This window comes from Luteibacter sp. ME-Dv--P-043b, from assembly GCF_030209605.1.
Taxonomy (GTDB): domain Bacteria; phylum Pseudomonadota; class Gammaproteobacteria; order Xanthomonadales; family Rhodanobacteraceae; genus Luteibacter.
In genome coordinates this window covers 1-57,671 of record NZ_JARVRT010000014.1, presented here as the reverse complement: position 1 = coordinate 57,671, position 57,671 = coordinate 1, and the positions used below count along the sequence as shown (strand labels likewise).

The 57,671-nt window shown below is 67.6% G+C and carries 46 protein-coding genes (1 of these 46 running past the window's edge); 18 read left to right on the top strand and 28 right to left on the bottom strand.

The window, feature by feature from the left end:
• A protein-coding gene (locus QRN34_RS08770; protein ID WP_285403854.1) for a TonB-dependent receptor crosses the window boundary here: on the top strand, nt 1-1,568 show its 3' portion. The gene continues 736 nt to the left of window position 1, outside the view; only the last 1,568 of its 2,304 coding nucleotides appear in the window; its start codon lies beyond the left edge, outside the window; the stop codon is at nt 1,566-1,568.
• Here QRN34_RS08770 and lanKC read toward each other — a convergent pair.
• The 6 genes from lanKC to QRN34_RS08740 form a co-directional block, all read right to left on the bottom strand.
• Nucleotides 1,565-4,255, bottom strand: coding sequence for a class III lanthionine synthetase LanKC (gene lanKC / locus QRN34_RS08765; protein WP_285403852.1), 2,691 nt, complete (start codon nt 4,253-4,255; stop codon nt 1,565-1,567). The genes QRN34_RS08770 and lanKC overlap by 4 nt on opposite strands.
• A gap of 125 nt (nt 4,256-4,380) precedes the next feature.
• Nucleotides 4,381-4,512, bottom strand: a complete 132-nt coding sequence (locus tag QRN34_RS08760) for a hypothetical protein (RefSeq protein WP_285403850.1) — start codon at nt 4,510-4,512, stop codon at nt 4,381-4,383.
• Between the two features lie 211 nt (nt 4,513-4,723).
• Nucleotides 4,724-6,070 carry an ATP-binding protein gene (locus QRN34_RS08755; RefSeq protein ID WP_285403848.1) on the bottom strand — a complete coding sequence of 449 codons (1,347 nt, stop codon included), beginning with the start codon at nt 6,068-6,070 and terminating at the stop codon, nt 4,724-4,726.
• Nucleotides 6,071-6,075: 5 nt separating this feature from the next.
• Nucleotides 6,076-7,455 (bottom strand): sigma-54 dependent transcriptional regulator, encoded by a 1,380-nt coding sequence (locus QRN34_RS08750; protein WP_285403847.1) that lies wholly within the window; start codon nt 7,453-7,455, stop codon nt 6,076-6,078.
• Between the two features lie 16 nt (nt 7,456-7,471).
• Nucleotides 7,472-9,847 carry an ABC transporter permease gene (locus QRN34_RS08745; RefSeq protein WP_285403845.1) on the bottom strand — a complete coding sequence of 792 codons (2,376 nt, stop codon included), beginning with the start codon at nt 9,845-9,847 and terminating at the stop codon, nt 7,472-7,474.
• Nucleotides 9,844-10,608, bottom strand: coding sequence for an ABC transporter ATP-binding protein (locus QRN34_RS08740; protein WP_285403844.1), 765 nt, complete (start codon nt 10,606-10,608; stop codon nt 9,844-9,846). The genes QRN34_RS08745 and QRN34_RS08740 overlap by 4 nt, the downstream gene beginning before the upstream one ends.
• 201 nt (nt 10,609-10,809) lie before the next feature.
• Here QRN34_RS08740 and QRN34_RS08735 point away from each other — a divergent pair, with 201 nt between their 5' ends.
• The 5 genes from QRN34_RS08735 to QRN34_RS08715 all read left to right on the top strand — a co-directional run bounded on the left by QRN34_RS08735 (nt 10,810) and on the right by QRN34_RS08715 (nt 19,993).
• Nucleotides 10,810-13,335, top strand: coding sequence for a response regulator (locus tag QRN34_RS08735; protein WP_285403842.1), 2,526 nt, complete (start codon nt 10,810-10,812; stop codon nt 13,333-13,335).
• Nucleotides 13,336-13,485: 150 nt separating this feature from the next.
• Nucleotides 13,486-15,663, top strand: a complete 2,178-nt coding sequence (gene bglX, locus QRN34_RS08730) for a beta-glucosidase BglX (protein WP_285403840.1) — start codon at nt 13,486-13,488, stop codon at nt 15,661-15,663.
• 2 nt (nt 15,664-15,665) lie between these two features.
• Complete coding sequence (locus tag QRN34_RS08725) at nt 15,666-16,442, top strand: 3-hydroxybutyrate dehydrogenase (RefSeq protein ID WP_285403838.1); 777 nt, start codon at nt 15,666-15,668, stop codon at nt 16,440-16,442.
• 171 nt (nt 16,443-16,613) lie between these two features.
• Nucleotides 16,614-18,335 (top strand): alpha/beta fold hydrolase, encoded by a 1,722-nt coding sequence (locus QRN34_RS08720; RefSeq protein ID WP_285403836.1) that lies wholly within the window; start codon nt 16,614-16,616, stop codon nt 18,333-18,335.
• A complete protein-coding gene (locus QRN34_RS08715; protein WP_285403834.1) occupies nt 18,332-19,993 on the top strand; it encodes an alpha/beta fold hydrolase in 1,662 nt (553 codons plus the stop codon). The genes QRN34_RS08720 and QRN34_RS08715 overlap by 4 nt, the downstream gene beginning before the upstream one ends.
• Nucleotides 19,994-20,008: 15 nt before the next feature.
• Here the strand turns inward: QRN34_RS08715 and QRN34_RS08710 are convergent, their stop codons facing one another.
• From QRN34_RS08710 to glnA, 3 genes are all read right to left on the bottom strand, one after another.
• Nucleotides 20,009-21,172 (bottom strand): porin, encoded by a 1,164-nt coding sequence (locus tag QRN34_RS08710; protein ID WP_285403976.1) that lies wholly within the window; start codon nt 21,170-21,172, stop codon nt 20,009-20,011.
• Nucleotides 21,173-21,306: 134 nt separating this feature from the next.
• Complete coding sequence (locus tag QRN34_RS08705) at nt 21,307-22,083, bottom strand: glutaminyl-peptide cyclotransferase (RefSeq protein WP_285403832.1); 777 nt, start codon at nt 22,081-22,083, stop codon at nt 21,307-21,309.
• A 73-nt stretch (nt 22,084-22,156) separates the two neighbouring features.
• Nucleotides 22,157-23,569, bottom strand: coding sequence for a type I glutamate--ammonia ligase (glnA, locus tag QRN34_RS08700; RefSeq protein WP_285403830.1), 1,413 nt, complete (start codon nt 23,567-23,569; stop codon nt 22,157-22,159).
• Nucleotides 23,570-23,804: 235 nt separating this feature from the next.
• Between glnA and acpA the strand changes: the two genes are divergently transcribed.
• Nucleotides 23,805-25,475, top strand: a complete 1,671-nt coding sequence (gene acpA, locus QRN34_RS08695) for an acid phosphatase (protein ID WP_285403828.1) — start codon at nt 23,805-23,807, stop codon at nt 25,473-25,475.
• Nucleotides 25,476-25,600: 125 nt separating this feature from the next.
• The gene (locus tag QRN34_RS08690) at nt 25,601-27,235 is read left to right on the top strand and encodes an alpha/beta fold hydrolase (RefSeq protein ID WP_285403827.1); all 1,635 of its coding nucleotides are present in this window, start codon (nt 25,601-25,603) and stop codon (nt 27,233-27,235) included.
• A gap of 385 nt (nt 27,236-27,620) precedes the next feature.
• Here QRN34_RS08690 and QRN34_RS08685 read toward each other — a convergent pair whose 3' ends face one another.
• From QRN34_RS08685 to QRN34_RS08675, 3 genes are read right to left on the bottom strand one after another with little or no spacing between them, the layout of a single operon-like run.
• Nucleotides 27,621-29,171, bottom strand: a complete 1,551-nt coding sequence (locus QRN34_RS08685) for a DHA2 family efflux MFS transporter permease subunit (protein ID WP_285403825.1) — start codon at nt 29,169-29,171, stop codon at nt 27,621-27,623.
• A gap of 3 nt (nt 29,172-29,174) precedes the next feature.
• Entirely contained in the window at nt 29,175-30,623 is a 1,449-nt protein-coding gene (locus QRN34_RS08680; protein ID WP_285403823.1) for an HlyD family efflux transporter periplasmic adaptor subunit, read from the bottom strand.
• The gene (locus QRN34_RS08675) at nt 30,620-32,134 is read right to left on the bottom strand and encodes an efflux transporter outer membrane subunit (protein ID WP_285403821.1); all 1,515 of its coding nucleotides are present in this window, start codon (nt 32,132-32,134) and stop codon (nt 30,620-30,622) included. Before QRN34_RS08675 ends, QRN34_RS08680 begins: the two co-directional genes overlap by 4 nt.
• Before the next feature lie 178 nt (nt 32,135-32,312).
• Here QRN34_RS08675 and QRN34_RS08670 point away from each other — a divergent pair, with 178 nt between their 5' ends.
• Nucleotides 32,313-33,107 (top strand): undecaprenyl-diphosphate phosphatase, encoded by a 795-nt coding sequence (locus QRN34_RS08670; RefSeq protein ID WP_285403813.1) that lies wholly within the window; start codon nt 32,313-32,315, stop codon nt 33,105-33,107.
• Nucleotides 33,108-33,138: 31 nt separating this feature from the next.
• Here the strand turns inward: QRN34_RS08670 and QRN34_RS08665 are convergent, their stop codons facing one another.
• Entirely contained in the window at nt 33,139-34,131 is a 993-nt protein-coding gene (locus tag QRN34_RS08665) for a LysR family transcriptional regulator (protein ID WP_285403809.1), read from the bottom strand.
• 194 nt (nt 34,132-34,325) lie between these two features.
• Here QRN34_RS08665 and QRN34_RS08660 point away from each other — a divergent pair, with 194 nt between their 5' ends.
• From QRN34_RS08660 to QRN34_RS08645, 4 genes are read left to right on the top strand one after another with little or no spacing between them, the layout of a single operon-like run.
• Entirely contained in the window at nt 34,326-35,507 is a 1,182-nt protein-coding gene (locus tag QRN34_RS08660; protein WP_285403805.1) for an efflux RND transporter periplasmic adaptor subunit, read from the top strand.
• Nucleotides 35,508-35,510: 3 nt separating this feature from the next.
• The gene (locus tag QRN34_RS08655) at nt 35,511-38,702 is read left to right on the top strand and encodes an efflux RND transporter permease subunit (protein WP_285403802.1); all 3,192 of its coding nucleotides are present in this window, start codon (nt 35,511-35,513) and stop codon (nt 38,700-38,702) included.
• 3 nt (nt 38,703-38,705) lie between these two features.
• On the top strand, nt 38,706-40,139 hold the full coding sequence (locus tag QRN34_RS08650; protein ID WP_285403796.1) for a TolC family protein: 1,434 nt from the start codon (nt 38,706-38,708) through the stop codon (nt 40,137-40,139).
• Entirely contained in the window at nt 40,136-40,909 is a 774-nt protein-coding gene (locus QRN34_RS08645) for an SDR family NAD(P)-dependent oxidoreductase (RefSeq protein WP_285403794.1), read from the top strand. Before QRN34_RS08650 ends, QRN34_RS08645 begins: the two co-directional genes overlap by 4 nt.
• Before the next feature lie 19 nt (nt 40,910-40,928).
• On the opposite strand, the gene QRN34_RS08640 is transcribed toward QRN34_RS08645, so the two are convergent.
• The 9 genes from QRN34_RS08640 to QRN34_RS08600 all read right to left on the bottom strand — a co-directional run bounded on the left by QRN34_RS08640 (nt 40,929) and on the right by QRN34_RS08600 (nt 46,765).
• Nucleotides 40,929-42,092 (bottom strand): AI-2E family transporter, encoded by a 1,164-nt coding sequence (locus QRN34_RS08640; protein ID WP_285403792.1) that lies wholly within the window; start codon nt 42,090-42,092, stop codon nt 40,929-40,931.
• A complete protein-coding gene (locus QRN34_RS08635; protein WP_285403789.1) occupies nt 42,089-42,397 on the bottom strand; it encodes a hypothetical protein in 309 nt (102 codons plus the stop codon). Before QRN34_RS08635 ends, QRN34_RS08640 begins: the two co-directional genes overlap by 4 nt.
• A 21-nt stretch (nt 42,398-42,418) precedes the next feature.
• The gene (locus QRN34_RS08630; protein WP_285403787.1) at nt 42,419-42,868 is read right to left on the bottom strand and encodes an ABC transporter ATP-binding protein; all 450 of its coding nucleotides are present in this window, start codon (nt 42,866-42,868) and stop codon (nt 42,419-42,421) included.
• Between the two features lie 58 nt (nt 42,869-42,926).
• The gene (locus tag QRN34_RS08625) at nt 42,927-43,316 is read right to left on the bottom strand and encodes a hypothetical protein (RefSeq protein ID WP_285403786.1); all 390 of its coding nucleotides are present in this window, start codon (nt 43,314-43,316) and stop codon (nt 42,927-42,929) included.
• 103 nt (nt 43,317-43,419) lie between these two features.
• Nucleotides 43,420-43,578 (bottom strand): DUF1328 domain-containing protein, encoded by a 159-nt coding sequence (locus tag QRN34_RS08620; protein ID WP_036143663.1) that lies wholly within the window; start codon nt 43,576-43,578, stop codon nt 43,420-43,422.
• A gap of 126 nt (nt 43,579-43,704) precedes the next feature.
• A complete protein-coding gene (locus tag QRN34_RS08615; RefSeq protein ID WP_285403783.1) occupies nt 43,705-44,328 on the bottom strand; it encodes a YbhB/YbcL family Raf kinase inhibitor-like protein in 624 nt (207 codons plus the stop codon).
• Nucleotides 44,329-44,397: 69 nt separating this feature from the next.
• Nucleotides 44,398-45,399 (bottom strand): alpha/beta fold hydrolase, encoded by a 1,002-nt coding sequence (locus QRN34_RS08610; protein WP_285403781.1) that lies wholly within the window; start codon nt 45,397-45,399, stop codon nt 44,398-44,400.
• Nucleotides 45,396-46,196 (bottom strand): lysophospholipid acyltransferase family protein, encoded by an 801-nt coding sequence (locus tag QRN34_RS08605; RefSeq protein WP_285403779.1) that lies wholly within the window; start codon nt 46,194-46,196, stop codon nt 45,396-45,398. The genes QRN34_RS08610 and QRN34_RS08605 overlap by 4 nt, the downstream gene beginning before the upstream one ends.
• An 83-nt stretch (nt 46,197-46,279) precedes the next feature.
• Nucleotides 46,280-46,765, bottom strand: a complete 486-nt coding sequence (locus QRN34_RS08600) for an Lrp/AsnC family transcriptional regulator (protein WP_285403975.1) — start codon at nt 46,763-46,765, stop codon at nt 46,280-46,282.
• Nucleotides 46,766-46,898: 133 nt separating this feature from the next.
• Here QRN34_RS08600 and phhA point away from each other — a divergent pair, with 133 nt between their 5' ends.
• Nucleotides 46,899-47,786 carry a phenylalanine 4-monooxygenase gene (phhA, locus tag QRN34_RS08595; protein ID WP_285403776.1) on the top strand — a complete coding sequence of 296 codons (888 nt, stop codon included), beginning with the start codon at nt 46,899-46,901 and terminating at the stop codon, nt 47,784-47,786.
• Nucleotides 47,787-47,856: 70 nt separating this feature from the next.
• Nucleotides 47,857-48,102, top strand: coding sequence for a hypothetical protein (locus tag QRN34_RS08590; RefSeq protein WP_036138582.1), 246 nt, complete (start codon nt 47,857-47,859; stop codon nt 48,100-48,102).
• 611 nt (nt 48,103-48,713) lie between these two features.
• Here the strand turns inward: QRN34_RS08590 and QRN34_RS08585 are convergent.
• The 6 genes from QRN34_RS08585 to QRN34_RS08560 all read right to left on the bottom strand — a co-directional run bounded on the left by QRN34_RS08585 (nt 48,714) and on the right by QRN34_RS08560 (nt 53,803).
• Entirely contained in the window at nt 48,714-49,421 is a 708-nt protein-coding gene (locus QRN34_RS08585; protein ID WP_285403773.1) for an SGNH/GDSL hydrolase family protein, read from the bottom strand.
• A gap of 18 nt (nt 49,422-49,439) precedes the next feature.
• Nucleotides 49,440-50,141 (bottom strand): RES family NAD+ phosphorylase, encoded by a 702-nt coding sequence (locus tag QRN34_RS08580; RefSeq protein WP_285403770.1) that lies wholly within the window; start codon nt 50,139-50,141, stop codon nt 49,440-49,442.
• Nucleotides 50,138-50,539 (bottom strand): MbcA/ParS/Xre antitoxin family protein, encoded by a 402-nt coding sequence (locus QRN34_RS08575; protein WP_285403768.1) that lies wholly within the window; start codon nt 50,537-50,539, stop codon nt 50,138-50,140. The genes QRN34_RS08580 and QRN34_RS08575 overlap by 4 nt, the downstream gene beginning before the upstream one ends.
• Nucleotides 50,540-50,633: 94 nt before the next feature.
• Nucleotides 50,634-52,379 carry a DUF885 family protein gene (locus tag QRN34_RS08570; protein WP_285403766.1) on the bottom strand — a complete coding sequence of 582 codons (1,746 nt, stop codon included), beginning with the start codon at nt 52,377-52,379 and terminating at the stop codon, nt 50,634-50,636.
• 59 nt (nt 52,380-52,438) lie between these two features.
• Nucleotides 52,439-53,143: a YafY family protein gene (locus tag QRN34_RS08565; RefSeq protein ID WP_285403764.1), complete on the bottom strand. Its 705-nt coding sequence runs from the start codon at nt 53,141-53,143 to the stop codon at nt 52,439-52,441.
• Between the two features lie 21 nt (nt 53,144-53,164).
• The gene (locus QRN34_RS08560) at nt 53,165-53,803 is read right to left on the bottom strand and encodes a glutathione S-transferase family protein (protein WP_036138593.1); all 639 of its coding nucleotides are present in this window, start codon (nt 53,801-53,803) and stop codon (nt 53,165-53,167) included.
• A gap of 137 nt (nt 53,804-53,940) precedes the next feature.
• Between QRN34_RS08560 and QRN34_RS08555 the strand changes: the two genes are divergently transcribed.
• The 3 genes from QRN34_RS08555 (at nt 53,941) to QRN34_RS08545 (ending at nt 57,542) form a co-directional block, all read left to right on the top strand.
• The gene (locus tag QRN34_RS08555) at nt 53,941-54,966 is read left to right on the top strand and encodes a class 1 fructose-bisphosphatase (protein ID WP_285403761.1); all 1,026 of its coding nucleotides are present in this window, start codon (nt 53,941-53,943) and stop codon (nt 54,964-54,966) included.
• 102 nt (nt 54,967-55,068) lie between these two features.
• Complete coding sequence (locus tag QRN34_RS08550; protein ID WP_285403759.1) at nt 55,069-55,992, top strand: patatin-like phospholipase family protein; 924 nt, start codon at nt 55,069-55,071, stop codon at nt 55,990-55,992.
• 104 nt (nt 55,993-56,096) lie between these two features.
• Nucleotides 56,097-57,542, top strand: coding sequence for a glycoside hydrolase family 19 protein (locus tag QRN34_RS08545; protein WP_285403757.1), 1,446 nt, complete (start codon nt 56,097-56,099; stop codon nt 57,540-57,542).
• Nucleotides 57,543-57,671 lie beyond the last annotated feature (129 nt).

The window sequence follows — 57,671 nt, the reverse complement described above, 5'->3', positions numbered from 1 at the left end:
GAGCCGGCACCGCCCAGCCCGTGACGGGCGCCATCGCCGACACCGGCACCAACGGCCTGCCGCGCGAGGTGCTCGGCATCAACAGCGAGGGCCAGGAAGCGACCCGCCAGGACGAGGCGCACCTGCGCCTTACCTACGACTTCACGCCCGACCTGACCGGTGGCATCACCGCCGGCTACTGGAACCAGGACCTGTCCCACCGCACGGCGACCTTCCTGCGCGATGGCGCCGGCCAGCCGGTGTGGTCGGGTCCGGTGAGCATCGACGGCCGGGCATACACGCTGCCGGCGAACTTCTTCGCGCCGAGCACGCGGCAGAGCCGAAATTATCTTTACGGCGCCTCGCTCGGCACGCATCGCGACAGCGGCTGGAACATCGAGGGCAACGCGTCGTACTTCGACATGGACCGCAACCGCGACCGCGTGGCCGATGCCGTGACCTACGACGGCAGCGGCCTGCTCACCGCGGGTGACGGCAGCCGGTGGCGCACGTTCGACCTGCGCGCCAGCCACACGCCGGACGGCCTGGCCGACAACACGCATACGGTGAGCTTCGGGTATCACTTCGACGGTTATCGGCTGGACAACGCCAGCTACCTGTTGTCTGCCTGGCGCCGCGGCGACGCCGGCGCGCAGACGGCGGGCAACGGCGGCAGCACGCAGACGCAGGCGGTGTACGTGCAGGATGCCTGGCAGCTGGACGAGCGCTGGCGCCTCACCGGCGGCGCTCGCTACGAACAGTGGCGGGCCTTCGGCGGCCAGCGCGCGACGGCAGCGGCGGCCGTGACCTACCCGGAACGCGACGAGTCGCACACCTCGCCCAAGCTGTCGCTGTCTTACGCGGCCAGCGACAGCCTGCTGCTGCGCCTGTCCGGCGCACGCGCCTACCGCTTTCCCACGGTCAACGAACTGTTCCAGGGCAGCTTCAACGGCATCGCGTTCACCAACAACGATCCGAACCTCAAGCCGGAGAACGACCTCTCCCGTGAGCTGTCGGCCGAGTGGTACCAGGTACACGGCGTAGCCCGCTTCACGTTGTACCGGAGCGACACCCGCAACGCGCTGTTCAGCCAGACCGACACCACGGTGTTTCCCAATGTCACCAACGTGCAGAACGTCGACCGGGTGCGTACGCGTGGCGCGGAGGCCAGCTACGACGGACGCGGCGTGGTGTGGGACACGCTGGACCTGACGGCCAACGCCGCCTATACGCAGGCCACCACCGTGCGCAACCGGCGCAACCCGGCCTCGGAAGGCAAGCAGTTCTATCGGATACCCCGCTGGCGCGCCAACCTGGTGGCCACCTGGCACGCCACCGAAGCGGTGGCGCTGACCCTGGCCGGGCGGTATTCGGGGCGCCAGTACAACACGCTGGACCACAGCGACATCCGCCCCGACACGTTCGGCGGCGCCAGCGATTTCCTGACCTTCGACGCCAAGCTGCAATGGCAGGCCAGCGACCACGTGAATCTCGGCGTGGGCGTCGACAATCTCACCGATCGCCGCTACTACGTGTATTACCCCTACCCGTCGCGGACCTACCTGATGGAGGCGAAGTTTCGTCTCTAGGCGAGCACCGGTTCCCCGCGCGCCGTCCTGACCGGCAGGTGGTCGTCGAGCATGAACGAGGCCGGTCCGCCGTGCCACAGGCGATCGAAGAAAGCGGCCACGCCCGCGTTGCCCGTGGCCAGGTCGCAACTGAAGCGCAGCAATTCGGTGCCCGGGACCACGAGCCCCCCGGGCCGCCGGACCAGGAACGGCTCGATCCCGGCGGCGATGCGATGCGCCTGGCCGAGATAATGCGCGGCCCGGTCGGGCAAGGCCCGGGCCAGGTCCAGCAGGGTTTCGCCGATGCCCGCCAGCCCGTCGGCCACGCCGGGCGAGATGGCGTGGCCACGCATGAGATCGGGCTCACTGGCCAACAGGATGTCGCGATAGGCGTCCTCGCCCGTCACGACGAGAAACCGCGCCACGACGGCCAGCACGCCGGCGGTGCCGTGCCGCAGATAGGGCAGCAACGCCACGCCGTCCACCTCCCGTCGCCAGGTGCGTTCGCCGTCGGCGTTGACACCATGGTGGTCGAGATCGAAGGCGAGCGCTTCGCGGCCGGCGTCCAGGTAACGGCCCTTGTCCGTGGCCAGTGACAGGTGAAGGAGGAACAGGGCGACACCGGTCGCACCCTGGCCGAGGCCCACGGGTTGATACGTATCGCCGGCATGCCAACCGCGCTTGCCGGCCACGGCCGGTCCGGATACCAGCAGCGCTTCGCCGGCGGCGACGGCATCCGCCAGGAACGAGGCGTCGCGCGTGTGGCGCCACGCGGCGATACGTGCCAGGCCCCAGCCGGCCAGGCCATCGTGCAGGCCGGGTCGTTCGCGGATGGGGCCGTCCACGGGCGAAGCGCGCAGCAACCGCACGGCCAGCTCATGCTCGCCCGCGTCGAGCAGGGTCCAGGCGATGCCCGCGTCGCCGTGCATCAGGTCGCTGCCGCGGTCTTCGCCACTGCGCGCGCCCGCCACCAGGTATTCGAGCAAGCCGGCGGGCGCGGAACGGCCACTGCGCTGGTAGGCATGCAGGATGCCGGCCGCCCCGTAGGCCACACCCCAGGGATGCCGCTCGAAAACCTGCGGGTCGGCCGGTACGTAGCGATCCGGTCGCGCATGCGCCGCGCGCTCGCCGATGTAACGGAACAGCTCGCCCGCCGCGTTGTCCACCGGTGCCACCGCGCCGCGCAGGTGCGCCACCGGCAGGTCGTCGATCGGTAGCTCGGCCAGCGTCCTGCGCAGGTCCTGCATCACCGCCACCGGCGAGGGACGCCGGGCCGGCTCGCCGTCCAGCAGCAGGGTGACCGCATCGACCAGTGCATCCGGATAGCCCATGCCGCCGCACATCCAGCGGGCGAAGCGCGAGGCCGCCTGCGGGTCCAGCGGCAACATCGCGTTGACCGGCATCAGCGCCGCGAAGAGGTTGGCGCCGAAGGCGTAACGATCCTCGGCGCAAGCGCTGGCGTGCCCGTCGCGTTGCGGCGCTCGCGAGGCGAAGCCCGGCGTGCACAGGCCGGAAGGGCGGTCCAGACCGTCTTCCACCGCGGCTTCCAGGTCGATGATGCGCACGCGGCCGTCGTCCTCGACCATGATGTTGTGGAACGAGAAGTCGCCCAGCGTGATGCGTGCCGCATGGACCGTTTCCAGCGCCTGAGCGATGCGCGCGAACACATCGCACACCTCGTGCAGGAAACGGGCGACATCGGCTCGCGTGGCACGCGTCTTCAGCCACGGGTAGCGTGCGGCCAGCCAGCGACGAAGGGTCTGGCCCTCGATGTATTCCTCGACCAGGTAGTGGTGCTCCCATTCCAGGAAGTACGCCACGGGCGCGGGCGTGATGCCCGAGGACGCCAGCTGCCGCAGCAGCCGGTACTCTTTCAGCAGAAGCGAGGTCGACGACTGCGCGCCGCCGACGTGCGGACGCGCTTCCTTGATGACCACGCGGCGGCCCATGTCGCGATCCACGGCGAGGTAGATACCGCCAGCGGACGAGAAGGCCAGCGCGCTGCGCACGTCGTAGCGCCCGGCATGCAGGCGCAGTGCCGAGGCCTCCGTCGCCGGAACGTCGGACGGAAACGGATCGCGTACCCAGTCGGGCAGGTTGACGTAAGCGGCGCGGACATCCGGCTCCCGCTCGCCATGCGGGCCGCGGAGGAAATATTCGCGCTGACCGCCCGCCGACACCGCGTGATCGCCGCGGATACCGCCGAAACGGTAATGCACGACGCTCGATCCCGGGCATCGACGGTCGCTGAGGATGTAGGGGCCGACGAAGCCGGCAAGCACCGCCTGCAGCTCTTCCAGCACCTCGCGGAAGGCCTTCGGATCCTTCGGATAGACGGTGATGAACTTTCCCGATGCGCCACGTGGCCACCGCTTGCCGTTCATCGACGCATGCATGCGCGCATCGACAGCGAATTTGAATGCCACGCCCATCGCGACCAGGGTGGCGGCCGTGATCGACAGTACGATCCCCGCCGTGGACACCACGGAGGACACGTGGATCTTCCAGCCCTGCATCGGCAACGGCGCACCGGGGGGCAGGCAGTGCATCCATACGCCGGAGCGATGCATCCGCCAGTCGGCCGGCAAGGTACGACGTACCGGCTCGACGAAATCGCCCTCGTCGATCGCACGGTTGCCATGGATTTCGAAGAAGTCCCGATCGACGGCGGTGTAGTAAAGGAGTTCGGTGCGACGTTCGACCGGCATAGCCATCCTTGATCTTGCGCGAAAAAAAACCCGGCACACGCGGCGACCCGGACGCCGCCGCGCGTGCCTTCGTCCCCGTCCCCGCAGTGCGTCCTCCCGGACGCGCCACGGTATGGACGAGAAAGCTAGTGACCGTCGAAACCGTCGGCGTTGGCGAACGAGCACGCACCCCAGCTGCATGAGCTGGTGGGGGTGTCGGCTTCGCCGGCGACGCCGGGTTCGGCGTCGAGCAACTGCAATCTGAGTACGTGATCCATGTCATCTCTCCTGGCCGATGGAAACGCGCCTTACCCGGGGGAACGGGCGGCGCCATGGCGAATCTAGGAGGACGATCCGGGCGCCACAACGGAAAAACGCGTCAAGTGCGCCGAATACCGCACGGACACCTAAGTATCGGCGGGCACCGCGCGATTCCGGTCGGCTCGCGCGTCCGGAAGCGGACGTTTCCGTCCGTATGCGGACAGCGCCTTACGCATCGCCCAGGGGCAGGTTGACGATGGCCAGCGCACCGCGACAGCTCTCGCGGTCGCGAAGGTCGACGTTGCCCGCGTGCGCATCCACGATGAGGCGGGTGAGCGTGAGCCCGATGCCCGAGCCGGTGGGCTTGGTGGTGAAGAACGGTACGAACAGCGAGGCACGCCCGGGCAGGCCCGCTCCCTCGTCCTCGATGGTGATACGCACGTGCGTACCGGCCAGCGCCCAATCCACACGCACGGCGCCCCCCAGGGGCACGGCCGATTCCACCGCGTTGCGCAGCAGGTTGATGAAGGCCTGGTCGAGCTGGTCCTCGTCGCCCACGACCGTGACGACGGCTGTACCGACGACGGCGATGTCCATGCGATGCTCCAGCAAGGCAAGGCGTCGCAGGGCCTGGTCGAGGCGGAAGGGCCGTGGGCGCAACGGTGGCAGGCGCGCCAGGCGCCCGTAGCCCGACAGAAAACGTGCCAGCGATTCGGATCGACGACCGATCACTTCCAGGCCCTCGCGCAGTTCGCCTTCCACCGCCTTGCGGCCTTCGTCTTCCAGCAGTGCGGACAGGCTGCCTGCGAGCGACCCGATGGGCGCGAGCGAGTTGTTCAGCTCGTGGCTGAGCACGCGGATCAGGCGCTGCCAGGCATCGCGCTCCTCTTCGCCCAGCGCGACGCTGACATCGTGCATCATCACCATCGTGTTCTCGTGGCCTTCGCTGTACCAGACGGCGCGCTGCACGATCCAGCGGCCACCACGCGTGGCGAAATCCCACGTCAGGATCGTGTTCTCCGCCGCCGCCATCACCGGGCCGAGGCCCAGCGAGGCGATGTCGCGCCCGATGACGCTGTCGTTCGCCGCGCCGATCAGGCATCGTGCCGCGGGATTGATCATCACCAGGCAGCCGTCGCGGTCCACCACGAACACCGGATCCTGCAGCGAGGTAAGCGTCTTGCCGAGGAAACGCAGGCTTTCGGTGCGCTTGCGCCGGCCTTCACGCAAGGTATCGGCGAGCATGTTGATGTCGTGGACCAGACCGCGCAGCGGATGGTGCACGGAAGGCAATCGCGCGCGGACACTGTAGTCGCCTGCGCGCAGCGCACCGAGCAGCGCCTCCAGCGTGCGCCATGCGTGGATCATGTGCCATGCGATCACGGCGAGCAGGACAAGACTGGTGACCAGGCACACGGTGAATAGCACCACGCGCCAGGCCAGGGGAAGGCCGATGCCGGTCAGCAGCGCGCCCGCCGCGGTCAGGGGCGCCAGGGCGGCCGCACACCAGGGCGCCACGAGCCTCAGGTGCGCGGTGCCGCGGATGAAGGGTCGCCTGGACGCGTCGGTGGGCATCGTCGTCAGGCCGCCGGGTCGAACCCGCCCCTCGCGCGGTGCTTTTCCAGGCGCCGGTACAGCGATTGCCGCGATATGCCCAGGGCATCGGCGGCGCGCTGCAGGTTGTTGTCGTGCCGCTCCAGTGCCTGCCGGACCAGCATCTCCTCCGCCTCGGGCAGGGTCAGGCGGTCGAGCAGCAGCGGCAAGGGCTCCGGCGCCGAGAGACCCAGGGTTTCCGCGTCGATGTCGTCATGACGGCCCAGCAGGACGGCGCGTGCGACGACATGCTCCAGCTCGCGCACGTTGCCCGGCCACGGATAGTTGCGCAGGGCACGTTCCGCCGAGGGCGTGAGCGCCATGCCACCCCTGCCACGCCGCACACACTCGCGCAGCAGGAAATGGCGCGCCAGCGGCACGATGTCTTCCACGCGTTCCCGCAGCGAAGGCAGGCGTACCTGCATCGCGTTGAGCCGGTACAACAGGTCGCGCCGGAAGCGGTTCGCCCGGATGGCGGCCTCCAGGTCGGCATTGCTGGTGGAAACGACCCGCACATCGATGCGCCGCGTGTGCAGGGAATCGCACCGCTCAAACTCGCCCTCCTCCAGCAGGCGCAGCAGCTTGGCCTGTTGCGGCGGCGGAATGGTGCCCACCTCTTCCATGATCAGGGTGCCTCCCTGCGCCAGTTCGAACCGGCCGGGCCGGGGCGAAGGCAACTCCTCGCCGAACATCTCCCCGGCGAAGCGCGCCTCCGACAGGCTGGCCATGTCGACGCGGATGAGCGGCTGCTCGGCGCGCGGCGACAAGGCATGGATCTCGCGGGCGAGCAACGATTTGCCGCTGCCGTTCTCGCCCAGCACCAGCACGTTCCCATCGCCGCCGGCGATCCGCGAGGCCAGTTCCACCACCCGCCGCATGGCCGACGACTCGCACACCCGCATCACATCGGCGGACTGCCGCGACAGCGCGGTTTCGGTGCGCAGCCGGAGGTTTTCCTCGCGCATCTGCCGCAGGGCGATCTGCGAGCGCACGGTGTGCACCATGCGCGCGTTGTTCCACGGTTTCTCGATGAAATCCGCCGCGCCGATCCGCATGGCGCGCACGGCCAGGTCGACGCTGCCCCAGGCGGTCATCACCACGATCGGCAGCTCGGGCATGTCGTGGCGCAGGCGCGCGATCAGGTCCAGCCCCTCGAGTCCGGAGGTGGTGTCCACGCCGTAGTTCAGATCGAGGATGGCGCAGGCGAAGTTCGTGCGTACGACGGCATCGCAGGCGGCCGCGGGCGAATCGGCTTCCACCGAGGCGATGCCCTCGGAGCGCATCAGGATGCGCAACGACAGGCGGATATCGGGATGATCGTCGACGATCAGCACCGGCAGTGACGGGTCGGTGGCGTTTCCGTACATCGGATCTGTTCTCCTCTCAGCCGCCACGCAGAACGGCAAGCGGTTCCATGGTGATGGCTCGCCATCCCGGCACCACCGCGGCAACCAACGCCGCGGTGACGAAGACCAGGCAGGCCACGGCCACCACCACGCCATCGATGTCGTCGACGCGCGTATACGACCGGGACAACAGGACACCGGCCACGCCCAGCAAGGCGCCGAGGCAGGCGATCGCAAGGTAACGCGTCACCACGTCGTGGGCCAGGCGCCGCTGCGGTGCACCCAGGGCCACGCGCAGCGCCAGTTCGCGACGCCGGCCGGCCATGTCGACCGACTGGCTGGAGTACTGGCCCACGGCGGCCAGGAACAGGGCCGCGAGCGAGAGCGCACACAGCAGCACCGCGTTCCGTCGGGCGGCCGCGGTCACGGCACGCACCAGGTCGCCCAGCGGCCGGGTGTCGCCGGCGGCCAGCCCGGGCGCGACGGTGCGCAGTCGTCGCTCGAAGGCGTCGCCATTGTCCGTCGAGCCCACCGGCGAACGACGCCAGACCGCGTACATCGGCATGAGCCGGCGAATGAAGGTGAACACCGTGGCATCGACCTGCTTCAGGGGCACGAACACCGTGGCCACGGCGCGTTCGCCGGCGCCGGCGACGCGCGTGTCGGCCGTGACGCCGACGATGCGCAGGGGCGGCATGGGGGCGAGGTGCGAGTCGGGCCGGGCGATATCGCCCAGGCCACCACCCATGGTTTGCCGGAACGTCTGGTTGACCCATGCCACCCGTGGAGTGCCGGCGTGATCGCCCGCATCGAATGCCCGGCCGAGCAACCGGTTCAGTCCCATCGCCTCGGCCGCGCCTTGGGTCACGATGGCGTAGCGAACGAAGTGCCGGCGACCGGCGGCGTCCAGGAAAGGCATGACCAGGCCGTCGCCCAGCGGCAACAGGTTGGTGAAGCCCATCGCGCCATCCGGCGAAGCCGTGTACGCGTCCCGGCGAAGGGCATCGAACAGGTCCGACACATCGGTGCGCGCGGGATAGGAAACCATGTCGGGCTGCAACGGTGCGAAATAGGCATCCTTGGCATCGAAGCCCGGTGCGATGCTTTCCAGTCGCAGACATCGGGCCAGGGCTGCCACGCCGAACACCAGCAGTGCGCTGGCCATGGCCGCCTGGACCAGCACCATGCCGCGGCGTGCGTAACGCGCCATCCGCCCGGGCCCGGCGCTCCCCGCGATGGCCACACGTTCCCGCAGGAGGTCGTCGATCCGGTCGTGCACGGAGGCGGAGGCCGCCGCCACCGCGACCAGGAGGGCATCGGCGCAGCCCGTGAGCCAACGTACCGTGGTGGACGCCTCGACGGGTAACGAGGTACTGCGCCAGGCCGCGGGCACCACGTCGCGGAAGACGTCCACCACCACATCGCCCAGCGGAATGCCGAGGGCCGCAGCAGCCAGGCCGATCGCCGCGGCTTCCGCGGCGGCGATGGACCAGGGCGTCAATGCGTGGGCGCCGAGCGCCATGCGAATGGCGGTATCGCGCGAACGGGCCAGGCCCCGGCCCAGCATGAGGTTGGATAGGTTAATGCCCGCGATCACCAGCACGCCCACGGCGGCACCCAGCATGCCCAGCAACGCCGGACGCGCCTGCCAGGTCAGTACGTGCCTGAGCGAGGTGGCGCCGAAGTTGGCGCCGTCGCCCGTATCGATGCCCGGACGGCCGGCCTGTGCCCGCGCACGCGCCGCCACGGCATCCGACAGGGCCTGCACATGCATGCCCGCCCCGAGCCGCGCCACGGGGATCAGGTTCTCGGCCGTGTCGTCGTCGGCCCCGGCGATGCCCAGCGGCACCACCACGTCCACGTCCGTCAGGAAGCGATAGCCCCGCGGCAGCACGCCGACGATGGACAGGCGGTGGCCTTCCACCGTGAGCGAATGCCCCACGACGTCCTTGCGTCCACCCAAACGGTGCTGCCAGACCTCGTAGGAGACCATCGCCCCATATTCGTCCGTGAGGTTGCGGCCGAGGGCCGGGACGACGCCCAGCGTGTCCAGGAAGCCGGCGTCCACTCCCTCTCCGTGGAGCAGCCAGCGCCGTTCGTCGAAGATGACGTTCATCGCTCGCGGCAGTCGGGTCGCGCCGCGCGAGGCCACTCCCGGCAGGTCGTCCATCGCCGCGACATACCGCGGCGAGGCGATGGGCGTGGGGTCGTCCCGGTAGCGTGCGCCATACAGCGCAACCCGTTCGCTGTCGACAAAAGGCAGCGGCCGCCACAGCAGGGCGTCGACCAGCGTCAACGCCGCGGAGAGCGCGGCGATGCCGATCGCCAGCGTCGACACGGCCAGGACGAAGAAGCCGGGACGCCGTAGCATCGCAGCCCAGGCATGCAGGCAGGACGCCACCCATCCACTCATGTGAAAGGCTCCGCCAGCCGGCGATCGTCCAGGCCGGAGGCCTCCTCGCGACGCCATTGCGCATAGCTGCTCTCGTCCACCACGCGGCCGTCGAGCAAGCGGACGGTGCGGTCGGCCGCCCAGCGGAAGCGTTCCTCGTGGGTCACCATGCAGATCGTGCGTCCCTCGCCGTGCAGGCGGCTGAGCAAGGTCATGATCCGCTCGCCGCTGGCCAGGTCGAGACTGCCCGTCGGCTCGTCGGCGAGCAGGATCGCCGGACTGCCGGCCAGGGCCCGGGCCACCGCCACATGCTGCTGCTGCCCCCCGGAAAGCTGCGAGGGGAAATGGTGCATCCGGTGGGTCATGCCCACGTCGTCCAATGCCTCCAGCACACGCCGCCGGCGTTCCTCGCGCCCCATCGACGTGCGATAGGTCAGCGGCAACGCGACGTTGTCGAAGACATCCAGGTCGCCGATGAGGTTGAACGCCTGGAACACGTAGCCGATGCGCTGGTTGCGCAGCCGTGCCCGCGCGGCGCGCCCGAGGCCTTCGACCGCGGCGCCTTCGAAGATGAGCGCCCCCTCGGTGACCACGTCGAGCAGGCCCATCAGCGATAGCAGCGTGGTCTTGCCGCACCCCGAGGGTCCGGCCACGGCCAGGAATTCCCCCTGCCGTACCTCCAGATGGATATCCGTCAGGACATGGTTCTCGATGCCCGCGGAGCGGAACACCTTCGCCACGCCGCGCATGGCGATGACGGGATCTTTCGGTGGCGCTGGCATGCACATTTTCCTGCGGCGGCATCGGGAGACTAACGCGGCAACTTCGCGTTGTTGTGCAGGGCCCGTAGGCGCGCATCGCTGTTTGCGCTTTTTTGCCGAATCGGCATATGGGTCAGTCCTTACGGAGATGGGGTGCGGCAGCCAGGGCCGCGTGCGCTACCATCCCGCGTCGCCCCCGTCACCACCGCAAGGCCCCGCCGCATGGCCGTCTCCCCGACCGATCCCGCTTGGTTCCTTCCCCACGACCGTGAACTGGGGCGAATGATCCACGATCTGGACGGGTCGACCCTCGGCCTGGGCCCGGCCGCCGCCTGGCCGGTCGCGTTCCAGCATGCGCTGGCCACGGTGCTGCGCGCCGATGCGCCCATGGCGCTGCTCTACGGCCCCGACGGCGTGCTCTTCTACAACGACGCCTACCGCGCCATTGCGGGCATGCGCCACCCCGACATCCTGGGGCGGCCCATCGCGGACGCCTTGCCCGAACTGGCCGATTTCCACCGCAACGTGCTCGATGTGGTGCTGGCCGGTGGCGCGCTCGCCTACCGCGACCAGCACGTGGTGCTGAATCGCTCGGGCGAATCGGAGGATGTCTGGCTGCATATCGATTTCAGCCCGGTGGTCGAGCCTTCGGGCACGCCCGTCGCCGTGCTGGCCGTGCTGAAGGAAACCACGCGGCGCGTGGAGATCGAGGAACGCCTGCGCATCGCCCAACAAGCCGGTGGCGTGGGCTCGTTCGAGTGGTTCCCGGAAACCGGGCGGCTGGAGGTTTCCGACCAGTACCGGCGCATCTGGGGCCTGCCCGCCGAGGGGCCCGTCACCGACGCCATGCTCAGCCGCCTGCTGCACCCGGACGACCGCGGCGAGGCCGCGCCGCAACGACTGGGGCGGGCCAATCCCCTGGACTACACCGAATACCGGCGCCTCGACCCGGTCACCGGGGAGGTGCGCTGGATCGCCCGTCGGGGTGAGGTGATCGCCCACGAGGGGCAGGCCCGTCGCCGGTTCATCGGCATCGTCATGGACATCACCGCACGCAAGCGGGCCGAGAACGAACTGGCCACGTTCGCGGCCACGTTGCAGGAGCGCGTCACCGAGCGCACCGCCGAACTGCTGCGTACCCAGGACGCCCTGCGCCAGAGCCAGAAGATGGAAGCGCTCGGCAACCTCACCGGTGGCGTGGCGCACGATTTCAACAACCTGCTGCAGGTGATCAGCGGCAACCTGCAGTTGCTGGCCGAGGATATCGGCGGCAACGAGCGGGCGGAGCGCCGTGTGCGTCACGCCCTGGCAGGCGTCGCGCGCGGCTCCAAGCTGGCTTCGCAGTTGCTTGCCTTTGGCCGGCGCCAGCCGCTCGCGCCCAAGGTGGTGAACGTGGGGCGCTTCATCCGCGACATGGACGACCTGCTGCGACGCACGCTGGGCGAAGCCATCGAGGTGGAAACCATCGTCGCCGGCGGGCTGTGGAACACGCTGATCGATCCGGGCAACGTGGAGAACGCGCTGCTGAACCTGGCGATCAACGCGCGTGACGCCATGGACGGCCAGGGCCGGCTGACCATCGAGGCCGGCAACGCGTACCTCGATGCCAGCTACGTGGATGCGCTGGACGATGCCGAGGTGGCCGCGGGCCAGTACGTGCTGCTGGCGGTGACCGACACCGGGCACGGCATCGACGCCACCATCGTCGACAAGGTGTTCGAACCGTTCTTCACCACCAAGGCGGAGGGACGCGGTACGGGGCTGGGCCTGTCCATGGTGTATGGCTTCGTCAAGCAGTCCGGCGGCCACATCAAGGTCTACAGCGAGCCGGGCGAGGGCACTACCGTCAAGCTCTACCTTCCGCGTACCACGCAATCCGAGGACATCGTGGTGGACGTCGATGCCGGGCCCGTGACAGGCGGCACCGAGACCGTGCTGGTCGCGGAGGACGACGACTCGGTACGCGAGACCGTGGTCGCCATGCTGGCGGACCTGGGTTATCGCGTGCTCAAGGCCCGCGATGCACAGAGCGCGCTGTCGATCATCGACAGCGGCATTCCCATCGACCTGCTGTTCACGGACGTCGTCATGCCCGGCGCGCTGAAAAGCCCCGAACTGGCGCGCAAGGCGCGCGAACGCCTGCCCGGCGTGGCCGTACTGTTCACGTCGGGCTACACCGAGAACTCGATCGTGCACGGTGGCCGCCTGGACGAGGGCGTGGAGTTGCTGAGCAAGCCCTACACGCGCGAGACGCTGGCACGAAGGCTCCGCCAGATCCTCTCGGCCCAGGCGCTGCGTAACGAGGGCGACCCCGCGGCCCAGGTCGCCGCGCCGGCGTCGCCGCCTGCCGCCCGCGCGGTGCGCATCATCGTCGTGGAGGACGACTGGCTGGTCCGCAGCACCGTCGTCGAGATGCTGCAACTGCGCGGGCACGAGGTGCGCGAGGCCGGCGACGGCCATCGAGCCGTGGCCCTGTTCGACGAGGCGGAAGCCGACCTGCTGATCACCGACGTGGGCCTGCCCGGCATTTCCGGCATCGAACTGGCGGCCATGCTGCGCGAACGGCGGCCGGCGCTGCCCGTGATCTTCGCCACCGGCCATGCGGGAACGGCCGGGCTGCCCGCCGACCCCTGCAGCGTGGTCCTGGCCAAACCCTACGGTTCCACCGCGCTGAACCAGGCGGTGACGCGCCTGTTTTCCGCGCCGGCCGGCGGCGGTGACGTCACCCCGCCAGGGGACGGCACGTAGCGGCCAGACTCTCGCCAAAACCTTGCGGCCCAACGACGTAATCGTTTACACGTAACGGTATTTACGTACCCACTTCGTGGCGCGATGCCGGTATCCTTGCCCGCCTGACGCGTCCGCTCGCGTGTCCACATCGCTTTCCAAGGCCGAACCATGAACCGTGATCCCCGCATCGAAGACCTGATCGCCCGCATGACCGTCGAAGAGAAGGTCGGCCAGCTGGGGTGCTTTGCGGACGCCCTGCGCCCGTTCGCGCCGGACATCAACCCGGAAGCCAACGCGCTGGGTGCCGCGGAGGTCCGCGAGCAGATCCGGGCCGGCCGCGTGGGCGCCCTGTTCAATGGCGTGGGCGCGGCCGAAGGTCGCGAGGCGCAGCGCATTGCCGTCGAGGAAAGCCGCCTGGGCATCCCGTTGCTGCTGGGTGCCGACGTCATCCACGGCATGCGCACCGTGTTCCCCATCCCGCTGGGCGAGGCCTCCACGTTCGAGCCGGCACTAGCCGAGCGCACCGCGCGGGCCACGGCAGTGGAAGCCACCGCCGCCGGTATCCACTGGACCTTCGCGCCCGCCGTGGACATCGCCCGCGACCAGCGCTGGGGCCGCGTGGCCGAAGGCGCCGGCGAGGACGTGGTGCTGGGCTCGGCGTTCGCCGCCGCGCGTGTGCGCGGCTTCCAGGGCCCGGACCTCACCGCCGACGACGCGCTGCTGGCCACGCCGAAGCATTTCGCCGCCTATGGCGCGGTGGCCGGCGGCATGGAATACAACGCCGTGGACATCGCGCCGCAGACGCTGCGCGACGTGCACCTGCCGCCGTTCAAGGCCGCCGTCGATGCCGGCGCGCTCACCTTCATGAGCGCCTTCAACGACATCAACGGCGTGCCGGCCTCGGCCAATCGCGAACTGATGACCGATATCCTGCGCGGCGAATGGGGCTTTCCGGGCCTGGTGGTGTCCGACTACACCGCCGACATGGAACTGATCGCTCACGGCTTTGCCGACGGCGAGCGCGATGCCACGCGGCTGGCCTTCGTCGCCGGCGTGGACATGAGCATGCAGAGTGGTTTCTACGCCGAACACCTGCCCGATCTGGTCGCCGCCGGCGAGGTGTCGATGGACGTGCTGGACGAAGGCGTACGTCGCGTCCTCACCGTGAAGCACGCCATCGGCCTGCTCGACAACCCGTACCGTTCGCTCGATGCCGACGTCGAGGCGGACACCTCGAAAAATGCGGCGCATGCCGAGCTGGCGCGCGATGCATCGCGCCGTTCCATCGTGATGCTGAAGAACGACGGCATCCTGCCGCTGCGCACGTCCGGCCAGAAGATCGCCCTGATCGGGCCGTTCGGTGCCGACGTGGACAACCTCGAAGGCTGCTGGACGCTGTTCGGCGACAAGGCGCGCCACATCAATATCGAAGCGGGCCTACGCGCCGCCCTGTCCGCCGGGGATGCGCTGGAAGTCGTGGCCGGTAGCGGCATCGAGGAGGCGCTGGACGGAGGCATCGACGAGGCCGTGGCCGCTGCGAAGCGCGCCGACGTGGTGCTGCTGGCCATCGGTGAGCCGCAGGTCTACTCCGGCGAGGCGCAGTCACGTACGCAGATCGTCGTGCCGCCGGCGCAGCAGGCACTGGCCGAAGCCGTCGCGGCCACCGGCACGCCCGTGGTCGTGCTGCTGAAGAACGGCCGGGCGCTCGCGCTCACGGGTGCCGTGCGCAACGCGAACGCCATCCTGGTCACCTGGTTCCTCGGCAGCCAGACCGGCCCGGCCATCGCCGATGTCGTGTTCGGCGCGTACAACCCGTCCGGCCGCCTGCCTGTCAGCTTCCCCCAGGACGCCGGCCAGCAGCCGTACTTCTACAACCACCTGCGGACAGGCCGCCCGGAGCTGGCCGACCAGCCGCCGGCATTCAAGGCGCGCTACCGCGAGGTGACCTTCGAGGCGCTGTACCCGTTCGGCCATGGGCTCAGCTACACCACGTTCGCCTATGACGCCCCGCGCGTGCCGGCCACTGTCGGCTGGGACGAGACCATCGTGATCACCGCCACCGTCACCAACACCGGCGCGCTGGCGGGCGAAGAAGTGGTGCAGCTGTACATCCACGACCGCGTGGCCAGCCGGGTGCGGCCGGTGCGCGAGCTGAAGGCGTTCCGCAAGATCCTCCTCGCACCGGGCGCGTCGGCCGAGGTTCGTTTCGAACTCACCCGCCGCGACCTCGCCTTCACCCACCGCGACGGCGTCACCTTCGAGGCCGAGCCGGGCGACTTCCAGGTCTGGATCGCCGGCTCGTCGCAGCAGGGCGAACCGGCCACATTCGTGCTCGGCCGGCCCTGAGCGTGCACGACCTCACCGGCAAGGTCGCCTTGGTGACCGGCGCAGCCAGCGGCATCGGCCAGGCCATCGCGGCCGCCTATGCCGCCGCGGGTGCGCGGGTCGTCGTGGCCGACATCGACGCCGATCGGGCGACCGACGCCGCAGCAGCGATGGGCCATGGCGCCATCGGCCTCGGCATGGACGTGACCGACGAGGCCCAGGTGGACGGCGGCTTTGCCCGCGTGTCACGCGAGCTCGGCCCGGTGGACATCCTGGTCAGCAACGCGGGCGTGCAGATCATCGCACCGCTGGTCGACCTGTCCTTCGCGGACTGGAAACGGATGCTGGCGGTACACCTGGACGGCGCGTTCCTCACCACGCGCGCGGCCATGCGCCAGATGGTCGAGGCCGGCCGGGGCGGTTCGATCCTCCTGATGGGCTCGGCCCATTCCCATGTGGCCTCGCCGCTGAAGGCGCCCTACGTTACGGCCAAGCATGGCCTGCTCGGACTGGCACGGACCATCGCGAAGGAAGGTGCCGCGCATGGCATTCGGGCCAACGTGATCTGCCCGGGCTTCGTGCGCACGCCGCTGGTCGAGAAACAGATCCCGGAACAGGCAAAGGCACGCGGCATCGACGAGGCCGCCGTCGTCCGGGACGTCATGCTGCGCGACACGGTCGATGGCGAATTCACGACGCTGGAAGATATCGCCGCCACGGCCGTGTTCCTCGCCGGTTTCGGTTCGAACGCGCTCACCGGGCAGTCGTTGCTGGTCTCGCATGGCTGGCACATGCAGTAAGGGGTTTCTTCAGCCGCTGGGCTGTTGAAGACGTCTTCGTGGGACGAAACGCTACGCAGGTGATGGGCCTTGCCCCGATCGCGGCGCGTCATCGTCCGCTACGGGCCACCTCGCCGGTTCACTAACGTGTGCAGCCCCCACGGATGGCCTTTCCGTGCCAAGGATGCACCCATGACTCCACGACGCTCGCTGGCGCTATACGCCAGCTTCCTCACGGCATTCGCCGCTCCATGCGCCGCTCAGGTAGCAGCCCCGCCCAACGTACCCTCCGTGCCCACCCGCGGCATCGTCTGGTCGGCCTGTACCGCAGCCGACGCCAGCAGCAACTTCTTTTCCCTGCTTGGCGACCGGCTCCGTTGCGGCACCGTCAGCGTGCCACGCGACCATCACCGCCCCGCCGGAGGCAGCATCTCGCTGCGGGTGGTGCGCGTGGCGGCCGCCGACACGACGAAGCGCCGCGGCGCGCTTTTCGTCAATCCCGGCGGTCCCGGCGGCGATGCCGGCACCTTCGCCGTGACCCTGGCGGCCATCTGGATGCACGCCAGGCCGGGCGACCCGGTGCATGGCGAGAAGAAACGCCTGTCCGACATGTTCGACCTGATCGCCGTGATTCCGAGGGGGATGCCTGGCAGCGCACCGCTCAACTGCGTGGGCGAGTTTCCGGAGACCCGTGGCGTGTTGTTCGACCGCACCGCCAGCAACGTCGCCCGGTTCGACCTGCTGCAACGACGCATGGCGGATGCCTGCCGTGCCGACCCGCTGCATCCATACATCAGCACGGAGCAGACGGTCTACGACCTGGACCTGGTGCGCCGCGCGCTGGGTGAAACCACCTTCAACTTCTTCGGTGTGTCCTACGGGACCTGGCTGGGCGCGTGGTACGGCGCCACCTATCCGGACAAGGTCGGGCGGATGCTGCTCGACTCGACCATGGACTTTACCGCCACCATGGAAGAAAACTTCCTGCTCACCGGTAAGGCCGAGCAGGAGCGCTTCGACCGCCTCGTGGCCCAGCCGGCGATCGCCGCGCCGGAGACCTACGGTATGGGCACCGATGTGGTGAGCGTCCGTCAGGCCATGACGCGACTGCCGTACCGTTTCCGTGTCGCATGGACGGGAGAGTATCGCTCGCCGGAAAGCCTGATGGCCGCGGCAGCCATGGCGACCTGGCTGCAGGAGGACACGGCGCTGACGCGGGAGGCCATGGCATCGCGTATCACGACCACCACGTTCCATGCCATGCCCCAGGTGCACCTGCGCATCCGCGACGAGGCACGCCGCATGCTGGATACGGTCTACGAGCCGCTGGTCATGAAGCCACCCTCACCGATACCGGTGGGCACGGCCATGATGGTCGCCGTGCCCTGCAACGATACGCCGGGCACCCGCGACGCGGGCATCTGGCAGCAGATCGTGGCGCGCTACGCGGCGGACTACCCTGCGGCGCACAGTGGCGACATGGTCAACCCCTGCGTGTTCTGGAACGGCCCCAACGCAGTGAAGCCGCCGATCGAGCGCTTGGCGCGGGCCGGGCGAGTTCTCATTACGGCCTCGGAATTCGACACGCTGACACCGATCGCCGGCGCACTGAACATGATCAACGCGCTTCCCACCGCCTCGATGCTGGTGCTGCGCGGGCACGACCGCCACGGCGTGTTCACGCTCACCGACGAGGCCTGCATCGAACGTACCGGCGCACGCTTCCTGCTCGACGGTCGCGTACCCAGCGAGCAACTCACCGAATGCCAGCGCGACCCATCGGTCCCGCTCCGCGCCAACCCATCCACTACGACCCGGTTCGTCGACGCAGCGCAGGTCGAGCGGTGGCGTGACCGCCTGGCGGAAGCACTGTCACGCGGGGAGCGCATGTCGCCACGCAAGGCACGGCCATGACCGCGCGCCGAATCGCCTGCGCCGTCGCCGTGGCGCTGATGCCCGTCGCCGGCCTCGCCGATCCGCACATCGTCTGGACGACCTGCCCGGCAACCGTGGTAGGGCCGGGCGGCGCCGACCTCGGCGACCGCCTTCAATGCGGCACCCTGAGTGCGCCCCTGGATCACGTCACACCGGACGGACGGCAGATCGACGTCGCCGTGGTGCGTGTCCGCGCCATGTCGCCCGCGCGACGTGAGGGCGCGATCTTCTTCAACAAGGGTGGGCCAGGCGCCAACCCCGCCGCGCTATTGCGTTCGATCGCGGTGGGCTGGTCGCGCACCGCCGCCGATGATCCGCGCGACGGGACGAAGCGTCTGCTTGCCGAGCGCTTCGACCTCGTCGCGGTGATCCCGCGCGGACTGGCGCCGGGGTGGGCGCTTCGGTGCATGACCGGCCTGCCGCCGCGCCATGCCTTCCTGCCGACGCACCTGGACGACGCGAACTGGCAACTGGCCATCGAGGATGCCCAAGCGGTGGCCGACGCGTGCACCGCGGCACCCGAGTCGCGCTATATCAACACCGAGCAGCACGTGCACGACATGGACATGGTGCGGCGTATCCTCGACGACGCCACACTGAACTTCTACGGCATCTCCTACGGCGGCAAGGTGGGCGCATGGTATGCGGCCATGTACCCCTCGCACACGGGTCGCATGCTGCTGGATTCCAGCATGATCTTCACCCACGACTTCCGCACCGCCCTGGAAGCATCGCTCAACGCACGTCGCAGCTTTTTCCTCGACGAGGTGCTGGCACCGCTGTTGAATACCCCATCGCACTACGGGCTGGGCGAGGCGCTGTCGATCAACGAGGCCGTTGAGAACCTGCCCGCACGCGCACGCGAGACCTGGTTCCATGTGCTCGACCATCCCGACCGGCTCGCCGCCGCGCTGCACCTCTCCGCATGGATCACGCAAGACGGCCTCTCGGGCATGCGCGAGTTCGAGGCGCGCATCCGGCGTACCACGTTCAGTCCCGATCCCGACACCCATCGCGCCATCCGCTGGGCGGCTGGCCTCCTGGTCAACCTCTACCTGAGACCACGACCGACCACGCCGCAGTTCGCCATCAGCCAGAACGGCGATTCCGTTCGCCAGGCCGTCGCCTGCAACGACTCCACCTGGTACCTGTCGGATGCACAGATCCGCGCCATGGCCGAACGCAACGCGGCGGCCTACCTGGTCAGCGATGGTGAGGAGATCCTCGAGCAACTGGTGTGTCGCCGGTGGGGCGCACCGGGCGCACGGCAACCCGATCTTGGGCCGCTTGCCCAGGTACCGCCCTTCCTCCTGCTCCAGGCGGAAAAGGACACGGCCACGCCGCTGCCCGGGGCAAAGGCCATCCTCGCCCGCTTCGGCAACGCGCGCTTGCTGGTGGCGAAGGGATCGGCGGTGCATGGCCTGTTCAACTTCACCGCCTCGGCCTGCGTGGAGCGCGCCGCGGCGCGCTACCTGCTGGACGGCACGATCACCGCCGATGCCTCGCGCATGCTCGAGTGCGACACGACGTCCCAGCATCCACTGGACGAACTGCCTGCACCGCCGCCCAACGCGACCACACCGGCGCCCGTGCCCGCCCCGACGCCCTCACCCGCGCCGGTGCACGACGAGACCTGAGCCGGCCTCGCCGTTCTAGAACATGACCTGCGCACGCACCTCGACGATATGCGGGTCGATGCGCAGATCGCGCCGGTCGCTGGTCGCCCGGACGTAGTTGCCCTGGAGCTTCAGGTAACGGGTGATGTACCAGTTGGCACCGAGCGTCCAGTCGTGTTCGCGGCCACCCAGCACCGGACCGTCGTCCAGGTCCAGAGTGCTGTAGCGCACCAGCAGCTCCACGGCGCCCCATGGGCCCTTGGGCACCACATCGCCGACGTTGCCGCCGTTGTAGGCGCGTGACTCACCGGTCACGACCCAGCTGCCGAACGTGTACCAGCCGTGCGCGACATACGCCGGCTTGTCGACCCGTTTGACGCGGGCGTCGAGGTACTCGCCCTGCACGGACCAGGGGCCGCCGATCCACAGGCCTTCGGCACCGCGCCGGTCCACGTGGTCGGCCACGCTGAGCGTGCCGGAGTCGATCAGACGCTGCGTGATCAAGCCGGCCTCGGGCAGCGCGCGCAACCGTACGTTGGGCGGGGTGTAGCGCCCACGGCCGTCCGTCGTGCCTTCGGGGGTTTCCCGCGAGAGCGACAGCCCCAGGTGCACGACGTCGCCCGGTGCGTTGCGCGGCGTCCAGGCGGCGCGCCCGGCCAGCATGCGCCCGTCCAGGTCGCCCTGCAGGTTGCCGCCGTGGTAGTAGCCCAGTTGGACCAGATACTGCTTGCGCGTCAGCGCCCAGTCCACGCCGATGCGGCGATTCGCGTAGACCGCCTGCATCGGCAACGACGACTCCAGGAACGAGGTGCTACCCGTGCTGGTGTTGCCCTCGAAGCCGACCGGCGTCTTCATGAAGCCGACGCGCACGGCCCCGGCGTCGTCGCCCAGCACGGCCTTGGTCTGCACGCGCAGGAACACGTCCAGCCACGTACGCGACTGGAAGTCGAACACCGCGGTGGCATCGTAGACACCCTTCTTGCGCACGTAGAAACCGAACTCCTTGCGGCGGTTCGTCTGCGCGTCTTCGTATACCCCATCATCGTGAGCGAAGCGATTGAGGTCGAACTGGTATTTCAACGACAGGCCGATGTCGGTGCCATCGCCGAGCACGGCATGCGTGGGCCAGTTGCTGCGCCAGTTGTAACTGGTCGCGGCCGGATCGGCGGCAGCGGCCCACGCAGGGGCGAGCAGCGCCATCGCACCGATAGCGATCTTCTTCAAACCATGTCCTCCCCAGGCTGCCGTGGGTCACGGCGAGCGTTATTCATGACGGCACGAGCGGGCTGAGAATCCGCTCAATCTTGCGAAAAGGCAGTGAAGAGGCGCGCGCCTCAGCGCTTCAGGCGGATCTCGAACACGCTCGGCCACCGCTTGCCGGTGACGAACAGGCGATCGTGCGCGGCATCGTAGGCGATGCCGTTGAGCACGTCGTCGACCGGGTCGGCCATGCGGCTGTGGTCGACCAGACCGCCGAGGTCGATCCATCCGGTGACGTGGCCGGTCTTCGGATCGATGCGCGCGATGCGATCGGTCTGCCAGACGTTGGCGAAGATCTCGCCCTTCACCCATTCCAGTTCGTTGATCATGCGCAGGGGCACGCCATCGGCCGTGACCTCGATGGTGCCGGTCTGTGCCAGGGTGTCGGGGTCGAGCACGCGCAGGGTGGGCGTGCCGTCGCTCAGGTAGAGGTGCTTCGCGTCACGCGTCAGCGCCCAGCCCTCGCCGGGGTAGCGAAACGTGCCCATCGGCGCGAACGTCTTGCGGTCGTAGATGAAACCCACGCCGTCGCGCCAGGTGAGCTGGAGCAGGCGGTTGCCCGTGAGGATGATGCCTTCGCCGAAGTAGCCCGCCGGGGTGTCCAGCTGCTGCACCACCTTGCCCGTGTCGAGGCGCACCTTGCGCACGCCCGAACCCATGTACTCCCCCGTGCTTTCGTAGAGGAAGCCGCCGTCGTAAAAGAGCCCTTCAGTGAAGGCCTGCGGATCGTGCGGGAATGTGTGCACGACGGTATAGCGGTACACCGGGATATCGGCGGCCGCCGCGGTGCCGCTGAAGACCAGCGCCGCCGACAGGACCAGGGCGGGCATGCGGATGGAGTGCGTTCTCATGACATAGACCTTGCGCCAGAACGGGCGAGGGGCGCCGAAGCGCCCCTCTGTCCGGAATGTAACGGCTCCGGGATCAGAGCGCGTAGTACATCTGGAATTCCAGCGGGTGGGTGCTGGCGCGGTAGCGGGTCACTTCCTGCATCTTCAGCGCGATGTAGCTGTCGATGAAGTCGTCGGTGAAGACGCCCCCGGCCTTGAGGAAGTCGCGATCCTTGTCGAGCGCGACCAGGGCCTCGTCGAGGCTGGCACACACCTGCGGGATGTTCTTCTCTTCTTCCGGCGGCAGGTCGTAGAGATCCTTGTCGGCCGGTGCGCCGGGGTCGATCTTGTTCAGGATACCGTCGAGACCGGCCATCATCAGCACGGTGAAGGTCAGGTAGCCCGACTGCATGGGATCCGGGAAGCGGATCTCGATGCGGCGACCCTTCGGGCTGGACACGTACGGGATGCGGCAGGACGCCGAACGGTTGCGGGCCGAATAGGCCAGCATGACCGGTGCCTCGAAGCCCGGAACCAGACGCTTGTAGCTGTTGGTCGTAGAGTTGGCGAACGCGTTGATGGCCTTGGCATGCTTGAAGATACCGCCGATGTACCACAGCGCCGTCTGCGACAGGCCGCCGTAGAGGTCGCCCGCGAAGAGGTTTTCGCCGTTCTTGGACAGCGACTGGTGCACGTGCATGCCGGAGCCGTTGTCGCCGACGATGGGCTTGGGCATGAAGGTGACCGTCTTGCCCTGCTGGTGCGCGACGTTCTTGATGACGTACTTCATCGTCATCAGTTCGTCGGCCTTCTTCACCAGGGTGTTGAAGCGGGTGCCGATCTCGCACTGGCCCGCGTTGGCCACTTCATGGTGGTGCACTTCGACCACCTGGCCGAGCGACTCCAGCACCTTGCACATGTCCGCGCGCATGTCGCCCAGGGTGTCCACCGGGCTGACCGGGAAATAGCCGCCCTTGACGGCCGGACGGTGACCGCTGTTGGTGCCGTCGTACTTGTAGCGCGACGACCACGCCGCTTCTTCCGAGCCGATCTCGTAGAACACGCGGCCCATGTCGTTCTGCCAGCGCACCGAGTCGAAGATGAAGAACTCGGGCTCCGGACCGAAGAAGGCGGTGTCGGCAATGCCGGTGGACTTGAGGAAGGCTTCGCCGCGCTTGGCGATCGAGCGCGGATCGCGGCCGTAGGCCTGCATGGTGCTGGGCTCGAGCACGTCGCAATGCAGGATCAGCTGCTTGTGCGCGCTGAACGGATCGAGGTGGGCGGTTTCCGGGTCCGGCATCAGCACCATGTCGGATTCGTTGATGCCCTTCCAGCCGGCGATCGACGAGCCGTCGAACATCTTGCCGTCTTCGAAGGTGCCCTCGTCGATGGCGTGGGCGGGGAACGTGACGTGGTGGTGCTTGCCGAGCATGTCGGCGAAGCGCAGGTCGACGAACTCGATTTCCTCGTCCTGGATCAGGTTCAGCACTTTGGAAGCGGCGGACATGGGCAAACCTCGGAATGGATGTGGGGTCGGAAGCGATCCGGTTCAGGCCCCGGCATCATAAAACGCCCGCGTGACATTCGCTTGCTTGCACCAATAAGGTGCATGCTGGATTCGATTGCACCCACCGGGAGCGCGCTTGGGGCGCGACCGCCGGACGCCGTTCGTTTACCCTTTGCCTTCTCCTACCCACCCCCTTCGTCCGCCCGCACCCAGGGTCGACGCACGCCGAGCGGCCATGACCAAGAAAAACGACACCGATACCCCCGATACCGCGCGACGCCGGTTGCTGGGCGGCATGGCCACCACCGGCGCGCTGCTGGCGCTGGGTGGCGTGCAGGACGTGACCGCGGCGGGCAAGAAGACGCCTGGGCCGGCACCGACCGGCGCCGCGCTGGACGCGCTGCTCGAAAAGCACATCGGCAACGTGGTGGTGATCTACGCCGAGAACCGCAGCTTCAACAACCTGTTCGGTGATTTCCCGGGGTTGCAGCAGCCACTGGGTTCGGTTCCGGCGGAACGCCTGGTCCAGCGCGATCGCGACGGCACGCCGCTGAAGACCCTGCCGCCGATCTGGGACGGCATGGTGCCGCACGAACAGGTCGTCGACCACACCACATACAAGATCGGTGAGAAGGACATCACCGGCCTGCCCAATGCGCCGTGGGCGCTGCATACCGGCGATGGCACACCGCTGCCGCACGGCGTGGTCACGCGCGACCTCGTCCACGCGTTCTACAACAACCAGCTGCAGATCAACGGCGGCAGGAACGACGGCTTCGTCGCCTGGGGCGACAACGGCGCGCTGACCATGGGCCGCTACGCCAGCACGCCCGTGCACCTGCGCCTGTGGAACATCGCCGCGCAGTTCACCCTGTGCGACAACTTCTTCATGGGGGCCTTCGGTGGCTCGTTCCTCAACCACCAGTACCTCGTGGCCGCGCAGCCGCCGTTTTATCCCGCGGCGGACAAGAGCCCGGCGCAGTTCAATATCGCCGTGACGGAAAGCGGCGACCCGATGGACCCTCGCCTGAAGATGGCCGAGGATTCCCCGAAGAGCGCGATGGACGGCAAGCCGAAGTTCGCCAACCACAACACGCTCACCCCGGATTTCTGGGCCGTGAACACCATCGGGCCGCCCTACTCGCCCGGTTTCAACGTGGACCGCAAGCATCCCGAGCTGGCCGATGCCACCAGCGCCAACACGTTGCCGCCGCAGACGCACCGGCACATCGGCGACATGCTGTCCGCGAAGGGCATCGACTGGGCCTGGTACGCCGGCGGATTCCAGGCCGCGTTGGACGGCAAGGGCGATGGCAGCGAGTCCAGCTTTCCGCAGACCCCCAATTTCCAGCCGCACCACCAGCCACTCAATTACTTCGTATCGCTCGCCCCCGGCACCGACGCGCGCAAGCGCCACCTGCGCGACGGCGGCCTGGGCGAAACGGCGGCAACCAACCGCTTCCTCGCCGATATCGCCGCCGGCAAGCTGCCGCCCGTGGCGTTCTACAAGCCGCAGGGCAACCTCAACATGCATGCGGGCTATTCCGATGTGGAAGCCGGCGATCGCCACCTCGCCACGGTGGTGCACGCCCTGCGCAACAGCCCCCAGTGGAAGGACATGCTGGTGGTGATCACCTTCGACGAGAACGGTGGCTGGTGGGACCACGTGGCGCCTCCGAAGGGCGATCGCTGGGGCCCGGGCACGCGGATTCCCGCGCTGGTCGTCTCGCCCTACGCGAAGAAAGGCCATGTGGAGCACACCATCTACGACACCGGCTCCATCGCGCGTTTCCTCACGCGACGTTTCAAACTGGAGAAGCTGCCGGGCCTGAAAATGCGGGAAGACGCCATGATCGCAGCGGGAGGACCGCCACCGGGCGACCTGACCGAGACACTGGCGTTCTAGGGCGTCTGAACCGGGCTACGCGCCTACGCACAGAAGGCTGACGCACAGCAGCGGCAGTCGCGCCTGCAAACGCTGGAGAGGTCTCGCATACACTGCGCCCTCTTTTACATCGACAAGGATGTCGCATGCCAGTGCTTTCGCTTCGCGGCCGTATCGCCGCCTGTCTCGTCGTCGCTCTGTTCTCGCCAGCCCAGCCAACGCCCGCCGCGTCCGCAAACGACGTGCCACGCATCGCGTGGCTGCCCTGCGACCCGTCGCTCGTCAAGGAAGACGACCATGCGTTCGATGGCCGCTTGAGTTGCGCGCGTTTCCTTGCCCCGCTCGATCACCGCCAGCCCGATGGACGGACGATCGAGGTCGGCGCCATACGCATGGCAGCGGCCGACCGGGCGAACCGCAAGGGCGTACTGTTCGTCAACATCGGTGGTCCAGGCGGTCATCCGGCCAGCCTGGTGACCGGACTGGTCTCCGCCTTCCAGTCCTGGGACCCGCACGATCCCGTGCATGGCATGAAGCGTGAGCTCGTAGACCGCTACGACATCATCGGCGTCATACCGCGTGGCATGCAGGGCGGCTGGACACTGGATTGCAGCGAGGCCGCCAACACGGTTCACCCGTTCCTGCCGACCCATCGCGACGACGCACACTGGCGCCAGCTGGTCGCGGGTACACGCGCGCTGGCCAGTGCGTGCACCCGTGCGCCCGAGGCTCGCTATATCAGTACGGAGCAGCACGTCCACGACATGGATTACGTCCGGCGCGCGATCGGCGAGGATCGCATCCACTTCTACGGCGCGTCGTACGGCGGAAGGGTCGGGGCGTGGTACGCCGCGATGTATCCGGATCACATCGGCCGCATGCTGCTGGACTCGAGCATGGTGTTTCCTGCGTCCTTCAGGACAGCGACCTACGCGTCGATGGACAAGCGCCAGCAGCGATTCGAGACGCAGGTGCTGGCACCGTTACTCGCCGACCCGGTCCGCTTCGGCCAGCCGCCGGATCGTGCTGCGCTTCGCTGGGCGCCGCATACGCTGCACCCGGCGGTGAGGCCGCACTGGTACGACATGCTCGACACGCCCCAACACCTGGCCGCTGCGTTGACGATGAGCCGCTGGCTGGATGAAGACGGATGGCACGGCTGGAAACGCCTCGCCACGCGCATGGTGGCGGAACGCATGAGCACCGACCGCGCCGCGCACGTGGCGCTGCAGGTTGCGGCGTGGGACCTGCTGACACCCTGGCTTGCTCCGCCGTTGACCACACCGCCCACGTCGCCCGAAGACCGGTACGAGCAGTCCACCTACCTCGCCGTGGTGTGCAACGACGAAGCGAACTGGGGAAGCGAGCCGCAGATACGCGCCCGCTCGGACAACGACGCCTTCAACTATCCCCTGGGCAACGGGGTACAGACATTCGTCCAACTCGTCTGCGCATCGTGGGGACCGCGCACCTCACGTACCCCCGATCTGGACGTGCTCGCGCAAGGGCAACCCTTCCTGATGCTCCATGCCGAGAACGACGTGACAACGCCGATCGAGGGTGCACGAAACATCACGTTGCCGAAGTATCCCAACGCACGCCTGATCACGGCTACCGGCACGGACTTGCACGGGCTGCTCGGCCAGACGGGCACCGCATGCATCGAGCACGACGCGGCCCGTTATCTGCTGGACGGTACGTTGCCCATGCACGACCGCCAGGAATCGGTGTGCGCGTTCGAGCGGCCCGACGATCATCCTGCTTATTACAGCCTCCGCTGACGAGCGGGCCGAATCAATGACGCGCCGATTCGGCATCATCTTGGCTAGATACGGGGTATACAACGCATTCGTTTCACGGACGACAGGGACGACCGCGAATCCATAACGCTCCGGACGGCGTGCAACGGAGGCTCCTATCAACACGACAAGGAGTCAGCCGTCATCTCGCGATGGCAGATCGTCACCTACTTGGATGCAGGTTATTCCGTGCAGGTTGGGGGTCAAGGCCTTTAGCTCCGAGACGTCCAGCGCTCCTGCCTATTACCTGGATACCTTGACGCTCGTCCCCACGACAGATGCCCTGCATTTCAAGGTGAGCGACCAGAACCGCGAGCGTGTTTCGGCGTTCCGCTGAGACATGCGATGTACGTCGGGCCACGCCGGATCAATGCCCCGGCGTGCCACCCGATGCAAAAGGCGGCTTGGCGAACCAGATCGCGATCATGGCCAGGCCGAAGATAAGCCCGAAGATCCAGAACACGTCGTTCACCGCCAGCGTGGCCGCCTGCATGTCCACCAGGCGGTTGAGCGCCGCGTTCGCGGGTGGACCCTGCACCCCCAGCGCCTGGAAGCGGTCCAGGTATTCGGTGGTAGCGCGATTGCCCGCGCTCACGTTTTCCACCAGCACCGCGTGGTGGTACGTGGTGCGGTGCGAATACATCGTGGTGCTGACCGCGGTGGCGATGCTGCCCGCCAGTGTGCGGAAGAAGTTGGATAGCCCCGACGCGCTGGCCACTTCGTCGTCCGGCATGCCGGAGAGGATGATCTGATTCACCGGCACGAAGAACAAAGCGATGCCCGCACCCATGCAAAGGCGCGGAATGGCCAGCTCCCCGTAGGGCGCGTTGGTGCTCAGCGTCGACATGTAGAACGACGCCGCGGCGAACACCGCGAAGCCGATGGTGTTGAGCAGTCGCAGGTCGAACTTGTTCTGGAATACGCCGACGATGGGCGATAGCACGATGGCCAGGATGCCGATGGGCGCGACCACGAAGCCCGCCCAGGTGGCGGTATAGCCCAGGACCTCCTGCACCCACATCGGCATGACCACGGTGCCGCCGAAGAAGGCGAACATGCCCAGCGACAGGCACAGTACGCCGACGAAGAAGTTGCGTTTGCCCAACAGGCGCAGCTCGACCACGGGATGCTTGTGCATCAGTTCCCACGCGATCAGGAAGGTGATGCAGACCAGCGAGACGATCGCCAGCACGGTAATGGTCTTGGACGTGAACCAGTCGTCGTCGTTACCGTTGTCCAGCATGAACTGCAGGCAGCCTACGCCCACCGCCAGCAGGAACAGGCCGATCGCATCGATCGGCATCTTGGTGACTTTGGACTCGCGATCACGCAGCAGGGCGTACGTCACCACCACGGCGAAGATGCCCACCGGGATGTTGATGAAGAAGATCCACGACCAGTGGTAGTTGTCGGTGATCCAGCCACCCAGGATCGGGCCGAACACGGGCGCGACCACCACTGTCATTGCCCATAGCGCCAGCGCGATGGGTCGTCGCGCCACCGGGTAGTTGTTCAGCAGCAGGGTTTGCGACAACGGCACCATCGGGCCCGATACCGCGCCCTGCAGCAGGCGGAAGACGATGAGCATGGGCATCGAGGTGGAGAACCCGCACAGCGCGGAGAACACCACGAACAGCGCCACCGAGGTCATGAAGGTACGCACCTCGCCGAAGCGCCGTGCCACCCAACCGGTCAGCGGCTGCATCACCGCGCTGGCCATCGAGTAGGCACTGATCGCCATGGTGCCTTCGTTGCTGCTGACGCCCACGTTGCCGGCGATGGTACGCACCGACACGTTGACGATGGAGATGTCGAGCACCTCCATGAACGTGGCCAGCGCCACGCCCGCGGTAAGCAGCACCAGCGCGCCGCCGGTGAGCGGCGGCCTGGACCCGCCGTTGCCGTTCTGCCCGGCCATCGATCAGCCGCCGCGCTTGGCCGCTACCGGCTTCGGGGTTGCATCCACCGTGTTCTCGCGGATGATCTGCTCGGCGCGCTGGTCGGCCTCGCCCATCTCCTGCTCGTAAACGTTGGTGCTGGCCAGCGGCTTGCTACGCGGCGTTTCCGAGAGCACGCGGCCGTCGCGGTCGTGCGTGTCCACGTTCACGTCGGTGGACAGGCCGATGCGCAGCGGGTGCTTGCGCAGGTCCTCCGCGTCGATGGCGATGCGTACGGGCAGGCGCTGCACCACCTTGATCCAGTTGCCGGTGGCGTTCTCGGCGGGCAGCAGCGAGAACGCGCTGCCGGTGCCGGCGTTCAGGCCCACCACCTTGCCGTGGTATTCCACGTCCGAATACATGTCGGTGGTGAGCTTCACCGGCTGGCCGATGCGGATGTGCTCCAGCTGGGTTTCCTTGAAGTTGGCATCGACCCACAGGTCGGCCAGCGGCACCACGGTCAGCAGGTCCTGACCCGGCTGGATACGCTGGCCCACCTGCACCTGGCGACGCGCGGCGTAGCCTTCGATGGGCGAGACGATGGCGTTGCGGCCGCTGTTCACCCATGCGTTGCGGAACTGCGAACGGGCCTGGATCACCGCGGGGTAGGTCTCTACGGTGGTGCCATCGACCTGAGCGTGCGCCGCGGCGGCCTCGCGCTCGGCCGCGTCCAGCGCCGCCTTGGCCTGCTGCATCTGGCGCTTGCCGTTGTCCACTTCCTCGGCGGACACCGCGCGACGCTCGAGCAGCGGATGGCGGCGGTTGTAGTCGTCACGTGCCTGTTCGTACTGGGCGCGACGCTGCGGGATGGCGGCATCAGCCTGATTGGCCTGCTGCATCTGTGCCTGGGCCTGGCGCACGGCCTGGGCCAGCTGGCCCTCCGCATTCATCAGGCTGACCTGGGCATCGACGGGGTCCAGCTTGATCAGCACCTGGCCCTGGTGCACCCGCTCGGTTTCCTCCACCCCCACCTCCACCACCGTGCCGGCCACACGGGACGAGATGGTCACCATGTCGCCCTTGACGTAGGCATCGTCGGTGGTCTCGCGCTGCGACAGCACGAAGATGTAGTAGAGCAGCCAGCCGATGCCGGCCAGCACGAACACGGCGGCGATGATCGACAGGACGATGACCTTCTTGCGTTTGGCCTTGGGGTCGTCTTCCTTCTTGTCCTCGTCCTTGCCGTCCTTGCCGTCTTTCTTGTCCTTGTTCTGTTCCTTATCGTCCTTGTCGCCGCCCCGCTTTCCGGCGTCCTTGTCCTTTTCCTTTTCCTCGTCCCTGCCGTCGTCGTCTTCATCGCCGGCATGCTCGTCGCGCTCACCGCGCGGCGATTCGTCGCCGTACTTGTGCAGGTACTTGTAACGGTACTTGTAGGGCTGCGGCGCGAGGCCGTCACCGTTACCTTCGCCGGGCGTTTCGTAGTCAGGGGTCATCGCGGGGAGTCCTTGCCGGCGGCGGTGGCCGGAAGAGCGGGCAGGTCGTCGGCGTGGTAGCCGCCGCCCAGTGCATGGATAAGGGAAAGGTTGGCGGAGAGCATCTGGCTGGTGAGCTGCAGGCGGGCGTCGCGCTGCTGGTCGAGCTGCATGTCGGCGTTGAGCCAGGTGCGGTCGTCGATCAGGCCCTTGCTCCGGCGATCGGCCGCCTTGGACTTCTGCGCCGCGGTGGCCTCGTACTGGCGGTCCACCTGTACGCGCTGGGCGTCCAGCGCCTGCAATTGCGCAATGCCCTGTGAGATGTCGCCGGCGGCCTGCACCACGGCGCCGTCGTACTGGGCCACGGCGCTGTCCAGCTGCGCCTGCGCGCTCTCGAACTGGGCCCGCAGCCGGCCGCCGCTGAAAATCGGTAGCTGCACCGATGCGCCCAGGTTCCCAAGCGTGAGGTCGGTACGCGTGCCGGAGCCCAGGTCGGGATACGTGCGCAGGAAGGCCCCAAGCGCCATCAGGCTCACATCGGGGTAGTAGGCCTTGCGCGCCTGGTCGATGGTCTTCGACGAGGCTTCGATCTGCCAGCGCGCGGCGGCGATATCCGGGCGCCGGGCCAGCAGTCCGATGCGGGCGTCGTCGGGCAGGCGGGTATCCGGGGTGGGCAGCGGCGAGGGCGTCAGGTTGCCGAGATCCTTCGGCGACACGCCGGCCAGTGCGGCGAGCTGGGCCAGGTCGAGGCTGGCCGCGCCTTCCAGCTGCGCCACGTTCTGTCGCGTCTGCGCCAGCTGGGCATCGGCCTGGTCGAGCGCGGTGGGATCGTCCAGGCCGGCGTGCACCCGCAGCTCTACCAGGTCGCGGTATTGCGACGAGCTGTCGGCCGCATGGCGGGCCACGGCCAGGCGGGCCTGCTGGGCCTGCCAGTCGAAATACGTGTTGACCACGTTGTACTGCAGCGAGGTGGCGGCGGACGCCCGTTCGGCCTCGGCGGCGCGCGCCTGCCCGACCGACGCCTGCACGGCTGCCTTCTGCTTGCCCCAGAGGTCCAGGTCCCACGTGGCCAACGCGCCGGCCACGCCGCTGTTGCTCCAGCTCTTGCCGGGATTCAGCTGGAAGCCTTGCGCGCTGCCCGTGGCGCCCGGCATCTGCCCCTTGAGCGAAACGTCGTTGTAGCCGTGGCCGCCGTTGACCAACCCACGCACCTGTGGGTTCAGTTCGGCCTTTGCCGAGTCCACCGCCCGCAGCGCCGCGCGATAGCGCGCCTCGGCCTGCTCCATGTTCGGCGAGCCGCGCATGGCCAGGTCCACCACGCGGTCCAGCTGTGCGTCGTCGTAGCGCTTCCACCATTCCGGCTGCGGCCATCCCGCCTGGCTGGTCGGCAGGCCAGCGATCGGCACCTCGTCGCGCGGCACGAAGGCGGGCGGACGCACGGCCGGGGCGCAGGCCGCCAGCATCAAGGCCGCAGCGAGAACGGCAACGCGGAGGCCGCCGCTCCGGCGGCGGTGCCGATGGGGATTGGGCATGGAAGGGTCCGTTGAATACAGGCGGGCGGCCGTGAAACCGCCGTATCGCGTCGGCGAAAATTACCAGCCGGCGGCGTGGGCGGTATGTGACGGTTCATCCAGTGAAGCAAGTCGCAAGGAATGGTGAGCCGGTGCCGCTAAGCTAGGCGATCCTGTTCCGCGACCGGATGCCACGCACGTGAATGACCTGATCAGCGCCATCCTCCTCGGCATCGTCGAGGGGATCACCGAGTTCCTGCCTGTCTCCAGCACGGGCCACCTGCTCATTGCCGAACGCTGGCTCGGGGCCCGGTCCGACCTGTTCAACGTGGCTATCCAGGCCGGCGCCATCCTCGCGGTCACCTTCATCTACTGGCGCACCCTGTGGAGCCTGGTGGTGCACTGGCGCAAACCCGAGACCCGCGACTACGTGATGAAGCTGGGCGTGGCTTTCCTCATCACCGCAGCGCTGGGCCTGGTGGTGACCAAACTGGGCTTCAAGCTGCCCGAGACGATCACCCCCGTCGCCTGGGCGCTGATCGTCGGCGGCCTGTGGATGATCGTGGCGGAGAAAGTGGCGGCGGATCGACCCGACCAGGTGGCGGTCAGCTGGCGCGTCGCCATCCTGGTAGGCCTGGCCCAGATGGTGGCCGGCATCTTCCCCGGCACGTCACGTTCGGCCGCCACCATCTTCGTCGCCATGCTGGGCGGTACCACCAACCGGGCCGCGGCCACGGAGTTCACTTTCCTCGTCGGCATCCCGACGATGTACGCGGCCACGGGCTACGAACTGCTGAAGACGTTCACGCACGGCGGCGCGGCGGGCGAGGACTGGACGGGCCTGGCCGTGGCCTTCGTGGTGTCCACGCTGGTCGCGTTCGTGGCGGTGAAGTGGCTGCTCGGCTACATCCGCTCGCATCGCTTCACGGTGTTCGCCCTGTACCGCATCGTGCTGGGCATCGCCCTGCTGCTGTTCCTGCCCGCCGGCGGCTGACCCACGCCCTACGCCGGCGGCACGACGCCGGTCAGGCCACGGCGGCGATCGGCTCCGGCTCGGCCAGCGCCACCTGGCGCAGACGCGCCAGTTCGGCTTGCTGCTGTTCCACGATCTTGCATTGCGGCGTGCTGGTGCGCTGGAACAACTCGCTGGTCCACTCGATGAACGCCTGCACGCGCGCCGACAGATGGCGTTTCTGCGGGTAGACGATCCACAGGTTGGAGCCGGTGGAGATCGTGTCGGTCATGATGATTTCCAGCGCGCCCTTCTGCAGCGCCGAGGCGGCCAGGCAATGCGGCGCCTGGATGATGCCCAGGCCGGCGATGGCCGCCTGGATGACCGATTCCCCATCGTTGATGAGCATGTGGGCATCCACGTCCACCGACACGCGACCGCCGGGTGAGTCGAACTGCCACTGGTAGGGCTTGCCCGTGCTGGGGTGCACGAAGTTGACCGTGCGGTGTGCCTTGAGGTCGTCGATGCGGGTCGGTGTGCCGTGGCGCGCCAGGTACGACGGCGCGGCGCACAGCACGTTGCTGAAGTGGCCGATCTTGCGCGCGATGAGGCTGGAATCGGCCAGCTCGCCCATCCGGATGGCGCAGTCGAAGCCGCCTTCGTTCAGGTCGAACGGGAAATCGCACATCGTCAGTTCAAGCCGAATATCCGGGAACCGCTGCTCGAATTCCGCGAGGTTCGGAATGATCGCGGCGCGACCGATGGCGGACGACGCGGCCACGCGCAGCTTGCCCACGGGCTTGGTCTTGGCGTAGCCCAGGGCCTCGGTGGCCTCGGTGAGGTCGGCAAGGATCTCCTTGCAACGCAGGTAGAACGCGGAGCCATCGTCGGTCAACCGCAGCGAACGTGTCGAGCGGAAGAACAGCCGCGCACCCAGGCTTTCCTCCAGCCGGGAGATGGCCCGGCTGACCCCGGACGGGGTCATTTCGAGTTGCATGGCCGCCGACGAGAAGCTCTTGGCTTCCACTACGCGGACGAAAACGCTGATCGCTGAAAAGTCTTCCACGGTCGACCCCGCTGGACGGATTCGTGACTGGGCGTCACAGGCGGGGTGATTGTAGACCCATTTTTCGCTTGCGGGGCAAGACCTAGATTACGCCACCTGGGTGGAACCGGCTTGACCTCGAGCGCGCTTGAGGTCGTACGCTCCGCCGCCTTGCCGTTCCCCCGCCTATTTCGACACATCCAGGACACCCCGCCATGAAGAAGAAAATCCTGCTCGGTTCGGCCGCCCTTGCGGTCGCCGTCGCCTCGGCGCTGTGGCTCGGCGGCGGTGGCGCTCCCTCGCATGCCGCCGAAACGGCCATGGCGATGCCCACGCCCGACGTCACGGTGGCCCAGGTGGTGTTGCGCCCGGTGTCGGACGCCAGCGGGTTCACCGGACGCATCCAGGCCGTGGACTCGATCCAGATCCGGCCCCGGGTCGGCGGCTACATCGACAGCGTGCATTTCCGGGAAGGCGCCACGGTGAAGAAGGGCGACCTGCTCTTCACCATCGATCCGCGCCCGTACCGCGCGGAAACCGACCGCCTGGCCGCCAACCTGGCCCAGGCGCGCGCCGAGGCGAAGAACGCCGAGGCCAACACCGCGCGCGGCGCCAAGCTGGTCCAGCAGCACGCCGTGTCACAGGAGGAAGCCGACCGGCTCGACACCGCGGCCGTGAGTGCGAAGGCACAGGTCGCGTCCGTCCAGGCTGCCATGGACGCGGCGCGCCTCAACCTGTCGTTCACCGAGGTACGCGCGCCCGTCGACGGCAAGGTGAGCAACGCGCAGATCACCGCCGGCAACCTGGTCACCCCCAGCGACACGCTGACCAGCGTGATCACGGTGGACCCGATGTACGTGTACTTCGACGTGGATGAGCAGACCTTCCTCAAGCTGGACCGCCTGCGCCGCCAGGATGGTCACGCGCCGGACGTGCGGATGGGCCTGGCGGATGAAACCGGCTACCCGCATACCGGCAGGATCGACTTCGTCGACAACCAGGTGCGGGCCGGCGCCGGCACCATCCGCCTGCGCGCCGTGTTTCCCAACGCCGATGGCGCGTACACCGCCGGCTTGTTCGCCCGCGTGGAACTGCGCAGCGGCACCACCCAGCCGCGCGCATTGATCGACGACAAAGCCGTGGGCACCGACCTCGGTAACAAGTTCGTCTACGTGCTGGGCAAGGACAAGAAGGTGGAATACCGCCGCATCGCCACCGGCGCGCTGGTGGACGGCCTGCGCGTGGTCGACAGCGGGCTGACCGCGGACGACGTGGTGATCGTCAACGGCTTGCAGCACGTGCGGCCGGGCATGGACGTGAACGCCAAGCGGGTCGCGATGGCCTCGCTGGTACCGGAAGGCACGCGCACCCTCGCCATGGCGCGGAACCAGGACTGATCGATGAAAATCGCCCAATACTTCGTCAACCGCCCGATCCTCGCGGGCGTGCTGTCGGTGCTGTTCCTGATCGCCGGCGGCATCGCCGTGTTCAGGCTGCCGATCAGCGAATACCCCGAGGTCGTGCCGCCCACCGTCGTGGTCAAGGCCAGCTACCCCGGCGCCAACCCCAAGGTCATCGCCGAAACGGTGGCCACGCCGCTGGAGGAACAGATCAACGGCGTCGAGGGCATGCTGTACACGTCTTCGCAGGCCACCAGCGACGGACAGATGACCCTCACCGTGACCTTCGCGCTGGGCACCGACCTGGACAACGCGCAGGTGCAGACGCAGAACCGCGTGGCGCAGGCACTGCCCCGCCTGCCCGAGGAAGTGCAGCGCCTGGGTGTCACCACCACCAAGAGCTCGCCCGACCTGACGATGGTGGTGCATCTCACCTCGCCCGACCATCGCTACGACATGCTCTACCTGTCGAACTACGCACGCACGCGCATCAAGGACCAGCTGGCCCGCCTGGACGGCGTGGGCGACGTGCAGCTGTTCGGCGCGGGCGAGTACAGCATGCGCGTGTGGATGAATCCCGAGAAGCTGGCCATCCGCAACCTCACCACGGGCGACGTGATCAAGGCCGTGCGCGAGCAGAACATCGAGGTGGCGGCCGGCTCGCTCAACGCACCGCCGGGTCCGAATTCCAACGCGTTCCAGGTCAACATCAACACGCGCGGCCGCCTGGTCACCGAGGACGACTTCCTCAACATCATCGTGCGCAGCGACGCCACCGGTTCGGTCACGCACCTGCGTGACGTGGCGCGCGTGGAGCTGGGCTCGAACAACTACGCGCTGCGCAGCCTGCTGAACAACCGCGAGGCCGTGGCCATCCCGATCTTCCAGCGGCCCGGCTCGAACGCGATCGCCATCTCCGACGAGGTGCGCGCGCAGATGGCCACGCTGAAGAAGGACTTCCCGCAGGGCGTCGACTACTCGATCGTCTACGACCCGACCGTGTTCGTGCGCGGCTCCATCGAGGCCGTCGTGCACACGCTGTTCGAGGCGATCCTGCTGGTGGTGCTGGTGGTGATCCTGTTCCTGCAGACCTGGCGCGCGTCGATCATCCCGCTGGTGGCCGTGCCGGTGTCGCTGATCGGCACGTTCGCGGTGATGTACCTGGTCGGCTTCTCGCTCAACGCGCTGTCGCTGTTCGGCCTGGTGCTGGCCATCGGCATCGTGGTGGACGACGCCATCGTGGTCGTGGAGAACGTGGAGCGACACATCGAGCACGGGCTGGACCCGAAGGCGGCCACGCGCCAGGCGATGACGGAAGTCACCGGCCCCATCGTGGCGACGGCGCTGGTGCTGTGCGCGGTGTTCGTGCCGGCCGCCTTCATCAGCGGCCTCACCGGCCAGTTCTATCGCCAGTTCGCGCTGACCATCGCCATCTCCACGGTGATCTCGGCGTTCAACTCGCTGACCCTGAGCCCGGCGCTGTCCGCCATCCTGCTCAAGGGCCGCGACGAGCCGAAGGACAGGCTCACGGTGTGGATGGAGCGCAGCCTGGGCTGGCTGTTCCGCCCGTTCAACCGTGGCTTCGAGCGTGCGTCGCACGGCTATGTCAGCGGCGTGCAGAAGGTGTTGCGTTTCTCCGCGGTCATGCTGGTGCTGTACGTGGGCCTGGTGGCGCTGGGCGTGCTCGGTTTCGCGCGGACACCCACGGGCTTCGTGCCGACCCAGGACAAGCAATACCTCGTGTCGTTCGCGCAGCTGCCCGATGCCGCCTCGCTGGACCGCACCGAGGGCGTGATCCGCCGCATGGGCGACATCGCGCTGAAGGACCCGGGCGTGGAGAGCGCCGTGCAGTTCCCCGGCCTGTCGATCAACGGCTTCACCAACAGCACCAACGCCGGCATCGTGTTCGTCACGCTGAAGCCATTCGAGGAACGGCGTGCGGCCGACCTATCGGCCGAGGCGATCGCGGCACGACTCAACGGGCAGTTCGCCGGCATCCAGGATGCCTATATCGCGATCTTCCCGCCGCCGCCGGTCAACGGCCTGGGCACGATCGGCGGTTTCCGCATGCAGATCGAGGACCGCGGCGACCTGGGCTTCGAGGAACTCTACAAGCAGACGCAGGGGATCATCGCGGCCAGTCAGAAGACGCCGGAACTGGCCCACCTGTTCACCAGCTTCCAGGTGAGCGTGCCCCAGTACGATGCCGATATCGATCGTGAGAAGGCGAAGTCCGAAGGCATCGACCTGGGCGACGTGTTCCAGACCATGCAGGCGTACCTCGGCTCGCTCTACGTCAACGACTTCAACCGCTTCGGTCGCACTTACCAGGTGAACGTTTCCGCGGAGCCGTCGTTCCGCCACGAGCCGTCCGACATCGTGGGCCTGAAAACCCGCAACGCCGCCGGCGACCTGGTGCCGCTGGGTTCGTTCCTCACGGTACGCCAGACCAACGGCCCGGACCGCGTGCAGCACTACAACGGTTACCCCACGGCCGAGATCAACGGCGGCGCGGCACCGGGCTACAGCACCGGCCAGGCGCAGGCGGCGATGGAGAAACTGGTCAAGGCCAACCTGCCCAACGGCATGACCTATGAGTGGACGGAACTGACCTACCAGCAGATCCTCGCCGGCAACACGGCGGTGCTGGTGTTCCCGCTGTCCGTGCTGCTGGTGTTCCTGGTGCTGGCGTCCCTGTACGAAAGCCTGAGCCTGCCACTGGCGGTGATCCTGATCGTACCGATGGTGCTGCTGTCCGCGATCGTCGGCATCATCGTCACCGGCGGGGACAACAACATCTTCACCCAGATCGGCCTGATCGTCCTGGTGGGCCTGGCGTGCAAGAACGCGATCCTCATCGTCGAGTTCGCCCGCGAAGCGGAGATCGGCGGCATGAACCGCGTGGATGCCGTGCTCGAGGCCGCGCGCCTGCGACTGCGTCCGATCCTGATGACCTCGTTCGCCTTCATCATGGGCGTGGTGCCCCTGGTGACCTCGCACGGCGCCGGTGCGGAAATGCGCCATGCCATGGGCGTGGCGGTGTTCGCCGGCATGCTCGGCGTCACCTTCTTCGGCCTGATCTTCACGCCGCTCTTCTATGTGCTGATCCGCGGCTGGAACGAACGCACCGAGGTGCGTCGTCGCGAGCGCCGCGAGCGTCGCCTTCTCGCACACGCGGCCCGGGAGTCGTAAGCCATGACCTTTATTCCTCGCAGTACCGCGCTGTTCGTCGCCCTCGTCCTTGCCGGCTGCGCCAGCGTGGGTCCGGACTACCATCCGCCCGTGCAGGCGCCGGTGACCTTGCAAGGGGTCGACGCCGCGCACCAGAACAGCGGCGACGTGCAGGCACGCTGGTGGACGCAGTTCGGCGATCCCACCCTCGACGCGCTGATCGTCCGCGCGGCGAAGGGTGCGCCGGATCTCCGGATCGCCACGGCCCGGCTCAACCAGGCACGCGCTGCGCTCGGCACGGCACGGTCGCAGCAGGTGCCCGACGTGGAAACCGTCGCATCGTTCCAGCGCAGCCGCGGGCAACAGCCGGGCTTCAGCGAGCAGCGCACCACGGTGACCCAGTACCAGGCGGGCTTCGATGCGTCGTGGGAGCTGGACCTGTTCGGCGGCATTCGCCGTTCGGTGGAAGCCGCACGGGCCGACGCCGCGGCCGGGGAGGCCTCGTTGCAGGACGCGCAGGTCACCCTGTTTGCCGAGGTGGCGCGCAACTACTTCGACCTCCGCGGCACCCAGTTACGGATCGACGTGGCCCGGCGTGACATCGCCAACCAGCAGGATTCGCTCAAGGTCATCCAGGCCCGGGTCGATGTCGGCACCGGCGCGGAACAGGACCTGGCCAGCGCCAAGGCACGGATGGCCGCGGTGGAAGCGCAATTGCCGGTGCTGCAGACCCAGGCGCAGGCCGACACGTTCCGGCTGGCGGTGCTGCTGGGTGCGCGGCCGGGTGAGCTGGATGTCGACCTCTCGCCGGCGACGTTCAAGCCGATCGATGTCAGCCTGGCGATCGGCGGCGCCGACGACGTGCTGAAACGGCGTCCGGACATCCGTATCGCCGAGCGCGAACTGGCCGCCGCCAACGCGCGCATCGGCGTGGCCAAGGCCGATTATTTCCCGCATATCTCGCTGGGCGGGTTCATCGGTTTCCTTGCCGGTCGCAGCAACGATTTCGGGGGTGCCGACTCGCGTGCCTTCCAGCTGGCACCGAGCATTTCGTGGTCGGGGCTGAACGTGCAGCGCGTCGCTTCGGGCGTGCGCGGCGCACGGGCCCGCGCGGAAGAGGCGCAGGCCAACTACGACCGCACCGTGCTCACTGCGCTGGAAGATGTCGACAACGCGCTGGTCGGTTTCAACCAGCAGCGCGTGCGCGTGGAGAAGCTGGTGGTCCAGGCCAGCGAAAGCCGCCGCGCGGCGGAACTGGCCAAACTGCGCTACGACGCCGGCCGCACCGACTTCCTCGAACTGCTCGATGCCCAGCGGACACAGCTATCGGCCGAGGATCAGCTGGCGGAAGCCGAGGCGGCGACCAACACGCGTGCCGTGCAGCTTTACAAGGCCATCGGCGGCGGCTGGCAGGCCTGCGGCAACGAGGCCTGCAGCGAGGTGGCGAAGACGCCATGACCGCTGCGACGCTTCATCGGCTACCGGTGGCGAGGCCCCGCTCGACCCCGCTGGGCGTGGAGCCGCCGCTCGGCCAGCGCGTGGCGCTGGTGAGCGGCGCCAACCGGGGCATCGGTTTCGAGGTGGCGAGGCAACTCGCCGCGCTCGGTGTCACGGTGTTCGTCGGAGGTCGCGAGATGGCGCGGGCCGAGAAGGCGGCACGCACCCTCCGCGAAGCGGGCGGCGTCGCGCATGCGCTACGCCTGGACGTCACGCGGGCGGCGGACATCCAGGCCGCCGTCGCCGCCATCGAGGGACGACTGGGCCGGCTGGACATCCTGGTCAACAACGCCGGCGGGTATTTCGACACGGGTAGCCGCGCCTCGCGGCCCGACCTGGACACGATACGCGGCGCGCTCGAGGTAAACCTGCTGGGTGCATGGTGCCTGACCGCGGCGGTGTTGCCGCTGATGCGTCGGCACGGTTACGGTCGCGTGGTCAACGTGTCCAGCGAATGCGCCACGCATGCCATATGTGGCGACGATGCGCCGGCATACCGCATCTCGAAGGCCGCGCTCAACGCGTATACGCAGGTGGCCGCCAAGGAACTGGAAGGCAGCGGCGTGCTGGTCAACGCCGTGTCCCCCGGCTGGACCGCCACGGCCCTGGGCGGCAGCGGTGGACGGCCGGTGGCCGAGGGTGCACGCGGCGTGGTGTGGGCCGCGCTGTTGCCGGAGCGCGAGGCGATCCATGGCAGGTTCTGTCGCGACGGCGAGGCGATCGCCTGGTAACGCCGCGTGTGGTGGGGCGTCAGCGCGAGATGATGTGCGCGAACCACTCCCACCCGCGGAGACGGGCGGTGATCAGCTTTACGCAGGTCAGCATCGGTACGGCAAGCAAGGCGCCGGGAATGCCCCATAGCCAGCCCCAGATCAACAGCCACAGCAGGATCGCCACGGGGCTGAGCCGGGAACGGCGCCCCTGCAGCATCGGCGTGAGCATGTTGCCCTCGATGGCGGTGATGCCGGCGAACGTGGCGGCCGGCAACAGGGCCGGGCCCAGTTCCTGGAAGTGCAGCACGCCCACGATGGCCAGCACGGTCGTGGTGGTGATCGCGCCGACGTACGGAATAAAGTTCGCCACGGTAGCTACCGTGCCCCACAACAGCGGGTCGGGCACGCCGTAGAGATAGAGCATGCCGGCGGTGACCAGCCCCAGCGTCACGTTGATCGCCGCGGTGAGCAGCAGGTAGCTGGATACTTCTACCTGGATGCTGCGCACGATGCTCACCGTGTGCCGCTTGTAGGCGAAGGTGGGCGATATTTCCACGGCACGCCGCAGGATCTCGTCGCCGTACACGAGGAAGAAAAACACCAGCAGGGCCACCGTCAGCACGCTGGCCAGCACCTTCGGCGCACCAGCCACGATGTCCCAGGCGGTGAAGGCGAATCCCGTAGCCGCCTGTGGCGCGTTGCGCGCGACCGCGCCGCCGACCAGGTTCTGCGTGGCCCGGCTGGCCGCTTCGATCTGCTGCGTCATCGGCTTGATCTTGGGCGCGAACGCCCGCATCGCCGTCGGCGCCTCGTGGAACCAGTTCAGCGCGGGCGTGGACAACGTGGCGATGGCCGAGACCAGCCCGACGCCAAGCATCACCATGACGGTCACCGCGGCCAGCCAGCGCGGGATGCGCACGCGCGCCGCGACGACGACGATGGGATTCAAGGCCAGGCCCATGAAACCGGCCAGCACCAACGGCACCAGCAGCGACTTGCCCAGCACCACGGTATAGACCAGCGCCAGCAGGATCATGCCGGTGAGGGATATGCGGATCGCCTTGAGGTGCCGCGAGATGCGACGGGTGCTGCGACTGCTGCCGGGCTTGCGACGGGGCCTTACGGGCAGGGTCGCCAGCGCCGCTCCGGGCGCCGCCGTTGTCGACAGGGGCGTAGTCAACGACCCGGGCGGCTCGCTCATGACGCGTCGTCGGCTACGTCGGCCGTATCGGCGGCGTCCCCGGCAAGATCGCCGAGCAGGCTGCCCGTGGCCATCGAGATCACCTTGCCGATGATGTCCGCGGTGCCGCCGGCCACCAGGCCGCTGACGCCTGGCACGGCAAGCGGGTTGAGCTTGATGTTACTGAGGAGAAAGCCGGCACCGGTGGCGATGCCCACCACGGTAAGGGGATGTTCGTAGCCGCGGGCGATGATCGACGCCGCCGGTTCCACCACCTCCGCACGCGCCGCCGTGACGCGCGCCTTGGCGGCAGTAACCTTGGCCATGCTTCTGAAAATGCCCATCGTCTAGACCCCTGCCTTCGCTTCGCCTTCCGCCTTGCCCTGGCGCACCGCTTCCCTGGCAAGGCTGGCCAGTTCGTTACGGGTACCGGGAAGGCTGATCCAGTGCATGCAGCGCTTGAACACGAGGATCGCAGCCACCAGCAATACCAACTGTAGGCCAGCCAGGGCGGTGAGCGCCCACGCCCAGGAGCCAAACCACTGGGCAAGACCCCAGCCAGCCAGCGCCAGCAGCGTAAGTCCCAGCGCCACGGCAAAGACGATAGCGGCCAGGCCCATGAACAGCATCATGACGATGCCTGCCCGCGCCAGGCCCAACTCCGCACCGGCCAGGGCGAACTGCGCCGCGAACAGGTTCTTCAGGCCGCCGCCCAGACGACGCAGGTCGTCGATCCAGGCAGGCATTGTCAGGGACGGGCGCGCCGGACCCGCGCTATCCGCGGTCGGTTCGTTCACGTCGCTGCGCCCCGAGGGAATGTCTTCCTGCATGTGTCATTGCCCCCGGGACAAAGGATCAGTTGCGAAGGATACGACCAGCCAGCCAGCCGGCGGCAAGCGCCATGGCGATGGACTGTACCGGCTTCTCGCGCACGTAGTCGCGGGCTGTATCGAGCCAGTCGTTCGCGGTGTCCACGGCATCGCCATAGACTTCCTTGCCGCGCACCTTGGCTTCCTCGGCTTTTTCGGCGGCACGCGTGGCGCCCTGGGCGGCCTTGTCGGTGGCCGTGTGCAGCGTGTTTTCCACCTTGTCGGCAGCACGGTCCACGGCGTCCTTGGTGCGGTCCACGGCGTCGGAGGTAGCCTGCTTCACACGCTCGGCGCGCGCGTCGATGCGCTCGGCGGCCGACACGTTGTTCGCGGCGGCGGTCGCTGCATTGGCAGCCTGGTCGAGGGGATTGTTCATGACGTGCACTCCGAAAGGACGGGATGGGACAAGTTAGAGCGGAGGGGGTGATGCTGGAGTCATCGCAAGCGCCGGCGGCCTGGGCCGCCGGCTCGCGTCGACCTTACCGGCCTCGGCCGCGGAAGAACGAGATGATGGCCAGGATCAGGAAGACGATGAACAGGATCTTGGCGATGCCGGCCGCAGTACCCGCGATACCGCCGAAACCGAAGACAGCCGCGATGATGGCGATGACGAGGAAAACGAGAGCGTAATGCAGCATGGGGAAAATCTCCGGCAGAATGGGACGCGACGCCATTTAGTCCCGGACCCTGCGCAGACCGCGTGAAGCCGCGCCGTCCTGCTCAAAGGCCGTTCAGGCTGGCGCGGCGTCCAGTCACTGTCCGCCTCAGCCGCGAACCCGCGGATTGAGCGAATACGTACCGGTGATGACCGCTTCGTCCACCACGTGGCCTTTCATCACGTCACGCAGTTCGGCCAGGTTGAAGCCGGTTTCCAGCGGGAGCGTGTCCACGTCCAGGGCGTACACGTGGAAGTGGTAGTGGTGGGCGATGCTGTCGTTCCAGGGCGGGCACGGGCCGTCGTAGCCATGGTAATGACCTTCCATGTCGCGGTCGCCCTTGAACCAGCCCGTGTAGTCGTTGATGCCCTGGACCGACCCGGGCGGTCCCACCGGTTCTTTCTTGCCACGCGGCACGATGCCTTCGCCGCAGGCACCTTCGCCCAGTTCACGGCACTCCACGGGGATATTGGCCATCAGCCAGTGGACGAACTCCACGCGCGGCAGGTCGCGGCGCACTTCGCGGCCTTCGACGTTGACGTCGTCGGGCTTGGAGGGCACGTCGGTGTCGATCACGGCGATGACGAAGGATCGGGCCGTGTTCGGCACCTCCGTCCACGCCAGGTGCGGCGTCACGTTACCCGCCGGCTTCACCGGCTCGCCGAGGTCCATGAACGCGTAGGTGGCCGGGATCGGCTTGCCGTGCTCGATGCTGTCGCTCTTCAGTCGCATGGGCTACTCCTGTTGTATCGCAGCACTTCATCACGGGGCGTGTGTAGTCCTTGCAGTGAAACCAGGGACTCAGCCGGCGATGGCGTTGAAGCGGGCCGCAATGTAGTCGTCGGTAAAGCTGGTCATGCTGAAATCGCGGATGAAACCGCAGTGCCCGCCGTGGTTGGCGATATCCAGCTCGATGTTGGGCGGCAGGCGGAGCTGGTGGAACGCGGCGATGGGAATGACCGGGTCGTCGCGTGAGGTGAGGATGGTGGCCGGGACGTGCAGGTCCATCAGGCGATCGCCCGCGACCGAGTAGCCGTCGAGGTAGGCCTCGAGTGAATCGAAATCGGTATGCCGGAGCACCAGCGAGCTGGTGAGGTCGCGCATGTTCTGCTTCAGCTCGTTCAGCTCGAAATACGTCTGCTGCGGGAAAGCCTGCTGCTTCAGGCGCAGCGAGCGGCGCCACTTGTGCATGAAGTAGGCGTTGTAGAACCACGGCGCTTCGCTTTCCAGCGAAAACAGGCCCTCGCTGGGATCGATGATCGGGCACACGGCCAGCGCGTAGTCGAACGACACGCCCTGGGTGGGCGCGAGGATGCCCGCACGCAACGCGAAATTGCCACCCAGCGAGAACCCGGCCACGCCGACCACGCGCGAGGGAAACATGCGGGTGATCTGCCCGAGCGCCGTCACCACCTCGTCGATGCGACAGGAATGGAACAGTGCCTCGTTCAGGCCGTGGCTGTCGCCGTGGTCGCGAAAGTTGAGGCGAAACACGTCCCAGCCTTCCTCGATCAACCGGCTGCCGGTCTGCAGCACGTAGGTGGAATCGACGCTGCCCTCCCAGCCGTGGAAGAGGATGGCCAGCCCGCGGGATGCCCCGCCGGTGGTCTGCGCCGTATAGCGGCCGCTGAGTCGATCGCCCTGGCCCACGTCCACCAGCACTTCGACCGACCCTTCCTGCACCTTGTGCGCGCGCCGGGGCAACAGGCGTCGACGGATGCCGCTGGAGGAAAGCATGGTCTGCACATGGCCGCTGCGCAGCGGCCATGGCGGATTCAGGTCGATGCCCTTGGGCAGGCTCATGCCGGGGTATCGGTATCCAGGGCCAGGGCGATGCGCTCGCGCGAGGCCTCCGCCATGCGGCGGCGCCCATCGTCCGACACCGGCACGGGCTGGAGGAAATGCACTTCGACGTCGAGCGGACGCTCTCCCAGCAGGCGCAGGAAATTGCCCATGAAGCTCTCGTCTTCGCGGAAGCCCGCATCCACGATGCGGCGACCGTGGCGCGCGAAGCGCAGGGCCACGGGCTGTACCGGTACCGCGGCATCCAGCGCCGCCTGGAAGATGCGGGCATGGAACACCCGCAGCACGCCGTTGTGGCCGGTGCCGCCTTCCGGGAATACGGCCACGGCACGCCCCTCGCGCAGGCGCTCGACCATCACCGCCATGACCGACGCCAGGGAGTGGTTGCTGCCGCGGCGATGGAAGATGGTGCCGCCGCGGGCGGCCATCCAGCCCACCAGTGGCCAGCCGGCGATCTCGGCCTTGGCCACGAAGCAGGCCGCGCGCTGCGAATGCAGCAGCACGATGTCCAGCCACGAGGTGTGGTTGGCCACGAACAGCACCGGGTCCGGCAAGGGCGTGCCGATGCGCACGCTGCGGAAGCCGAAGATCCGCAGCAGCAGGGTGGACCACAGGCGGATGGCGCGGTGGCCGAAAGGCTCCTTGCCGTCCTTCATGACGCCACCGGCCCAGCTCAGGATGGCCGTGCAGATGAAGATGCCGAACAGGATGTGGAGCAATAGCAGCGGCACACGCCACACATAGCGCAGCGGGCGCAGGGGATCGCGCGGGGTCGGGTTGGCGTCGGTGGATTCCATCAAGCACACAAGATTAACGACCGGCGGACCCTGCCGCTAGGGGAATTTCTCAATCTCGTTGTGCCGCGTGGGCTTGGGCATGGTCAAGCGCGGGCGTTCCCGAGCGGCAGGGCCGTCGAAGCCTTGACCGTCCGCAACACGAAGCTGGTGTTCACGTCGGCCACTCCGGCCGCGTTGAGCAGCCGGTCGAGAAGAAATTGCGAGAAGCCGTCCAGATCGGCGACATAGACCTGCAGCAGGTAGTCCATGTCCCCGGTGAGCGCATAGCAGGAAACGACTTCTTCCCAGGTGGCGACCGACTCGGTAAAGGCGTCGATGGCGGCCGACTCGTGCCGCGACAGCTGCACCCGGACGAAGGCCTGCAGGCCCAGCCCGATCGCGCGGGGCTCCAGCCGCGCGCCGTAGCCACCGATCACCCCGTCCGCCTCCAGCTTCTGCACACGGCGCAGGCAGGCCGAGGGCGACAGGTTGACCTCGGTGGCCAGCTCCGCGTTGGTGATCCGGCCGTTGGCCTGCAGCGCGCCCAGGATGCGTAGATCGGTCCGGTCGAAGGTAGCCTGCACGTTTATAGCCTTATTCAATGTATTGGCGCACGTATATTGCACCTTTGCACACGCATGGCGCAACGAGACAACCCTATTGCGCGCATCGGGCGCTAATCTGTTGCTCTCACCACCGAAATACCACGCCAGGAGTTGCGCCATGGAGAATCCACGCCGCGTCGAGCACCAGCAGACAGACCGCGGTTACGTTCCGGTGTACGCCACCGGCACCGTGGAGCAGCCGTGGGCCAGCTATTCGAAGACGGACCACGACGTGTGGGACACCCTGTACAGCCGGCAGCGGGCCCTGCTGCCGGCCTATGCCTGCCAGGAATTCCTCGATGGCGTGGAACGCTTCGGCCTGGGCGACGGCGGCATTCCGCGCTTCGACGACCTGAACCGCGTGCTGGGCGCGGCCACGGGCTGGGAAGTGGTCGCCGTGGAAGGCCTGCTGCCGGACGAGGTGTTCTTCGACCACCTGGCTCACCGCCGGTTTCCCGTGAGCTGGTGGATCCGCCGTCCGGACCAGCTGGATTACCTGTCCGAGCCCGATCTGTTCCACGACCTGTTCGGGCACGTGCCCCTGCTGCTCAATCCCGTGTTCGCCGACTACATGCAGGCCTACGGCAAGGGCGGCATGAAGGCCCATGCCATCGGGCCGGAGGCCTTGATGAACCTCACGCGCCTCTACTGGTACACGGTGGAGTTCGGCCTGATCCGCACGGACGCCGGCCTGCGCATCTACGGGGCGGGCATCGTCAGTTCCAAGAGCGAGTCGATCTATTCCATCGACTCGACCGCCCCCAACCGCATCGGCTTCGACCTGGCCCGGGTGATGAACACCCGCTACCGGATCGACTCGCACCAGCAGACCTACTTCGTGATCGACGACTTTGCCCAGCTGTTCGAGGCCACCGCGGCCGATTTCACCCCGGTCTACGCGCGGCTGGCCCAGGGCCAGGCCGTGGCGGCCGCCGAGGTGCTGCCGACGGACACCGTGTTCCATCGCGGCAGCCGCGAAGGCTTCGTTTCCGGAGGAGATAACTGAGCCTCAACGGCGGCCTAACGAACGTCCGCTTACGATGGGCCCACGTTCAGTCAACAGGGTGGGTTCAGTCGTGGTCGTCTTCGATATTCCGTTCGAGTCCGTGGGTCCGGGCCTCTGGGTGCTCCAGAAGAATGCGAATGAATATGCCGAGTTCTGCTCGCGCGACGATGCGCTCGAATGCGCACTGGCCGAGGCGCGCCGCATCGAGGCCGCCAATGCGCTGTCGGACATCGTGCTGAACATCGAGGGCAACGACGGGGTATGGCGGGCATTCGATACGTCCATCCGGCCCTACAGCCGCATGCAGGCCGCCTGACGCCGCGCCGCCCCATCCACGCCCCGTGTGTGGGTGTGTAGGAGCCCACGATGTGGGCGATCCCAAACCCGGAAACCTTCGTGAAAAGGCCAGCCGCAACGCTGGCCTTTTTCGTTGCCCACATCCCGTTACGGCGTGGATGGCAACGGTGTAGGAGCCCACGATGTGGGCGAACCCTCACGACGGCGGGTGTGAATGAGGCCATGCATCGAAAGCGGAGCATGGCTTCGATGGGTTCACGGAAACGCCGACGGTGATGGGCGGGTGGATTCTTTCGCGATAGGGGGCGCTGAGGGTTCGCGGACATCGTCCGCTCCTACATTCGCGACCTTTGGCGCTGAGGGTTCGCGGACATCGTCCGCTCCTACATGGCGATAGGTGGGGTGAGGGTTTGCGGATAGGGTCCGGGGGCGCGGGGGCGCGGAAATCGGGGATCGCAAAAAATAAAACCCCGGCAGCCAGGGGAGGAGCTGCCGGGGTCGCGTCGGGTCCAGGCTATCAGGGGAAATAGCGGGACCCGGGACAGAAGGCTATCTAAACGGCCTTTTGCCAACGGGTCGCCTCTCGGCGATCGAATACTTAGATAAGGCCGTTGCCGTGAAGTTCCCGTATCACGGGGGGGTCGTGTTTGGGCTCTGTTTAACTTCGGCGGCCGTGGCGTGGTCGGCCAGCCACGGGCGGACCTGGGCGACCCACAGCGCATAGCCTTTCGGGTTCATGTGCAGGCCGTCGCCGATGAACAGATCGGGCTTGGGCTGGCCCTGCGCGTCGATCATGGCGGGTGCCACGTCGAGGAAGGCGACATTCTTCTGTGCCATGGCCCAGGCGCTGATCAGCTTGTTGGCCATGTTGATGGAGGGCAGCAGGGCCACACGTGCCAGGGAGGGCTTGATCGAGATGAAGGCGATGGGCACATCGGGCTGGCCCTGGCGGACCTTGGTCACGAAGGCGGCGAAATCGTCGCGCACCTGTTCGGGGGTGTCGCCGTTCTGCAGGTCGTTGTCGCCGGCGTAGACCACGATGGCGGCCGGCTTGTAGGGCGCCACGATGCGATCGGCGAACGCCGTGGCGTCGTCCATGTCCGAGCCGCCGAAGCCGCGATTGATCACCCGGTAATTCGGAAAGTCGCTGGCCAGGCTTTTCCAGAAGCGGATGGACGAGCTACCGATGAACAGCACCGCGTGCGCGGGTGGCGGGCTGGCGCGGTCGCTGGCCTCGAAGGCCTGGATGTCGCTTTCCCACTGGCTGTGGTCGGGAGCCTTGGCGTGGACGCCGAAGGACAGGACGAGGAAGGTGAGGAGGATCGTCAGGCGTTTCATCCAGAGGAACGTAACCGCTCACGCGCCCGGGGGCAAACCCGGACGATCCACCGCGGTGACCTTGAGCACGGCCTCCACATGCTGGCCGTTCCAGCGATAGATGAAGTGCTCGGCCTGCAGGCAGGGCGCCACCAGGTCCGGATAAAACACCGCCACGCACTCGCCGCCGGGATGCCGCGCGCTGTCGTAGACGATGCCGTTGGAACCCTCCTCGCGCAGGCGGCGGGCGAGCGCGACACTGGCCATGTAGGAATCCGGATCGTGCTCCGCGGGCCAGCCGCCACGGATATCGTGCAGGCGGCCGGCGATGGACGTGGCGTAGCAGCGCACCTGGACATCCGTCGGTGGCTCTCGCGTGGCGGCGAGGAAGGCCTCCCGGTGGTAGACGGTTTCCTCGATGGCGGTGGCCACGGTGTGCGCCGCGTAGAACACGCCCCAGTGGCCGTCCGAGAACCGGCTGCCCTCCGGCGGGATATGGGCGAAGGCGGCCATGATCGGCGTGGTGCCCGGCCCCGCGACCCGACGTCCGGGCGGCAGCAGGCTCAGCGCGCCCATCTCCTCGCGCAGGCGGGGATTGGTCAGCGATTCGATCGCCATCACCGCGTCGATGTCCTTCGCGTCGGCGATGCGGTCGAACAGGCCCACCGGGGGAAACCGGCTGGGAACGATGCGGTAGGCGTGGGCCCAGCGTATCCGCCGTGACGGCGGCAGCGGGCTCATCCGTTCCAGCCGCGCTGGGCGTCCAGGTACTGGCGGACGACATAGAGATCGGCGACGTTGCCCGAGAGCATGCGATCCAGCGCCGAGCGGCCACCGAACAACGGTGCCGCGTTGGCTTTGCGGACCCAGGCGTCGGCCTGGCCGGGCTCGGGGAACAGGATCTGCAGGTCTTTCCAGATGCCCAGCAGGTAGCTGATGCGCTCGATCACGTCACGCCCCGGCGCGCCGTCCTGCATCTTCTTCCACTTGAAGTAGGTGGACTCCGGCGGATCGCCCAGCAGCGTGCGCTGCTCGGCGCCGCGGAGTTTCCAGCGCTCGGCCAGGGCGAAGAAGGCCCGCAGTGCCGGGCCGCCGAGGTCGGCGACGGGTGTCGGACGGGCATGAATCGCAGGCTGCATCGACGACTCCACTGGTGGATACATGATTCATGTTACTTCATGTGTGGATATCGTGGTAGCACGTCGACCGCTGGACCTCGCCCGGACTATTCCGTCAATGCTTGCGCTGCGCGGCGATCCATTCGTCGACGTGCTGCTCCAGTACCGGCAGGGGTACCGAGCCCAGCGACAGCACCGTGTCGTGGAACGCCCGCAGGTCGAAGCTTTCACCCAGCGCCTTCTCCGCCTTCTCGCGCAGGGCGCGGATTTTCAGGTAGCCCAGGTCGTAGGACAGCGCCTGACCCGGCCAGCTGATGTACCGGTCCACCTCGTTGGCGATCTCACGCTGGCTCAGCGCGGTGTTGCTGCTGAGGTAATCGATCGCCTGCTGCCGGCTCCAGCCGAGGTGGTGGATGCCCGTATCCACCACCAGGCGACAGGCGCGCCACATCTGGTAGGTAAGGAAGCCGAAGTGCTCGTAGGGCGTGTGGTAAATACCCATCTCTTCGCCGAGGTATTCCGAATACAACGCCCAGCCTTCGCCGTAGGCCGAGATATAGCCGTCACGCCGGAAGTCGGGCAGCCCCTGCTGCTCGGCCGACAGCGCCAGCTGCAACGCGTGGCCCGGCATCGACTCGTGCAGGGTCAGTGCCGGCATGTTGAACAGCGGACGCGACGGCAGGTCGTAGGTGTTGACCAGGTACGTATCCGGGCCACCGCGGCCGGACGTGTAATAGGGCGCGATGTCCGCCGGCACCGGCTCGATCGCGAAACGCTGCCGGGGCAACAGGCCGAAGTACTTGCCCAGTTTCGCGTCCACCTGCTTGGCGACCCACGCCGTGCGCATCAGCAGCTCGTCGGGCGTCTTGGCGTAGAACTGCGGATCGCTGCGCAGGAAGGCCAGGAACGCCGGGAAGTCGCCCTTGAATCCGGTCTGCTGCATCGTCTGCACCATCTCCTTGTGCAGCCGATCCACCTCGCGCAGGCCGATGGCATGGATGGCATCCGGGGTGAGGTCCAGCGTGGTGTACTCGAGAATCTGCTGCCGGTAATAGGCCTTGCCGTCCGGCAGCGACTCCGCCGCCAGGGTGGCCCGCGCGCCGGGCACGTACTCGGTACGGAAGAACGTGAGCAGCCGGCCATAGGCAGGGATCACGTCGCCGGCGATGACCTGGCGGGCTTCCGCGCGCAGCGCCTCGGCGTCGGCCGCCGGAAGCGTCTTCGGCAACGCGGCGAACGGCCGGTACAGGGCGCTGTCCTCCGGCTTCTTCAGGTCGGCGACGGCGGCGATCGATACGTCGCGCCCGTCGAGCACGGCCCGCGGCACCGTGAAACCACGCGCCAGGCCCAGGCGCATGTTGGCGATCTCCTGGTCCATGTACGCCGGGATCTGGCGCAGGCGGTCGATGTACTTGCGGTAGTCGTCGCGTGTGCGCAGGTCGTCGCCGTGCATCACATACCCGATGTCCGACCAGAACGCTGAGTCGCTGTTGAACGGCATCTGCCACTGCTGGAACCGCTGCGCGGCGGCCAGGTTGGCGACCTGGGCCTGGTAGACCTCGTAGTCCACCCGCACCGTGCCACTCAGCGAGGCCGGATCGATCCGCTTCAGCTGCGCCAGCACGTCGTTCCAGTAAGCGAGACGCTTCGCCTGACTGGCGGCGTCCACCGTGTCCAGCCGACCCTCGCCGGGCTGTGCTTCACCGGAGGTGAGGATCCCGGCCTGGCCGTTGCGCCAGGCCCACTCCTTCGTATAGATCGCCTTGAACGCCGCGTCGGCGGGCGTGGTCACCGGCGCGGCGGCGTGGGCGGTGCCGGCAACGAGGCCGGCGAAGGCGATGGCGCGGATCCAGGGGGACATGCGGGCTCCGAAGGGGGCGGTCAAACCCCGATCATCGCATCCCGTCGCGTGACGCGGCGCTATTCCAGGCCGGCGTAGTGGGTGTGCATGGTGACCAGGTAGGCGGTGATGTCGCGGCCCGGCTGGTCGACGAACACCTCGCCCGATTCGCGGCAGCTGGCGATGCGGTCGGGACGAAAGTTGCGGAACGCATCGCGGTGGCGACACCAGGTGCCCAGCGTCCATGCACCGCCCCAGAACGACAGGCACAGCGGCAATACCTCGCGGGTGCTGCTGCGGCCTTGCGCATCGGTGTAGTCCAGGCACAGCACACGGTGCGCCAGCACGGCCTCGTGCAGGCGGTCGAGCATGGCCGCCACCTCGTTCTGGAACGTGTCGCGCCAGATGGGCGCGAAGATGCGCGACTGCGCGGCGCGCTCGCGCAGGTCGGGGGGCAGCACCGCCTCGATCTTGATCAGGGCGGCCTGCGCCTCGCGCGCCAGCCGCTCGCCGGCGAACGCTCGGACGAACCGCGTGCCCGCCACCAGCGCTTCCAGCTCGCCCGCGGTGAACATCAGCGGCGGGATGTCCGCGCCCTTGCGCAAGACGTAACCGACACCGGCCTCGCCCTCGATCGGCACACCGGAAGCCTGCAGGTCGGCCACATCGCGGTAGACCGTGCGTAGCGATACCTCGAGCGTGATCGCCAGCTGCCGCGCGGGCAGCGCCGTGCGCCGCCCGCGCAGGGCGTTGATGATGAGGAACAGGCGGTCGGCACGGCGCATGGGCGCATCATCGCTGTCTCGTCAGGCGACCGCCAGCGCCTGGGCCTTGGCCAGCGCCGCGTCCTGGGCATGAGCCCGCACCACCGCCGGCCGTGCCATCACCCGATCCACGTAGGCTGTGAACACGTCACGCCGGGGTACCAGACCGAAACCCATCGTCCACGACAGCGAGCTGGCCCAGAGCAGGTCGGCCGCGGTGAAGCGTTCGCCGAACATCCACGGACCCGTCGCCAGCTGCGCCTCCAGAAGATCCATCACGCTATCGAAATCGCCATAGGCCGACTGCATGGCCGGCATCGGCTCGTGTTTTGCCCAGCGGTCCATCACGGCCGGCTCGAAGCATGAGCCGTAGAAGGCCAGCCAGCGCAGGTAGGGGCCACGCAGTGCATCGTCCAGCGAGGGCGCCAGCTTCGCCTCGGGGAAAAGATCGGCCAGGTAGATGAAGATCGCCGGCCGCTCGGTAACCAGCTCACCGCGGTGCTCGATCGCGGGCACCTTGCCCATCGGATTGACCTTCAGGTACGCCGGCTGGCGCTGCTCGCCCGCGGCCAGGCTCATCACGTGCAGGTCGTACTGCGCGCCCAGTTCTTCCAGCAGCATGAGGACACTGCCGGAGCGGCTCTGCGGGGCATGGTGGAAGACGATGCGGTTCGGGTTCATGCGGTAGTTCTTCCTTGGTTGTGCTGCGGTGAGGGACGAGTCTGCGCCAGGGCTGCTGACAGCGTTCTGTCAGCAGCCCTCTGGCGCCGTTCACGCCACATCCGGACAATGCGGGTTTTCGCGCCCGAGCCCGTCCGATGACGAAACCGATTTCGCTGATCCAGTTCCTGATCGAAGAAAAGCGCGAGGGGCATATCAATGCCCAGCTCAGCCTGCTGATCGAAGTGGTCGCCCGCGCCTGCAAGCGCATCTCGGTGGCCACCGGCAAGGGCGCCCTGGGCGGTGTGCTTGGTAACGCCGGCTCGGACAACGTGCAGGGCGAGGCCCAGAAGAAACTGGACGTGATCTCCAACGAGATCCTGCTCGAAGCCAATGCCTGGGGCGGCCACCTCGCCGCCTGCGCCTCGGAGGAAATGGAAGACCCGCAGCCCATTCCCGATGCCTACCCCAAGGGCAACCACCTGCTGTTGTTCGACCCGCTGGACGGCTCGTCCAACATCGACGTGAACGTGTCGGTCGGCACGATCTTCTCGGTACTGCGCTGCCCGGATGGCGTGACCGAGCCGAAAACCGCCGATTTCCTCCAGCCCGGTACGGAACAGGTGGCCGCGGGTTACGTGGTCTACGGCCCGTGCACCCTGCTGGTGCTGACCTTCGGTCACGGCGTGCACGAGTTCACGCTGGACCGTGAGCACGGCAGCTTCGTGCTGACCCGCCGCGCCATCACCATCCCCGCCGAAACGGCGGAGTTCGCCATCAACATGTCCAACCAGCGCCACTGGGAAGCGCCGATGCAGCGTTACATCGGCGAGTTGCTGGCCGGTGCCGATGGCCCGCGCGGGCGAGACTTCAACATGCGCTGGGTGGCCTCGATGGTGGCCGACGTGCACCGGATCATCACGCGTGGCGGCGTCTTCATCTACCCGCTGGACGCCAAGATCACCGGCAAGGGCGGCACCGGCAAGCTGCGCCTGATGTACGAGGCCAATCCCATGGCCTTCATCGTCGAACAGGCGGGCGGTGCCGCCACCACCGGCCGCGAACGGATCATGGCGTTGCAGCCCACGGCCCTGCACCAGCGCGTGCCGGTGTTCCTGGGCTCGAAGAACGAGATCGACGTGGCCACCCGCTACCACCTGGATGCGGACCACACGCGCGACTGATCGTCCCCGGGCGCCTGTCGCGCCCGGGTTACGCCATCCCTTCGTCACCCGGGCGCCCTGCCCGCGCCCGATGATCCGCCTGCCCCTTTCCTGGTCGCCGACATGACGTTCCACCGCGCTCGCACCCTGCTTCCGCTCCTGCTTGCCACCCTGCTCAGCGGCTGTTTCGGCGGGAGCAAGCCCGACCAGCGGGCCGATACCGCCGTACCCGTACTGGCCGCCAAACCACGTATCGGCCTGGCGCTCGGCGGCGGCGCGGCCAAGGGCTTTGCGCATATCGGCGTCATCAAGATGCTGGAAGCCAGCGGCATCCACGCGGATGTGGTGTCCGGCACCAGCGCCGGCAGCGTCGTCGGCGTGTTGTATGCCTCGGGCATGGATGCCTTCCAGCTGCAGGAACAGGCCTTCGCGCTGGACGAAAGCAACATCCGCGACGTCCGCTTGTTTTCCGGCGGCCTGGTGCAGGGGCAGAAGCTGCAGGACTACGTCAACGCGCTGGTGAAGAACACGCCCATCGAGAAACTGCACACGCCGTTCGCGGCCGTGGCCACGCAGCTGGAGAACGGCGACCGCGCCATCTTCATCCGTGGCAACGCCGGCCAGGCGGTGCGCGCGTCCAGCAGCATCCCCGGCGTGTTCGAGCCGGTGGACATCGGTGGCCGGCACTTCGTCGACGGCGGCGTGGTCAGCCCCGTGCCGGTGGATGCGGCACGCCAGTTGGGCGCCGATATCGTCATCGCCGTGGATATCTCCGCGCGTCCCGACGGCAGCAACCCCGGCAGCATGATGGGCGTGGTCGGGCAATCCATCACCATCATGGGCCGCCGCCTGGCGGAGCAGGAACTGGGCCGCGCCGACATCGTCATCCGCCCCAAGGTCGGCCAGATCGGCCCGACCGACTTCGACCAGAAGAACGTCGCCATCCTCGAGGGCGAACGCGCGGCGCTGGCCGCCATTCCGGCGATCCGGGCGAAGATCGCGCAGAAGACCGCCGCCATGGGCAAGCCGCCGGTGCCCGCGCACTGATCGGCGCTTTTAGGACGACTCCCATGGGCAGTTCGTAACTGCCGCGCTAGCGTGAGCGGGCGGGCCGGCCTGCGGCCCGCTTTGCCCGATGCCATGGAGGCTGTATGTATTCCACGCCGTTCCGCACGTTGCATGTCGCGAGCGCCCTGTGTGCGCTCGCCCTCGTACCCGCCGCATTCGCCCAGGACTACGACCCTTCTTCCACCTACACGGAGAACTGCGTCGTCACGTTCAAGGGCGATGTCTTCCGCGCGAAGTGGTGGGTCGAGCCCGGCCATTCGCCCGCCCACGTCGACCAGGTCGCCCACCCGTGGGATACACCCTGGGAGCGCACGGCCAGGGACACGCCCACCGGTTGCCCGGGAACGAACCCACCCGGCCATCCAGGCGATCCGGGCAACCCTGTCGACCCACCCTCGCCGCCACCCGGCAAGCCTCGCGAGGTCCTGCTCAGCCAGTTGCTGGCCGACGAGGCCCGCCTGACAACCGACCCGCTGATGACCGCCGTGCGCGCCTCCATCCGCACGTTGGACAATGCCTCCGTGGAAGCGGTGCAACCGGGTCGCGCGAGCAACCCGGCCAACGTGAGACGCGTGGAATCGATCGTGGACGCGGCGCGCTTCGCCTACCTGTTCCCGCTGCGCGCACCGGAGTATTCCTACCGCGGGCTGCTCCAGGCCGTGGCCAAGTTTCCGGCCGTATGCGCCGACTACGACGACGGCCGGGATGCGGAAGCGATCTGCCGGAAGACACTGGCCACGATGTTCGCGCACTTCGCCCAGGAAACCGGCGCGCATGAATCGTGGCGGCCGGAGGAAGAATACCGCCAGGCGCTGGCCTACGTGCGCGAGATGGGCTGGACCGAGGGCGCGCGTGGCGGCTACAACGGCGAGTGCGCCAGCCAGGGGTGGATCGCCGATACCTGGCCCTGCGGCACCTACGCCGATGGCGCCTTCAAGAGCTACTTCGGCCGCGGGGCCAAGCAGCTGTCGTACAACTACAACTACGGTCCGTTTTCCGAAGCCATGTACGGTGACGTACGAACCCTGCTGGATGCGCCCGAGCGCGTGGCCGATACCTGGCTGAACCTCGCCAGCGCCACGTTCTTCTTCACCTACCCGCAGCCGCCCAAGCCGTCCATGCTGCACGTCATCGACGGCACCTGGCAGCCCAACGCCGCCGACCGCGCGGCCGGATTGGTGCCGGGCTTCGGCGTCACCACGCAGATCATCAACGGCGGCGTGGAGTGCGGCGGCCAGGACGAGCACCTGCAGTCACGCAATCGCATCACCTATTACCGCGCCTTTGCCGCCACGCTCGGTGTGCCGGTGGGAGCCGATGAAGTTCTCGGTTGCAAGGGCATGAAGCAATTCGCCGAAGGCGGTGCCGGTGCGTTGCCGGTGTATTGGGAAAACAACTGGAGCGAGCAGCCGGGCTGCAAGCTCGTCGGCTACCAGACGGCGTTTTCCGCGCTGAAGCCGGGTGAGTATGTCGCCTGTGTGCGTAAGGCGTTCCCGGATGTGGAGATCGTGGACGATACACGGCACTGATCTTTCCGTAGGGGGCGCACCGTGCACTTGACTGGGTACGGTGCGCTTTTAGCTGGGAGCAAGAGCTTGTGCGCGTTGGAGCAAGAGCCGGCGGGTGCCACCCTCGGGGCCACGCCTGCGGCGACCCGT

Coding starts and splice junctions, on each gene's coding strand:
- QRN34_RS08750 (WP_285403847.1), bottom strand. CDS start 7,455: ATGTACGGAAACGCCACCGACCCGTCACTGCCGGTGCTGATCGTCGAC.
- QRN34_RS08640 (WP_285403792.1), bottom strand. CDS start 42,092: ATGAGCGAGCCGCCCGGGTCGTTGACTACGCCCCTGTCGACAACGGCG.
- QRN34_RS08720 (WP_285403836.1), top strand. CDS start 16,614: ATGACTCCACGACGCTCGCTGGCGCTATACGCCAGCTTCCTCACGGCA.
- QRN34_RS08575 (WP_285403768.1), bottom strand. CDS start 50,539: ATGCAGCCTGCGATTCATGCCCGTCCGACACCCGTCGCCGACCTCGGC.
- QRN34_RS08635 (WP_285403789.1), bottom strand. CDS start 42,397: ATGGCCAAGGTTACTGCCGCCAAGGCGCGCGTCACGGCGGCGCGTGCG.
- QRN34_RS08735 (WP_285403842.1), top strand. CDS start 10,810: ATGGCCGTCTCCCCGACCGATCCCGCTTGGTTCCTTCCCCACGACCGT.
- lanKC (WP_285403852.1), bottom strand. CDS start 4,255: ATGCCGGTCGAACGTCGCACCGAACTCCTTTACTACACCGCCGTCGAT.
- QRN34_RS08610 (WP_285403781.1), bottom strand. CDS start 45,399: ATGAGCCTGCCCAAGGGCATCGACCTGAATCCGCCATGGCCGCTGCGC.
- QRN34_RS08545 (WP_285403757.1), top strand. CDS start 56,097: ATGTATTCCACGCCGTTCCGCACGTTGCATGTCGCGAGCGCCCTGTGT.
- QRN34_RS08645 (WP_285403794.1), top strand. CDS start 40,136: ATGACCGCTGCGACGCTTCATCGGCTACCGGTGGCGAGGCCCCGCTCG.
- QRN34_RS08660 (WP_285403805.1), top strand. CDS start 34,326: ATGAAGAAGAAAATCCTGCTCGGTTCGGCCGCCCTTGCGGTCGCCGTC.
- QRN34_RS08570 (WP_285403766.1), bottom strand. CDS start 52,379: ATGTCCCCCTGGATCCGCGCCATCGCCTTCGCCGGCCTCGTTGCCGGC.
- QRN34_RS08690 (WP_285403827.1), top strand. CDS start 25,601: ATGCCAGTGCTTTCGCTTCGCGGCCGTATCGCCGCCTGTCTCGTCGTC.
- QRN34_RS08715 (WP_285403834.1), top strand. CDS start 18,332: ATGACCGCGCGCCGAATCGCCTGCGCCGTCGCCGTGGCGCTGATGCCC.
- QRN34_RS08655 (WP_285403802.1), top strand. CDS start 35,511: ATGAAAATCGCCCAATACTTCGTCAACCGCCCGATCCTCGCGGGCGTG.
- bglX (WP_285403840.1), top strand. CDS start 13,486: ATGAACCGTGATCCCCGCATCGAAGACCTGATCGCCCGCATGACCGTC.
- QRN34_RS08710 (WP_285403976.1), bottom strand. CDS start 21,172: ATGGCGCTGCTCGCCCCTGCGTGGGCCGCTGCCGCCGATCCGGCCGCG.
- QRN34_RS08585 (WP_285403773.1), bottom strand. CDS start 49,421: ATGAAACGCCTGACGATCCTCCTCACCTTCCTCGTCCTGTCCTTCGGC.
- QRN34_RS08615 (WP_285403783.1), bottom strand. CDS start 44,328: ATGCGACTGAAGAGCGACAGCATCGAGCACGGCAAGCCGATCCCGGCC.
- QRN34_RS08555 (WP_285403761.1), top strand. CDS start 53,941: ATGACGAAACCGATTTCGCTGATCCAGTTCCTGATCGAAGAAAAGCGC.
- QRN34_RS08550 (WP_285403759.1), top strand. CDS start 55,069: ATGACGTTCCACCGCGCTCGCACCCTGCTTCCGCTCCTGCTTGCCACC.
- QRN34_RS08685 (WP_285403825.1), bottom strand. CDS start 29,171: ATGGCCGGGCAGAACGGCAACGGCGGGTCCAGGCCGCCGCTCACCGGC.
- acpA (WP_285403828.1), top strand. CDS start 23,805: ATGACCAAGAAAAACGACACCGATACCCCCGATACCGCGCGACGCCGG.
- QRN34_RS08760 (WP_285403850.1), bottom strand. CDS start 4,512: ATGGATCACGTACTCAGATTGCAGTTGCTCGACGCCGAACCCGGCGTC.
- QRN34_RS08680 (WP_285403823.1), bottom strand. CDS start 30,623: ATGACCCCTGACTACGAAACGCCCGGCGAAGGTAACGGTGACGGCCTC.
- QRN34_RS08580 (WP_285403770.1), bottom strand. CDS start 50,141: ATGAGCCCGCTGCCGCCGTCACGGCGGATACGCTGGGCCCACGCCTAC.
- QRN34_RS08740 (WP_285403844.1), bottom strand. CDS start 10,608: ATGCCAGCGCCACCGAAAGATCCCGTCATCGCCATGCGCGGCGTGGCG.
- QRN34_RS08705 (WP_285403832.1), bottom strand. CDS start 22,083: ATGAGAACGCACTCCATCCGCATGCCCGCCCTGGTCCTGTCGGCGGCG.
- QRN34_RS08565 (WP_285403764.1), bottom strand. CDS start 53,143: ATGCGCCGTGCCGACCGCCTGTTCCTCATCATCAACGCCCTGCGCGGG.
- QRN34_RS08560 (WP_036138593.1), bottom strand. CDS start 53,803: ATGAACCCGAACCGCATCGTCTTCCACCATGCCCCGCAGAGCCGCTCC.
- QRN34_RS08650 (WP_285403796.1), top strand. CDS start 38,706: ATGACCTTTATTCCTCGCAGTACCGCGCTGTTCGTCGCCCTCGTCCTT.
- QRN34_RS08675 (WP_285403821.1), bottom strand. CDS start 32,134: ATGCCCAATCCCCATCGGCACCGCCGCCGGAGCGGCGGCCTCCGCGTT.
- QRN34_RS08605 (WP_285403779.1), bottom strand. CDS start 46,196: ATGGAATCCACCGACGCCAACCCGACCCCGCGCGATCCCCTGCGCCCG.
- QRN34_RS08620 (WP_036143663.1), bottom strand. CDS start 43,578: ATGCTGCATTACGCTCTCGTTTTCCTCGTCATCGCCATCATCGCGGCT.
- glnA (WP_285403830.1), bottom strand. CDS start 23,569: ATGTCCGCCGCTTCCAAAGTGCTGAACCTGATCCAGGACGAGGAAATC.
- phhA (WP_285403776.1), top strand. CDS start 46,899: ATGGAGAATCCACGCCGCGTCGAGCACCAGCAGACAGACCGCGGTTAC.
- QRN34_RS08625 (WP_285403786.1), bottom strand. CDS start 43,316: ATGAACAATCCCCTCGACCAGGCTGCCAATGCAGCGACCGCCGCCGCG.
- QRN34_RS08755 (WP_285403848.1), bottom strand. CDS start 6,070: ATGCCCACCGACGCGTCCAGGCGACCCTTCATCCGCGGCACCGCGCAC.
- QRN34_RS08745 (WP_285403845.1), bottom strand. CDS start 9,847: ATGAGTGGATGGGTGGCGTCCTGCCTGCATGCCTGGGCTGCGATGCTA.